Genomic DNA, 57,671 nt, shown 5'->3' on the forward strand with positions numbered 1-57,671 from the left:
TTGATTCCTGCCCAGGCACCAGCAGAATGCAGAACAAAAGTATAATCTTGTTTTACCTGAGCCACGGCAGATGCCGTGGCTCTTCTGTTGGGCCGGGTTTGACGGTTACTTCTTTTATGCGATTTTCAATTTGCGCAACTTATTGTACCTTATCATTTGAGAGCCACGCCGACAAGCTGATCAATTACATTCGCTATTGGCAGGCTTCCGGTGAAAGTTTGAAAATCTCGGAACGGACCAAGACCCGGATGCAGCAGCTTACCAGCGAGGGCTTCTACTGTGGAGGAAGAGCACCGTATGGTTATCGGCTTGTCAAAACGGGGCGGATCAACCCCAGAGGACATGATGTGCATGATCTGCAAATCATACCTGGTGAAGCAGAGGTCATCCGTATCGTCTTCGACTACTATATCCGGTACGGATATGGCGGACGAAGAATTGCGACGGAGCTTGCAGCACAGGGTATCTATGACCGGAATGGGGAAGTGTTCCATCCAAGCTCTATTAACGCGTTTTTACACCGAGAGTTGTTCACCGGAGTCATGTGCAGAGGAGGAGTTCGCTCACAGCTCAACCCGGAATTGCAGATCATCTCACCGGAAACATTTCAGAAGGCACAGCAAGTAATGGAGAAAAGAAAGCAAGGGCAGCTTCCCAAAAAGCTGGTGGGAAAAGCGCTGTTATCGGGAAATGTTTACTGCGGCTGCTGTGAAGGAAGGGTATTTGCGTCAACTGTGCGAAGAACCCATCGAGTGACGGAGCACAATGAGAGAATCCCTGTTTATAAATGCTACAACCGGGTTCAGCACCGTGAGCGATGCTCTGCACAGAGCACTTATCGAGCGGAGCGGATCGACAAAGAAGTGCTGCGTCAGTTGAAAAGTCATGTGGATACCCATCCTGAACTGCAAAAGCTGTACGACAAAGCGATGGAAGCGGAGTTTTCAATTCGGAAGATGATTTTGTGCCAGTGGATTGAGCGAGTGAATATCTTTACTTATGATCATATCGAGGTGTTGTTCCAGGACGAAATAGAGATTTTCTAAAGCGGGCTATATGTCTCTGAGGTGCTTTCGGCGTAGATACTGGAAACACTGCACAAAGGGAATGCGAACCGTCTTGTACAATATGCTTGGATGGGAATCATTCATTTCCAGATCTTTTCGGCTTTTCCCGAGGGGCGGAGAACAAAAATAATGATCGTTTCTGGTGTCCTGAATAGGGGGTGCGAACGGAGCGGGGGCTGATACGGAAAATAGGGCGGAAACGGCTGAGCTGCGGGCCCAGCATTTTTCCAAAAAAGTTGCAAAAAAGCCGTGAAACTTATGGTTTCACGGCTTTTTCTGGTGGACCTGATCGGATTCGAACCGACGACCCCCACAATGCGAATGTGATGCGCTCCCAACTGCGCTACAGGCCCATATTTGGTTGTTTTGTATATTTTTGCTTGATTTGTTTGTGCGATTTGCTGTTCAGGCCGGGCCCGTGTTATGTTGCGCTGGCTCTCCCAACTGTGCTACAGGCCCAAATTATGTTATGAACAATAATATGTCTCAGACAGCTTTTTCATTATAACAAATTTTCAGCAAAAGTAAAGAGGAATTTTAAAAACTTTCCGTTGGGGAAAAATTATCATTGCTAAATGCGGAGAAATATAGTAAAATACCATACAGCTTTTGTTCCCGCTTCGGCGTGGAGCAAGGCCGCACTAGTCGGGGAGATAGCGGTGCCCTGTACCCGCAATCCGCTATAGCGGGGATGAATCCCGGCCCCCGGACGCGTGATGTGCCGTCTGCCCTGGATAAGTAGTGATGATAGACCGGTCCCGCGCAACGCGGCTCCGTGAACCGTGTCAGGCGGGGAACCGAGCAGCACTAAGCGGCCCGCCGTGTGTGCCGCGGGGGTACTGTTCTTGAGCTGGCTGTCCAGGTAACGGGTATATCCCGCGCTTCAAAGGCCGGTGTGCGGTCTTGTTCCGCGCCGAATTTAATTTGTAATGTAATGAGGTGAGCCGATGTACCAGGCCCTGTACCGCAAGTGGCGGCCCCGCACCTTTGACGATGTGGTGGGCCAGGACCACATCACAGATACTTTGAAGCGCCAGGTTGCCGCTGGGCGGCTGTCCCATGCCTATCTGTTTACCGGCACTAGGGGGACAGGGAAGACGACCTGCGCCAAAATCCTGGCACGGGCAGTGAACTGTGAGAATCCTCAGAATGGGAATCCCTGCAACCAGTGTCCTGCATGCCTGGGGATTGAGAATGGGTCCATTTTGGACGTTTTGGAATTGGACGCGGCCTCCAACAACGGAGTGGATCAGGTTCGGGCCCTCCGGGACGAGGCAGTCTATACCCCTGCTGCAGTGCGCAAGCGGGTATACATTGTGGATGAGGTCCATATGCTTTCCACGGCTGCCTTCAATGCGCTGTTAAAGATTTTGGAGGAGCCTCCGGCCCATTTGCTGTTTATCCTGGCTACTACCGAACTCCACAAGGTGCCTGCGACGATCAAAAGCCGCTGCCAACAGTTTTCCTTTAAGCGTATCCTCCCAGGGCAGATTGCCCAGCGCCTGAGTTATGTGGCGCAGCAGGAGGGAATTGCGCTTACCGGGGAGGGGGCCGCTCTGTTGGCCCGACTGGCTGACGGAGGCCTGCGGGATGCCCTGTCGCTCATGGACCAGTGTTCTGGAGGAGAAGGGCAGATCACAGAGCAGACCATTTTGGATACCTTAGGCTTAGCTGGAAATCTGGAGACGGCTGCCCTTATGCAGCGGTTGGCGCTGCATGATACTTCCGGAGCGCTGGAGAGCCTCGGGACGTTATACGCCAACGGAAAAGATGTGGCTTCGGTATTGGGGGAGCTGGCCTCACTGACGAGGGACCTGCTGCTGCGTAAAACTGCGCCGCAGGGAGGCGCTGCCCTTCTGACTGGAGGTTATGATGAGGCCACTATGCGTGGCTTGGGAGAAAAACTTTCAGCCCAGCGCCTGCTGCAAATGCTCACCCAGCTTCAGGGAACGCTGGCAGAACTGCCGCGAAGCAGCAACCGGCGGACGGATGCGGAGCTGTGCCTGATCCGTCTCAGTGATGAGCAGATGGATGAGTCTCTGACTGGCCTTGCGGCCAGAGTGGCGAGACTGGAAGAGAAGCTGGCTGGAGTTGCCGCAGGAAGTTCTGCCCCCATCGGTGTGGCCGGACAGCCCCCAGTGGAGAAAAAAACGTCGGCGAGCGATACTCCGCCTTGGGAGGAAACACGCCCGGAGAAGCCGGCTGTGTCTCAGAGCCCGAAGGCTCCCCCGGTGCAGGCGGCTGCAGAGGAGCGTGCGCCGTCGGGACCCAAGACAATGGCACAGGTTCCAACCGGTGGCGGGGATAGCACGTTCTGGCCGTCCTTTGCCGCTGGACTGAAAGGAAAGGTCAGTCCCACGGTGATGCCGTATTTGAATAACCCGGCCAAGGTAAAAGGTGTATGGAAAAATAACCGACTTACCTTGTGGGTGGATGGAGAGTTTACCCGTTCTATGCTGAATAAGCCGGCCATTCTGGATGGAATGGCCCAGGCGGCCCAGGCTACCTTTGGAGGGGAGAAACCTACGGTCAGCGTAGTGGTAGGGACGCCCCCGGTGGATGAACCGGAGGAGAGATCTCCGATTGGTCAAAAGGCTGAACCGGCCGACGTACCGGAGGAAAAGGATGCACTGGATGAATTGCTTGCCTTTGGGAAGCAGTTTGACAATATTATCATTCAATAACCAGATGGTTGCGAAAGGAGATATACACAATGGCAAAAGGCTTTGGCGGCCGGGGGATGCCCGGCATGGGCGGCATGAACATGAACATGCTGAAGCAGGCCCAGAAGATGCAGCAGGATATGATGCGTATGCAGCAGGAGCTGCAGGAGAAAGAGTACCAGGCTGCGGCGGGCGGCGGAGTGGTTTCTGCCGTGGTGAACGGCAAGCATGAGCTGAAGAGTCTTACCATTGACCCTGAGGCCGTGGACCCCGAGGATGTGGAAATGCTCCAGGATATGATTGTAGCCGCTGTCAATGAGGCCATGCGGACCGCGGACAACGATGCGGCCAGCACCATGCAGAGCATTACTGGCGGCCTTGGCCTCCCCTTCTAAGTGGGAAGTGCAGAAGAATGACAATAAAGTGAGTAAAACCGCCCTTTCGGGGGCGGTTTTACTCTTGCATGAGGGAAAAAATGGGTATAAAATGAAAGTGTATATGCGGATGGAGGTTCGGTTCCGGCTTGCGGCGTGGCGGCGCTGACCGGAGGGGTAAGAAAGAGAAGTGAGGATAATGCATTGGATCCATTTTTATGAGCACAGACCCAAAGAGCGCACCGATCAGCGGCAGAGGATGCTGGAGACCCCAATCAACCAGTTGATTCCCACCCTGGCGGTGCCCACCATCATCAGTATGATGGTCACCTCCATCTACAACATGGCGGACACCTATTTTGTGTCCCAGATCAGCACCAGTGCCTCAGGGGCAGTGGGGATCGTTTTTTCTGTGATGGCGGTGATTCAAGCGGTTGGGTTTACCGTAGGTATGGGCTCAGGTTCGATCGCCTCACTGATGCTGGGACAGGATAAAAAGGAGGAAGCAGACATAGTGGCCTCCAGTGGGGTGCTGACCGCCCTGGTGCTGGGCAGTGTGTTGGCTGCTGTTGGAATCTTTTATATCGGTCAGATCATTTGGCTGCTGGGGAGCACCCCGACCATTTATCCATTTGCTTTGGACTATGCCCAATACATTATTTTAGGCTGTCCGGTGATGATTTTGTCCTTTACCCTCAATAATCTTCTGCGTTGGCAAGGAAAGGCCAGCTTATCCGTTATTGGTTTGGGTACCGGAGGGATCCTCAATATCGCGTTGGACCCACTGTTTATTTTTGCTTTTGACATGGGAATTTCCGGGGCGGCCATTGCCACACTGCTGAGCCAATGTGTCAGTCTGATCATCCTGGCATCCTTTTTTGTGTTCAAAAAGAGCGATTTGCGAGTCAGCCCGGCCTGTATTTCCCGTTCTCCCCAGGTATATATCGGCATTTTAAAGCAAGGAATGCCCTCATTCTTCCGTCAAGGTGTCATGTCTGTGAGTACTATGACGCTGAATTGGAATGCTCGGATCTTTGGGGATGCGGCAGTAGCGGCGCTGGCCATCGTGACGAAGGTCTTTATGTTCATCCAGTCTGTAACCATTGGCTTTGGACAGGGATTCCAGCCGGTGTTGGGCTATAACTACGGCGCGGGGCGTCTGGACCGGGTAAAGGAATCGGTGGTGTTTTCCCTGCGCACCTGCACCATCATCCTCACCGTTGCTGCGGTCATCGGCTTTGCTTTCTCGGAGCAGATTATCACGCTATTCCGGGATGATCCCCTGGTCATTGAGATCGGCACTCGGGCTTTCCGCTACCAGTGCTTTACCTTGCCTTTGGCAGCGGTCCTGACCTTTGCCAATATGTTTTTTCAATCTCTGGGCAAATCCTTTCGGGCAACCATTTTGGCCATCTGCCGGCAGGGACTGTTTATCCCTTTGGTATTCCTGCTGCCCTGGCGGTTTGGATTGACCGGTCTGGAGCTGACCCAGGCCTGCGCAGATTTGCTCGGCTTTTTGGTCGCGGGATCCATATTGCTGCACTATTTTTTAAAAGAATTTGGCAGAGAAACCCGATAGAGGCACCGCCGCCCGGTCCGCTGGGCGGCGGTTTTCCTGCCGGGGGAAATTAAACAGTTCTTAAGAATTTATACCTTACAACTTAAACAGTCTGTGGTATGCTAACAGCAAGAATAACACATGGGGGAACAAGTATGTACACCATTTTGATCTGTGATGACGACCGGGATATTGTCTCGGCACTGGATATTTACCTGACCAGCGAGGGATATGAGACCATCAAGACCTATAACGGCAAGCAGGCGATCCAGGCTGCGGAAACCCATGAGATTCATCTGGTGCTGATGGATGTGATGATGCCGGAGCTGGATGGTATCCGGGCTACCGCCAAGCTGCGGGAGGGAAGCAATGTGCCCATTATCCTCCTGACGGCCAAGAGTGAGGACACGGATAAGATCCTGGGGCTCAACATCGGGGCGGATGACTATATCACAAAGCCCTTTAATCCCCTGGAGGTCATCGCACGGGTAAAATCTCAGCTGCGGCGGTACACCTCTCTGGGGGGAGCGGACAAGGGACCGGGCCTCATCACTGTGGGCCCCATCGCCATGGACGATGGAGCTAAGGTGGTGACTGTGGACGGGGAGCCCATCGCGTTGACCCCCATTGAATATAACATTTTAAAGCTGCTCCTTTCCCATCCGGGACAGGTCTTTTCCTCGGCCCAGATCTACGAACAGGTGTGGAATGACCCGGCCTATGGTTCGGAAAACACGGTGGCGGTTCATATCCGCCACCTTCGGGAAAAGATTGAGATTAACCCCGCTGAGCCCCGGTATCTGAAAGTGGTGTGGGGGCTGGGCTATAAGATGGAAAAGGGGGGGAACTGAGTGAAAAAGCTGCAGGGAAACCCCTGGGGCAAGCTGCTTGCGGTTATACTGCTGCTGACTGCCGCCTTTGGCGCGGGGCATTTTGCCGTCAAGGGAATCCTGAACATTCCATATGTCATAACCGGAGATTGGCAGCAGACGGACCAGTTTTATAACCTGCTTTGGGAACGGCAGGAGCAGTTGGCGCAGCTTTGCAGCTTAGATATGCAGCTGGCGGGGGAGCTGTCCTTTGCGGATCAGCAGCAGAAGCTGCAGACTTTCTCACAGCTGAAAGAAAATTTGCAGTCGGACGCCACCTGGTTTCGCTGGCAGGTTTTTGATTCAGATGGACAGCAGGTTCTATATTCCAACCTGGACCAGGATGCACTGAATCAGGTGGTTGAGGAAATCCATTATGCCACCTTTACAGCAGGGGAGCACCTGGTCACCTCCAGTGTGGAGACCCAGATCGCTGCAGTAGAATCCTATGAGCTGGCGCAGGACGGCGGGTCTTTTCTGACGGTGGAAGCAGTGCCTGCAAGCGGAGAACAGCTTGTCATCCAGTGCGGAGTACCGGACCAGGTGGATGATACGATCCAAGATGAATTTTTTGAACTGTGGAAGGAATACGGAGAGAACCGGGCCAATTTCCGGTCCAATCTGGTCCAGGCCGGAATGTTTGCTCTGCTCAGTCTGGGATGTTTCCTTTACATCCTGTGGACCTCCGGTCACAAGGAAGGGGAGGAGGAGATCGTCCTCACCTGGCAGGAACGCATCTTTTTTGACCTCTACCTGCCCGCGATGGTGGCAGCCGGTGTGGGGCTGTTTCTGTTTGGACTGTATTGGGCAGACTATCTGGCGTACGGCCTGGCACATCAAGAGAGCAGCGGAGAATTTATCCCCCTGGTACGGGATTGGCTGCTGCCGTTGACGGTGGCCATGATGGTGGGAGTGGTGACGCTGCTGAGCCGTACGTTAACCGTACGGCTGAAGGCCCGGGCCCTGGCCCGGAGCACCCTGCTGTGCAGGGTGCTAATGTGGCTGGTGCGGGTGCTGGGAGATTTTTTCCGCTCCCTGCCCATTACCTGGCGGACGGTGGGCGTGTTTGCGGGATATGTGGTGGTAAGCAGTTATCTGCTGTTGGCTGCCCCATACAGTGCCCTGTCCCTGGGGCTTTGGGGCCTGGTAAACCTGGGAACGCTGGTTTTCTTAGGCTGGTGGACCATGAATCTGCGTAAGCTGCGCATGGGAACCCAAGCCATTGCCGCTGGAGATATGGAACACCGGGTGGACACCGTTCATATGCCGCGGGATCTGAAGCTTCAGGCAGAGGATTTAAACAACATCTCTGTGGGCCTTGCCGGGGCGGTGGATGAGAAGATGAAAAGCGAGCGCTTTAAGGCAGAGCTGATCACCAATGTTTCCCATGACCTGAAGACTCCGCTCACCTCCATAATAAATTATGTTAACTTGTTAAAAACCACCGAACAAACCGATCCCACTGCCCAGGAATACATTGAGGTGCTGGACCGGAAGTCCCAGCGGCTGAAGAAGCTGACCGAAGATCTGGTAGAGGCCAGCAAAGCATCTACGGGTGTGCTGTCGGTGAACCGTGAAAAGATCGGCATGGCCCAGCTGATCAGCCAAGCTATGGGAGAGTGGGAAGAACGCCTTCAGGACCGGAAGCTGACTGTGGTGACCAATCTGCCCGAAGGGGAAACGTGGGTATACGCCGATGGGCGGCATCTGTGGCGGGTGATGGACAACCTGTTATCCAACTGTGCCAAGTATGCCATGGAAGGCACGCGGGTCTATCTGGATTTGAGCCGTGGAAAGGGGCAGGTATGCCTGTCAATTAAAAATATTTCCCGAGAGCCGCTGAACATACCGGCCCAGCGGCTGATGGAGCGCTTTGTCCGGGGAGAGGAATCCCGTACCACTGAGGGGTCTGGTTTGGGACTGTCCATTGCCCGAAGCCTTACCGAGCTTCAGGGCGGCCAGTTTGAGCTGGCGGTGGATGGAGACCTGTTTAAAGCCAGCGTGACCCTCCCTCAGGCAAACTGACAAAAAAGCACCCGCTTTCTGCGAAAAAGCGGGTGCTTTTTCGCGCTTTGCATGGGAGGAATTTTAGAAAAAACTATGTTCTTTTTCAGGAACTTGTGTTATGATGATAAACAGCACCACTATGGAATGGGTGGGTAGAAGAAATGAGAAAGGAGCGGGAGCTGTGAAGAAGCGTTGGATGGGATTGGCGTTGGTGCTGGCCATGGTTCTTACCCTGAGCGGCTGCCTGTTCCGCTCGCCGGAGGATTTGTACCGCCAGCCAGAGAAGTCGGCAGGCTATGAAAAGCTCAATGAGGCCATCCACAAGGTACGTACCGCCCTGGAGTTAAATTATGGGGTGAGTGTGGAGGATGCCGGTATTGTGGCGGGGGATAATACTGCCAACATCCAGCTTCAGGATCTGGATGGAGATGGCAACCGGGAGAGCGCGGTGACCTTCTTGCGTGTCCCCGGTGTTAAGAAGCCGCTGAAGATTGTAGTATTCACCCAAGTAGGGGAGGAGTATGAGATCGCCGGTATGATCGAGGGCGAGGGAAGCTCCGTTTACAGCATTGAGTACCGGCAGGTCAATGAGATGGGACGGAAGGAGCTGGTCGTCAACTGGCAGATCAGTACCGGTGCCTATCAGTTAGGCGTCTATACCCTGGATGAGCTTGTGCCTATAGAGGTAGAAGCTGGACAAAGGGGGAAGATGGACTCCATGCAGCTGGATTTTTCCAAGCTCATCGGAAGTGAGCTGCTGTTGACCTGGTGCAGTGTAGCCAGTGACGGCAGCAGCGGTGCCCGGCTGACGGATATCGACCAGGACACCCGGACGGAGTTGGCTGTGATCCGGGTGGATTCCAGCGGCATGAACAGCTATGTGGAGCTGTTTGGATGGCGAAACGGGGCAATGGCTTCGCTGGGAACCGTGAATTTGTCCAAGGGAATCACGGAACTGAGCCGAGTGCGCCTGAACTATCTGTCCGGACAGCCGGAACCCCCTGCCCTCTATATTACCAGTACTCTGGCCAATGGCTGCAAGGCCATTGACGTGGTGGCCTGGATGGATGGCGGACTCAAGGACCTGACGTTGGACGACGCGGGAATCAGCCGAGAGATCCTCCAAGGTTATACGGAAGTGACCCCCACGGACATTAACGGGGACTATATTTTGGAAATTCCGTCCCCCAATCCGCTGCCCTCCTATGGAGATAATTATTCTACTGATTTCTGGCTCATTGACTGGTGTCAGTATGACGATGGGGGCCACCGCAACCACGTGATGACCACCTACCACAATGTGTCCGACGGATGGTATCTGGAAATCCCTGAGAGCTGGCGCGGGCAGATCACGATCTCCCGCAACGATCAGGTAACAGGCCAGCGGGAAGTGATCATCTCCCGCTGGATGGGAGAAGATAAGGAGCCGGAGCCCTTTTTGAGCATTTACCGCATCTCCAGCAGCCGCGGCTCCCAGGTGACGGAGAACGGATGGTTCCTGCTGCGGGAGGAGGAAAATGTTATTTACGCGGCACAGTTCCATGAAAATTGGGACTGTGGCTTGGATGAACAGGGGCTGCGGGACCGGGTGAAGACGATCCAAACGAGCTGGTATTACGAATAAGCCGGGTTTGTCCGGCAAGAAGCGCTTGTTGTATGCAAGCACGGGGAAAGAGGAACAATTCATGCGAAAGGTATTGGTACTGGAGGACGAGGAGAATATCCGCAGCTTTGTAGTCATCAACCTGAAGCGGGCGGGATATCAGACCATTGAGGCAGGTACGGGGGAGGACGCCCTTTTGGCTTTGAAGGATAACCCCGATATCAAGGTGGCCCTGCTGGACATTATGCTGCCGGGGATCGACGGCTTTGAGGTCTGCCGTCGGATTCGGGCTATGGACAATAAAATCGGCATTATCATGCTGACCGCCCGAGCCCAAGAGATGGACAAGGTCACGGGACTGATGACCGGGGCGGATGACTATGTCACAAAGCCCTTTTCTCCCGCAGAGCTCACTGCACGGGTGGATGCCCTCTTCCGCCGTACAGGCGGGGATGCCGCTCCGGCTTCTGCGGATGAGATCAGCGATCCGCCCTTCCTGCTGAATACCCGCAACCGCACACTGGAGAAAAATGGTCAGTGGGTGAAGCTGACTCAGGTGGAGTATGCCATCATCAAGCTGTTTATGGAAAACCCAGGGAAGGCTCTCTCGCGGGAGGAAATTTTGGATACCGTCTGGGGTAAGGATTACTTTGGCGAGTTGAAAATTGTGGATGTAAACATCCGCCGCCTGCGCATCAAAATCGAAGACAACGCCCAGAAGCCCACCTATGTGAATACGGTATGGGGTTATGGGTACAAATGGAGAAATTGAACCATCGCTATATGATTGAGAACATGACATGGTGAGGAGGTGAAGGCGCATGGCAAAGACGACTCAGATCCAAGACAAAGTAAAAATACGGGGCATCCGCCGCAGGTGGCTGCTCAATAGCGTAGGCATTGTGGCCCTGATCATTATTCTGGCTGTGTCCGCCTTCGCAGTCTCGCTGGTGAACTACTACTATTCCGAGACCGCCGATGCTCTGGAGCGCAAAGCCAGCTCTACGGCCAATGGCTTTCGCCTTTACACTCGTTCGGATTACCGGACTGCTGCGCAGCAGACGGTCAATAGTTATGAAGATAAAAGCCGCCTGGAGCTTCAGTTTTTGGATACGGGAGGAGCTGTGCTTTATTCCGGCAACGATTTGACTGCCGGCTCCACTCCCAATACGCCGGATATCCAGGACGCTATGGAAAGCAAGGGGGCTAGGTCCTGGCAGGGGAAAGACCCTTCCACGGGGGAGCGGATTTTAGCTGCCTCCTGCCCGGTCATATACCAGGGGGATGTTGTGGGGGTCATTCGATATGTGACCTCCCTGTCGGGAATCGACCGGCAGTTTGTCTTTTCTATGGCGGTGATTATCACCATTGCTCTTGCGATCTTTGCCATGGTCTATTTTTCCAATTTGTATTTTGTGCGCTCCATTGTGGAGCCGCTGGCGGGGATTACCGAAATTGCCAAGGTCATTGCCGACGGAAGCTACGGAGTACAGATTGAGAAGAAATACGATGACGAGATTGGGGAGCTGACGGATGCCATCAATGATATGTCTCTGAAGATCCGCCAGTCGGAAAAGACGCAGACCGAGTTTATTTCCTCCATCTCCCATGAGCTGCGTACTCCACTGACTGCCATCACCGGTTGGGCCGAGACCATCCAGAACGGAGAGGTGCGCAGTGCAGAAGATTTGCGTAAGGCTATGGGGATTATTGTCTCAGAAGCCCGGCGGCTGACCAATATGGTGGAGGAGCTGCTGGAATTTTCCCGCATTGAGGACGGGCGCTTCACGCTGTCTGTGGAGCCGCTGGATCTGAAGGCTGAGCTGGAGGATGCGGTATACACCTATACGGAGTTTTTCCGGAAGGAGGGCATCGAGCTTCGTTATACCGACTGCCCTGAGGAAATGATTCCCATTTCCGGTGATCCCGAGCGGCTGCGTCAGGTGTTCTGTAACCTGCTGGACAATGCCGCCAAGCACGGCGGGGCGGGCAAACGCATTGATGTGTCCATCCGGGTGGAAGGGGAGGACGCTGTGATCCGCATCCGGGACTATGGCCCCGGTGTGCCGGATGAAGAGCTGCCCTTCATTAAAAATAAATTTTATAAAGGAAGCTCTAAGGCCCGTGGTTCCGGCATTGGACTTGCTGTATGTGAGGAGATCGTCACCCGCCATGAGGGACGGCTGGACATCGGCAATGCCCCGGAGGGCGGTTTTGTGGTAGAAATCCACCTGCCTGTGGAGTCGCTGTGAGGGGGATGGAACGAAAGTTCTATTCCCTCTTGCGGTTTCCCTTTGCGTTTGATACAATAGAGCTGCCATTTTAATAAGGAGAACCCATTTTCATGGAAGAAAAACAAGAATACAATCAGATGGGCTGCCCCACATGCCCTGGCAAGGGATTTAAGACGATGTGCGGTGGACAAGCCCTCATTGAAGGCATCATGATGCGCGGACCGAAAAAGCAGTCGATCGTGGTGCGCAAGCCGGATGGAGAATTAGAGATCCAGGAGAAGGAACTGAAGTTTATCAAGGACCGATATCCTGTTTTGGGCCTCCCTTTGATCCGGGGAATCGTCACGTTCTGCGATTCCATGTATAACGGGGTGACTGCCCTGATGTTTTCGGCAGAGTTTGCCCCTGAGGAGGGGGCGGAGGAAGAGGAACCCTCTAAATTTGAAGCTTGGCTGGAGCGTAAGCTGGGCAATGAAAAGGCCACTGCCTTTTTTACCACACTGGCAGTGATTTTGGGACTTGCCATGTCCATTGGCCTGTTTTTCCTGCTGCCCACGCTGCTGGGGACCGCCATTACGGTAGTGACGGATTCTATGCTGGCCCGGAATCTGGCAGAGAGTGTTTTGAAAATCCTCATTTTTGTGGCCTATTTGGCCCTGTGTTCCCATATGAAGGAGATGAAACGCGTTTTTTCGTATCATGGCGCGGAGCACAAAACCATCTTCTGCTATGAGGCTGGACTGCCTCTGACCGTGGAAAACGTCCGTAAGCAGCCCCGCCATCACCCCCGCTGTGGCACCAGCTTTTTGTTTATGGTGATCGCCATCTCTATTTTGGTGTCCACGGTGGTCTTTGCCATCTGGCCGGTGCACAATGCGATTTTGCGCTTTTTGGCCCATCTGGCTATGTTGCCCCTGATTGTGGGCATCAGCTATGAGTTTAACCGGTGGGCCGGCCGCCACGATGGACCAATTACAAAAATTTTAACAGCGCCTGGCCTGTGGCTTCAGAATTTTACAACCTTTGAGCCGGACGATTCCATGATTGAGGTAGGGATCAAGGCCCTTGAGCTGGTATTACCTGAGGAGAAGGGCACCGACGCATGGTAAGAAGAAGCGCGGAGCTTAGGCCCATAGGGGAGCTTGGAGCGCAGCAAGGGCAGAAAACGAAGACCGCGAAAGCGGGAACGTTTTGTGCCCGAGACGCAGCGAAAGCGACCCGGCCATGGGCGCAAAGCGCAGCGTGACAAGAAGAATCGCGGAGCTTAGGCCCATAGGGGAGCTTGGAGCGCAGCAAGGGCAGAACAAAGGACCGCACAGGTCTGGCTGCTTTTAAGTGAGAAAGAGAGAATGTTGGAGAAGGTGAAGGAAAATGGCGACCACCTATAATAACCTGTTTCTGGATACCCGTACACGCCTGAGAAAAGCAGGGGTGGATAACGCCCAGATGGAAGCCAGGGAGATTGTGTGCTACGCCGCGGACAAAAGCCGGGAGCAGCTTTACCGGGATATGTCCCTGTATGTCTCGGCCGAGTTGGAGCGGCGGGTGGACGAGCTGGTCCAGCGCCGCCTGGCGGGAGAGCCAGTGGCCTACATCATTGGAGAGTGGGAGTTTTATGGCTTGCCCATGGACGTATCCCATGATGTCCTGATTCCCCGGATGGATACAGAGGTCCTGGCGGAGCGGGGCATTTTAAAAGCCAGGGAGTCCGGAGAAGGTGCTCGGGTGCTGGACCTTTGCGCAGGCAGCGGCTGCGTGGGTCTGGCGGTGGCGGCCAATGCGCCCCAGTGCCGGGTGGTGTTGGGGGAGCTGTCCGAGGGGGCCCTGCGGGTGTGCAAGCAGAATGTGCGGCGCAATGAGCTCAACGCGCGGGTCACCTGCCTGTCTGTGAACGCCATGGAGCCGCCCAGCTCTACATTATGGGATTTTGATGTGATCGTCTGCAATCCCCCTTACATCCCCACGGGAGACATTGCGCAGTTGGACATATCGGTACGGGATTATGAGCCTCATATGGCTTTGGACGGGGGAGAGGACGGCTTGGATTTTTACCGCTTCATTGCGGCCAAATGGAAGTCTGCTCTGCGCCTGGGAGGTACGCTGATTTTTGAAGTGGGCATTGGACAGGCCCCTCAGGTAGAGGAGATTCTGGCTCAGAACGGCTTTGAGGACATCAAAACCACTGCTGATACCCAGGGAATCTGGCGGGTGGTGGAGGGGACCATCAACAGCTGACCGCAGGAAAAAAGTAAAGTCCGTTTTAATGGACAGAAAATAGCCTATCCTGAATAGGAAAAAGGGGAGGCTGCCCCGGCAGCCGGAGCCCTTCACGGCCCAGAGCCGGAGAGGAAGAAAGGATTGAGCAATATGGCAACCAAAAAACCTGTCATCGAGGCGGCGACCCCTGCCTCGGATAAGAAAAAGGCACTGGAGACCGCCATGGCCCAGATCGAGCGCACCTATGGCAAGGGCTCTATTATGCGCCTGGGAGAGAACACCGGTATCGTGGTGGATGCCATTCCCACCGGTTCTCTGTCTCTGGATATTGCACTGGGCATCGGCGGAGTACCGCGGGGACGTATCATTGAGATCTATGGACCCGAGTCCTCTGGTAAGACGACTTTGGCCCTTCATATTGTAGCGGAGGCCCAGAAGCGGGGCGGTGAAGTGGCCTTTATCGATGCGGAGCATGCCCTGGACCCTGGCTATGCCCGCGCCCTGGGTGTGGATATTGATTCCATGCTGATCTCCCAGCCGGATACCGGCGAGCAGGGCCTGGAAATTTGTGAAGCTCTGGTTCGGTCCGGTGCCATTGACGTGGTGGTGGTGGACTCCGTGGCTGCCCTGACGCCCCGTGCAGAGATCGAAGGAGACATGGGAGACAGCCATGTGGGTCTGCTGGCCCGGCTGATGAGCCAGGCCCTGCGGAAGCTGGCTGGCTCCATTGCCAAGACCAACTGCGTGGTGATCTTCATTAACCAGCTCCGGGAAAAGGTGGGCGTCATGTACGGCAACCCTGAGGTGACCACCGGCGGCCGGGCACTGAAGTTCTATTCCTCCGTGCGCATTGATGTACGGCGGATCGAGGCCCTGAAGAACGGCACCGAGATCATCGGGAACCGTACCCGTGCCAAGATCGTGAAAAATAAGGTTGCGCCGCCCTTCCGGGAGGCGGAGTTTGACATTCTCTATGGAGAAGGCATCTCCAAGTGGGGCGAACTGGTGGACCTGGCGGTGAAACTGGACATCGTGCAGAAGTCGGGCTCCTGGTTCTCTATGGGCGAAATGCGGCTGGGCCAGGGCCGGGACGCGGTGAAGCAGTATCTGCGTGAAAATCCTGAGCTGGCCGACAAGATTGAGGCCGAGGTGCGGGCCAATGCCTTCAAACTGATGAGCAAGCAGGCCCAGATTGCCGCCAAAGCCGCAGGCCGCGCAGTGGACATTTCTGCCGACGACTTTGAAGATGGGGCAGAGGAGCCCAACTAACCGGTTATGGTGATTCAAGAACTGAAGCCCTCTAAGCATGTGGAGGGCCGGTGGCTGGCAGTTTTGGAGGACGGTTCCATTCTCCGGCTGGGAGAGGGGGAAGTGGTACGCTTTGCCCTCTATGCAGGAAAGCAGCTCAGCGACCAGGAGGCAGAGGAACTGCAGCGTGCAGCCAAAGGAAGCGCTTTAAAGGAAAAAGCCTTGTCACTTTTAAGCCGCAAACCCCAGTCCCGGCGGGAGCTGGAGCGTAAGCTGGGGGAGTGGGGCGCCATGGAACAAGAGAGTGCTGCCATCTGTGACCGGCTGGAGGAGCTGGGGTATCTCAACGATGCCGCCTATGCCGGTATGGTGGCCCGGCACTATTCGGCCAAAGGGTACGGGGAGCGCAAACTCCGGGATGAGTTTTACCGCCGGGGCATTCCCAGACAGCTGTGGGAGGAGGCCCTGGCCGAGTCCCAGGACCCTCGCCAGGCCATCGACCACTTTCTGGCCAAAAAGCTTTCGGGCCGGGAGGGGGACCGGCAGGCCCTGAAAAAGGCCTCGGACGCCCTGGCCCGAAGGGGTTACCGCTGGAGCGATATCAACGAAGGCCTGCGCCGGTATGGTGCGGTGCTGGATGATTGAAATTAAAAAATGGAGCGAGAGCAATGCCATATCAAGTAGCGTTTGTATCTCTTGGCTGTGCCAAGAACCTTGTTAATACGGAGCAGATGATGGCACTATGCCGTAAGGCAGGCTACCTTGTCACGGGAGATCCTGAGGGAGCTGACGTGGCGGTACTGAATACCTGCGGCTTTATTGAATCGGCCAAGAGCGAGGCCATCGACAATATTCTGGAGCTGGGAGAGCTGAAGAAGGCCGGTAAACTAAAAAAGCTCCTGGTGACCGGCTGCCTTACCCAGCGGTATCCCGACGATATTCGTGCGGAACTGCCTGAGGTTGATGGTATGCTGGGAACGGGCAGCTACACCGACGTGGTGCAGGCGGTGGAAGAGCTGATGGCCGGGGAAAAGGCGGAACACTTTGGCAACATTCATCGCACGTACGAAGATGGAGAGCGCCTGGTGACTACGCCGCCCTATACTGCCTATCTGAAAATTGCCGAGGGGTGCAGCAACGGCTGTGCTTTCTGCATCATTCCTAAGCTTCGGGGCCGCTACCGCAGTCGTTCCATGGAGGCCCTGCTTGCCGAGGCCAGGAAGCTTGCCGATTCCGGGGTGAAGGAGCTTATCGTCATTGCCCAGGATATCACCCGGTATGGTCTGGATCTGGAGGAAAAAACCTCTCTGGCCCAGCTGCTCAAGGAGCTTTGCCGAATGCCCTTCCATTGGATTCGCCTGCATTACCTCTATCCCGAGGTCATCACCGATGAGCTGATTGAAGTCATTGCCGCTGAGCCGAAGATCCTTCACTATCTGGATATTCCTATCCAGCACTGCAACGATGGTATTTTAAAGGCGATGCGCCGGCACAATACCAGAGCTGAGCTGGAAGAGCTGTTTGCCAAGCTGCGCAAAGCTATGCCTGATCTGGTCATCCGCACTTCTCTGATCTGCGGCCTTCCGGGAGAGGGCGAGGCGGAATTTGAAGAGCTGTGTGACTTCCTTCGTGAGCAGAAGCTTCAGCGGGTGGGAGTATTTCAGTTCTCCCCTGAGGAAGGGACTTTGGCCGCGGCTATGGAGAATCAGGTGCCTGGCGAGGTTGCCGCGCGGCGCGTAGAGCTGGTGGTGGACCTTCAATCCCGGATTATGGATGACTATAATGAGCAGCGTCTGGGCACCGTGATGGAAGTGCTGTGTGAGGGCTTTGATTCTTCTGAGGGGTGCTATGCGGGGCGGACCTATGCCGACTCGGTAGACATTGATGGCCGGGTGCTGTTTACTGCGGCCGGCCTGATCCCCGCTGGAGAGTTTGTCAACGTGCGGATTACTGGGATCTCTGATGGGGACTTGACCGGTGAAATTGAGGAATAATAAGACAAAACGAGGGAATTTGCTATGAATACAGCCAATAAACTGACCATCCTGCGGGTGATCATGATTCCAGCTTTTCTGCTGGTGCTCTATTTAGATGTACCTGGTGCCAACTATTGGGCGTTGGCGATTTTTGCTGCCGCCAGTATTACCGATACGCTGGACGGCTATATCGCCCGGCACTACAATCAGATCACCGATTTCGGAAAATTTATGGACCCGCTGGCAGATAAGTGCCTGGTGACTGCGGCTATGCTCTGGTTTGTAGAGGTGGGGCAGATGCCTGCCTGGGCTCTGCTCATTGTCATCATCCGGGAATTTGGTGTTTCCGGTCTTCGCATGGTGGCTGCGGACAAGGGACGGGTCATTGCCGCTGGATGGTCTGGGAAGGTGAAAACTGCCTCTACCATGGTATGTATCGTACTTATGCTCCTGCCCATTCCCCCAGTTGTGAACAGCATCTGTACTGCTCTTATTGTGCTGACGACCATCTACTCCGGTGTGGAGTATTTTATGAAGAATCTGGATGTGCTGACCCAGGCGGAATAAGGAGAGGGCTATGAATACCTTCAGCGGGAAAAATACCTGGCAGGACACGCTCATCCGCGTTTTGGTGATCGCGGCGTCCTCATTGATCATTGCCCTGAACCTGAAGAGTTTTGTGCAGGCGGGGGATTTGTTTCCAGGGGGATTTACCGGTGTGACCCGTTTGATTCAGCGGGTGTGTCTGGAGAATTTTTCGGTGGAACTGCCCTTTGCCCCCATCAATTTGACCCTCAACGCCATCCCCGCAGCCATCAGCTTTGTTTTGGTGGGAAAGCGCTTCACCATCTATTCCTGCTTGTCCATTGCTCTGACCAGTATTTTTACCGATCTGGTACCCTCCATTGCCATCACAGAGGATACGCTGCTCATTTGTATCTTTGGCGGACTCATCAATGGCTTTGCCATCAGCCTTTGCCTCTATGTGCGGGCCACGACCGGAGGAACGGATTTTATTGCCATTGCCCTGTCTGAGCGAAAGAACATCGACGCCTGGAACTATATCCTGTGCGGCAATGTGATTATGCTGATGATTGCCGGCATGCTCTTTGGCTGGGACAAAGCGCTCTATTCCATCTTGTTCCAATACGCCTCCACACAGATGATCCGGATGATGGATCCGGATGGCCGCCGTTCCACGCTGCTGATTGTGGCGGAAAACGACCATGTGGAGGAAATCTGCGAAATCATCCGCCAGACCCACCATTCCGCCACGCTCATCGACGGGGTGGGGATGTATAACGGCACGCCCTGCACCATGATCTATTCTGTGGTGGAGGACAGTCTGGTTCGCTCCCTGTCCCACCAGGTGCGCCAGGTTGACCAAAAAGCCTTTGTCAATGTGCTGCGCACGGAGAAGGTTGTGGGAAAATTCTATCGCCGCCCCAGAGATTGACCTGCCCGATTGGCCGCGTATGGCCAGGAGGGGAGAGAAAAACGCCGCCCACCGGAAGTGCTTCCGTGGGCGGCATTTTGTTTCATATTGCAAAGATTGTCCAATTGCATCGAAAAGTGGAATTGGCCGATATTGATATAAAATTGACCTTTCGTCAGCCATTCCAGTTCTCTCGCAGGAGAACCTGATCCCCTGATTGGTACTCTTTTGCATATTTTCCGGGGGTGACGCCGGTGAGATGGCCGAAGGTACGGATAAAGTGGGAGTTGTCGGAGAAGCCGGACATCTCCCCCGCCTGCTGGACACTGATGCCGTCCTGCAAAAGCTGACGGGCCTTCAGTACCCGGCTGTAGATAATGTATTCCATGACGGAAAAGCCGGTGGCAGATTTGAAAATCCGGCACAAATAGTGCTTGCTGATGTAGAAATGACCGGCGATCTGGTCCAGGGAGAGGGGCTCGGACAGGTTATCCCGGATATAGTCCAGGATGGGGGAGACCCGCAGGAAGTCCTTGTTGCGGATGGCCTCGCCGGCGGTGGCGGCGTTAAGCGTGGGGGCCAGACGGAGAAGCAAATTCAAAAGAGCCACCGTCTGGCGGATGTCACTGCCGAAGCTTCCATCGTTTTTATTGCGCTCCAGAGCCTGAAAAAGTTCAATAATCTCAGTCATTTGCTCGGGATTTAGCTCAGAACGGCGGAAGGTCACCTGTCCCAGCTGGGTCAGATCGGTCTGGGGAGTGGACAGCTGGGCCAGGGCCTTGTGACTGATGTGAAGCACATACCGGGCGTGAAAACCGGTGGCCATGGTGCGGTGCAGGGTATTTTCCCCAATGAGGTAGAGGGTTCCCCGGCGCAGGGGATAGACCTGGTCATTCACAAAGATATTGCCGGGGCTGGTGAGGGGAAGCAGGAGCTCATAATGGTCGTGGAAATGGAGCCGGCTCATGTTCCAGGTGTCGTTGTGATTGAGTTGCAGATGAAATTCTACGTTTGTCATAGGATCGAGGCCCTCCAAATCCGACGGTATCGGTTGCTTTTCGCTATTGTACCACGCCAGGAGAATATATGCAAACTTTTTGCTAAGTTACAGATAGACCTAATATGAGAAATGTGATAAAATAAGCACTGTAAAATAGCCCGTGGACCGTACCTTAAAAACCGAAGCAAAAGAGAGAACAAAATCAATGTAATGGGGGTTTTATCATGAACAAAGTTTATTCCCTGCATGACGCCGTGGCGAAGTTCGTCGAGAGCGGAGATTGTATCTGCTTTGGCGGCTTTACCACGAACCGCAAGCCTTACGCGGCCGTGGCTGAGATTCTGCGCCAGGGCCAGAAGGACTTCACCGTTTGGGCTGGTCCCGCCGGCGGTGACTGGGATATGATGATCGGTGAGGGTCGTGTAAAGACCTACATCAACTGCTACACTGCCAACTCCGGCTATACCAACGTGTCCCGCCGTTTCCGCGCCGCCATCGAGAAGGGCGAGCTGGTTTACGAGGACTATTCCCAGGACGTGCTCATGCTCCAGCTGCATGCCGCTTCCCTGGGCCTGCCCTTCCTGCCTGTGCGTCTGATGCAGGGTTCCGGTCTGATGAAGTACTGGGGCATCAGCGAGGAGCAGCGCAAGACCCTGGAGAAGGTGGACGACCTGAAGTGTGTGGAGATTGAAAATCCCTTCAAGCCCGGCGAGAAGGTCGTGGCCGTGCCCGTGCCCAAGCTGGACACCGCCATCATCCACGTGCAGAAGGCCTCTCCCGACGGCACCTGCATCATCGAGGGCGATGAGTTCCACGATGTTGACGTGGCCGTGGCTGCCCGCAAGGTCATCGTCACCTGCGAGGAACTGGTGAGCGATGAGTACATCCGCCGCGATCCCACTCTGACCCGCATCTTTGGTGAGTGCGTCAGCGCTGTGGTCCACTGCCCCTACGGTGCCTGGCCCTCCCAGTGCTACAACTACTACGACAACGATTCCCACGCTCTGAAGGAGTACGACAAGGCCTCCAAGTATCAGGACGCCGAGGATGCCAAGGCTCAGCTGGAGAAGGCCGCGGTCAAGGCCGAGAAGGCTGCCGCCGCCAAGCCCGAGGATGAGAAGCTGGCCGAGGCCGCTGCCAAGGCCCGCAAGGCTGCCGAGGACGCCAAGGCCGGCACCGCCATTCCCGAGACCTTCCAGGATTACCTCCAGAAGTGGGTTTACAGCGTGAAGGACAACGACGAGCTGCTGGACAAGGTCGGCGGTGCCCGTCTCATGCGCCTGAAGAACGAGCCCCATCTGGGTTACTCCACCAGACACTAAGAACTAGGGAGGAAGAAAGAAATGTCTGATTATACGAAGTATACTAAGCAGGAAATGCAGGCTTATGCCATTGCCAAGAACATTAAGGAGAATCAGATTGTCATCGTGGGTACCGGCCTGCCTCTGATCGGCGCCTCCTTGGCCAAGCGTGTGGTCTGCCCCTCCTGCCACCCCATCGTGGAGAGCGGCCTGATGGACTGCTCCCCTGTGGAAGTGCCCCGCTCCGTGGGCGACAACCGCTTCATGGCCCACTGCGCTGTGCAGTGGCCCAACATCCGCTTCATCGGCTTTGAGGCCAATGAGTGGCTCCACGACGAGGACCGGCTGATCGCCTTCATCGGCGGCGCCCAGATCGATCCCTACGGCAACGTGAACTCCACCTGTATCTATGGCAAGGGCGACTATGTCAAGCCCCAGACCCGTTTCACCGGTTCCGGCGGCGCCAACGGCATTGCCACCTACTGCAACACCATCATCATGATGCAGCACCAGAAGCGCCGCTTCATGGAGCACATCGACTACATTACCTCCTGCGGCTGGATGGACGGCCCTGGCGGCCGTGAGAAGGTCGGCCTGCCCGGCAACCGCGGCCCTCAGATGGTGGTGACCGACCTGGGCATCATGAAGTTTGACGAGCAGACCAAGCGGATGTACCTGGCTTACTACTATCCGTTCTCCACTCCTGAGATGGTCCAGGAGAACACCGGCTTTGAGATCGATGTCTCCCGTGCCCAGCTCTTTGAGGGCCCCACTCCCGACATCATCAAGGTCATCCGTGAGGAGATCGACCCCGGCCAGGCCTTCATCAAGGTCCCCAAGGAGTAAGAACAGGATGAGACGCGGAGATGGATCCCATGGGACATTCCGCTTCTGGCCGTACAGGTTCCGGCAGATCCTTTGCCGGAACCTGAGTATGGGTGCCAGCGTTCAGAATACAGCCATCTCAGCGCGTCATATTCCAGATCAAGAATTTAAAGGAGGAGTTTGCATTGGGTAACTATTCCATGCCCCGTTATTTCCAGAACATGCCCGTGGTGGGCAAGCCCGTCCGTGCCAACGCCGAGAACGTAGCTGAGCTGCGTGCCATTGAGGATGACATCCACGCCCACGTGGTGGATGCTCTGGCTGCCGGCAAGAAGGACGAGGATATGAACGCCAAGGGCCAGCTCACCGCTATGCAGCGTGTGGCCCTGCTGGTGGATCCCGGCACTTGGTGCCCCCTGAACAGCCTCTACAACCCCGAGCACAACAAGACTGGTTCCACCTCCATTGTCAAGGGCCTGGGCCGCGTCAACGGCAAGTGGTGCGTGGTCATTGCTTCCGATAACAAGAAGCACGCCGGTACCTGGGTGCCCGGCCAGGCAGACAACCTGCTGCGCGGCAGCGATACCGCCAAGCGTCTGCGTATTCCTCTGATTTATCTGCTGGAGTGCGCCGGCGTGGAGCTGGACCAGCAGGAGAAGGTGTACCCCAACCGTCGCGGCGGCGGCACTCCCTTCTACCGTAACTCTGAGCTCAACCAGATGGGCATCCCCGTCATCGTGGGTATCCATGGCACCAACCCCGCCGGCGGCGGCTACCACTCCATCAGCCCCACCGTCCTGGTGGCCCACCAGAAGGCCAATATGGCCGTGGGCGGCGCCGGCATCGTGGGCGGCATGAACCCCAAGCCCCACGTGGATATGGAGGCTGCCCTGGCCCAGATCGAGGCCACCAAGGGCCTGCGTGCGGATCCTCCCGGATCTGTCTCCATCCACTATGGCCAGACCGGCTTCTTCCGCGAGGTCTATGAGACTCAGGAGGGCGTCATCGAGGGCATTAAGAAGTATGTGGACATGCTGCCCTCCTATGACCTGGAGTTCTTCCGTGTGGATACTCCCCAGTCTCCCGCCGCTTCCGATGTGGAGCTGTACGACCTGGTGCTCAACAACAAGAACCGTCCCTACGATATGTACTCTGTCATTGCCCGCCTCTTCGACGGCAGCCAGTTCATGGAGTATAAGAAGGGCTATGGCCCCGAGATGATCACCGGTATCGCCAAGGTGGACGGCCTTCTGGTGGGCGTGGTCGCCAACCAGCAGGGCGTGTTCCCCAACTATCCCGAGTACAAGATGGCCAAGTATGGCCAGTCCATGGGTGCCGGCGGCAAGCTCTATCGCCAGGGCCTCATTAAGATGAACGAGTTCGTCACCCTGTGTGCCCGTGACCGCCTGCCCATGATCTGGATCCAGGATACCACCGGCATTGACGTGGGCGATGACGCCGAGGTCGCCGAGCTGCTGGGCCTGGGCCAGAGCCTCATCTACTCCATCCAGAGCAGCAAGCTGCCCATGATGGAGATCACGCTGCGCCGCGGCACTGCCGCTGCTCACTACGTCCTGGGTGGCCCTCAGGGCAACGACAACAACGCCTTCTCTCTGGGCACTGCCGCTACGGAGATCAACGTCATGAACGGCAAGACTGCTGCCAACGCCATGTACACCGGCCGTCTGGCCAAGGACCAGAAGGCTGGCAAGGATCTGCAGCCCACCATCGACAAGATGAACGCCCTCATCGACGACTACGACGTGAAGTCTAAGCCTCTGTTCTGTGCCCAGGCCGGTCTGGTGGATGAGATCGTGGATATGCCCATGATGCGTAACTACATCGTGGCCTTCACGGACGCCTGCTACCAGAACCCCGAGAGCATCTGCCCCTTCCACCAGATGCTCCTGCCTCGTACCATCAAGGATTACGACGATCTGAAGAAGTAAATCCATTCCAAACCTGCCGGGCGGCGGAACTGCGCCGCCCGGCACCCATAGGAGACAACAAAACGTATGAGTATTTACACCTTAGGAATCGACATCGGCTCCACCGCTTCTAAGTGCGTTATGCTTGCTGACGGCAAGGAGATCGTGGCCAAGTCCCTCATTTCAGTGGGTGCCGGCACCAGCGGCCCTCAGCGGGCCATTGCCCAGGTGCTGGAGGAGTCTGGCAAGACACGGGAAGATATGGCCTTTGTCCTGGCCACCGGATACGGCCGCAACTCCATGCTGGAGCTGGCCGATCAGCAGATGAGCGAGCTGAGCTGTCACGCCAAGGGCGCATCCTTCCTGTTCCCTGATGTGCACACGGTAGTGGATATCGGCGGCCAGGACGTGAAGGTCCTTCAGATTGAAAATGGCGTCATGACTAACTTCGTCATGAACGACAAGTGCGCCGCCGGAACCGGCCGGTTCCTGGATGTAATGGCCAGGGTACTGGAGGTGAAGGTGGAGGATCTGGGGACCCTTGGAGCCCAGTCCACCAAGAATGTATCCATCAGCTCCACCTGTACGGTCTTTGCCGAGAGCGAGGTCATCAGCCAGCTGTCCATGGATACAGACAAGCGGGACATCATCAACGGTATTCACCACTCCGTGGCCTCCCGTGTGGCGGGCCTTGCCCACCGCGTAGGCGTGCGGGACAAGGTGGTCATGACCGGCGGTGTGGCTCAGAATACCGGCGTGGTCAAGGCTCTGGAGGAGGAACTGGGCCACATTATCTACACCTCACCCCTCACCCAGTATAACGGCGCTCTGGGCGCCGCCCTGTTTGCCTATCAGAAATATCTGAAGGAGCAGAAGGGATGAAAAAGATTCTCTTTGGGATTGCACTGATCTTGTTTGCACTGGTTCTGCTGCTGTCAGGGATATGGCTTCCTGGTGTGGGAGATCTGATGAGCAGGGGAGAGTTTGCGGTTTTGGTGGCAGTCATCGGTCTGGTGATTGCCGGAATCGGCGCATTTCAAAAAGAGAAGTAAAACAGTACGGCCGCTGTCCCGGCGGCCGATTGCAAAATTGATTTTCCGGTAAGGAGGAAATTACAATGGCTAAAGAAGTAAGCCCCGGCGTTCTGGCGCTGCGTAAAGTGGTTGAGGACGTCTATGCCGACGCCCGTAAGGCCCATGCTGAGGGCCGTCTGGTGGGCTGGTCCAGCTCCAAGTTCCCCTGTGAGCTGGCCGCCGCTTTTGACCTGGACGTGATGTATCCTGAGAACCAGGCTGCCGGTATTGCCGCCAACCGGGACGGCGAGATCATGTGTAAGGCCGCCGAGGACCTGGGCTTTGACAACGATATCTGCGGCTACGCCCGCATCAGCCTGGCCTATGCCGCCGGCAAGCGCGCTTCCCGCAAGGTTGACTTTGAGACCGGTGAGTATGTCATCAACCCCAACAGCGGCAAGCCCCTGAAGGATGAAAACGGCAAGGTGGTCATTGACCCCGAGACCGGCAAGCCCAAGAAGGATCCCAAGACCATGCAGCCCTACACCGTGCTGGATGACATCTATGAGATCGAGGCTCTGCCCGAGGGCCGTGAGAAGGAGCTGCGCAAGGCTGCCATTAAGCCCTACCGTCAGATGCAGATGCCTCAGCCTGACTTTGTGCTGTGCTGCAACAACATCTGCAACTGCATGACCAAGTGGTATGAGAACATTGCCCGTATGCGCAACATCCCCCTGATCATGATCGACATCCCCTACAACAACACCGTGGACGTCCACGACACCAATGTGGCCTATGTCCGGGCTCAGTTCGATCACGCCATCCACCAGCTGGAGGAGCTGACCGGCAAGAAGTTCGACGAGAAGAAGTTTGAGGAGGCCTGTGCCAACGCCAACCGCACCGCCCAGGCCTGGCTGCGTGTCTGCGATTACCTGCAGTACAAGCCCGCCCCCTACAGCGGCTTTGACCTCTTTAACCACATGGCCGACGTGGTGACCGCCCGTGGCCGCGTGGCCGCCGCCGAGGCCTTCGAGCTGCTGGAGAAGGACCTGGCCGAGGCCGTGAAGGTGGGCAAGACCACCACGCCCTTCCCCGAGCAGTACCGCGTCATGTTCGAGGGCATTCCCTGCTGGCCCAAGCTGCCCAACCTGTTCAAGCCTCTGAAGGAGCACGGCGTCAACGTTACCGCCGTTGTGTACGCTCCCGCCTTCGGCTTTGTGTACAACAACATGGACGAGATGGTCCGCGCCTACTACAAGGCCCCCAACTCCGTTTGTATCGAGCAGGGTGTTGCCTGGCGTGAGGGCATCTGCCGGGACAACAAGGTGGACGGCGTGCTGGTCCACTACAACCGTTCCTGCAAGCCCTGGTCCGGCTACATGGCCGAGATGCAGCGCCGCTTTACCGAGGACCTGGGTGTTCCCTGCGCCGGCTTTGACGGCGACCAGGCCGATCCCCGTAACTTTAACGAGGCCCAGTATGAGACCCGTGTCCAGGGCCTGGTTGAGGCCATGGAAGCCAACAAGGCTGCTAAGGAGGGCTAAGAGATGAGTATTGAAGTAATGCTGAAGGAGTTCGCGGAGGCTTCCGCCCACCCCTATCGTCTGATCAAGGAGTATAAGGCCCAGGGTAAGAAGGTCATCGGCGTTCTGCCCTACTACGCTCCCGAGGAGCTGGTCTATGCCGCCGGCATGGTGCCCATGGGCATCTGGGGCAGCAACAGCAAGACCATCTCCATGGCCAAGGAGTACTGTGCCACCTTCTACTGCACCATCGCTCAGCTGGCTCTGGAGATGCTGCTGGACGGCACTCTGGACGACCTGGACGGCATCATCACCCCCACCATCTGTGACACCCTGCGCCCCATGAGCCAGAACTTCCGTGTGGCCATGGAGGGCAAGCTGCCCTGTATCTTCCTGGCCCATCCCCAGCAGCGCAAGCCTGCTTTCGGCCTGCAGTTCACCATGGACCAGTATCAGCACATCAAGACTGAGCTGGAGAAGATCTCCGGCAGCGCCATCACCGACGATGCCCTGCGCAACGCCATCAAGGTTTATAACCGCAGCCGCGCCGCCCGCCGTGAGTTTGTGAAGCTGGCTGGTGAGCACCCCGATGTGATCTCTGCCGTCAACCGCTCCGCCGTGCTGCGCTCTGCCTGGTTCATGCTCAAGGACGAGCATACCGCCAAGCTGGAGGAGCTGAACGCCGAGCTGAAGAAGCTGCCCGCCTGCAACTGGAAGGGCAAGAAGGTCCTCACCTCCGGCATTATCTGCGACAACCCCAAGCTGCTGCAGATCTTTGACGACAACCAGATCGCCATTGTGGCCGATGATGTGGCCCATGAGAGCCGTCCCATCCGGGTGGACGCCGCTGAGACCGGCGATCCCATGATGGCTCTGGCCCAGCAGTTTGCCGACCAGGATTACGATGTGCTGCTCTATGATGAGTTCTCCAACCAGAACCGCCGGGCTGACTTCGTGGTCAAGCAGATCAAGGACTCCGGTGCTCAGGGCCTGGTGCTGTTTATGCAGCAGTTCTGTGACCCCGAGGAGATGGAGTACCCCTACCTGAAGAAGGCTCTGGACGAGGCTGGCATCCCCCACATCAAGCTGGGCGTGGACCAGCAGATGCGCGACTTCGGCCAGGCCAGCACCGCCATTCAGGCCTTTGCCGACGTGCTGTAAAGAAAGTGTTTGGAATACCGGCCTAAGTCCGGCAAATCTTGACACCCAGGACGTTGAAATGTTATAATACTCCTAATTTCGGTTCTCTATCCGGCCCAGTTTTGGGCCGGATGAGAGCCGTAGGCCGGGATAGGAGTCCTTGGATTTCCATCGGCTTTTGTTACGGCTGAAACTATTTTTGTAAAGGGGAAAAGAAGCTATGAATTACAATGTGACCGTCAACGGCAAGGTCTACAATGTCACCGTAGAGAAGACCGGCGCCGCTGCCCCCGCCTTTGCCGCTCCTGTGGCCGCTCCCGCCCCCGTGGCTGCCGCTCCTGTGGCTGCCCCCGCTCCCGCTGCTGCCCCCGCTCCGGCTCCCGCTCCTGCCGCCGCCCCCGCCGCTGCTCCTGCTGCTGTGGCCGCCGGTGAGACCGCTGTGAAGAGCCCCATGCCCGGCAACATCTTTAAGGTGGAGTGCTCTGTGGGTCAGGCTGTGAAGGCCGGCGATGTGCTGGTGGTTCTGGAAGCCATGAAGATGGAAATTGAGGTCTCCGCTCCTGTGGACGGCACCGTGAAGGCCGTTTCCGCCGTGGTGGGTACTGCCGTCAACACTGACGATCTCCTGGTTACCCTGGGTTAATGGGAGGTATGATCAATGCCTAATCCTAGTAAAGCGATTCTTGATCCGTTTACTCCGTTAACCATTCCCGAGGCCCTGTTGGTTGCTGTCTGCGGTCTGATTGTGGTGTTCATGATGCTGGCCATTTTGGCCCTGGTCATCATTGTCATCTCCAAGATCGTAAGCTCTGTGGAGGGCAAGGCTGCAGCTGCCGCTTCTGCCGCTGCTCCGAAGGCAGCTCCCAAGCCGGCTGCTCCGGCAGCACCTGCCGCTCCCGCTGTGGATGAGGGAGAGCTGGTAGCTGTGATGATGGCCGCTGTGGCTGAGGAGTCCGGAATGAATCCCAATTCCTTCCGGATCACGAACATCTCTGCTGCTCCCGCTGCTGCTGTGGCTGCCGCTCCTGTAGCTGCTCCCGCTCCTGCTGCTGCCCCCGCTCCGGCTCCCGCTCCCGCTCCTGCCGCCGCCCCCGCTGCTCCTGCTGCTGTGGCCGCCGGCGAGACCGCTGTGAAGAGCCCCATGCCCGGCAACATCTTTAAGGTGGAGTGCTCTGTGGGCCAGGCTGTGAAGGCCGGCGATGTGCTGGTGGTGCTGGAGGCCATGAAGATGGAGATCGAGGTCTCCGCTCCCGTGGATGGCACCGTGAAGGCTGTGTCCGCTGTGGTGGGCACTGCCGTGAATACCGATGACCTGCTGGTTACCATCGGTTGAGAGGAGGGGTGAAGTATGAGTTTCTTTTCTGATGTATTGATTGCAATTTTCGGAGGCTCTGGCTTTGCCTACCTCCCTCAGGACTGGCGTCAGGTTATTATGATCGCTGTGGCCTGCCTGCTGCTCTATCTGGGCATCGGTAAGGGCTTTGAGCCCCTGCTGCTGGTTCCCATTGCGTTTGGTATGCTGCTGGCCAACCTGCCTCTGACTGGCTTGTTCAACGAGCCCGTCTATGATGCGGCCACTCACAGCGGCTCTGTGGGCTTTATGTGGGTCCTGTATCAGGGCGTTCAGTATGCCATTTACCCGTCCATTATCTTTATGGGCATTGGCGCTATGACTGACTTTGGTCCTCTGCTGGCCAACCCCATGTCCCTGCTGCTGGGCGCCGCTGCTCAGCTGGGTATCTTCACCGCCTTCCTGGTGGCATTGGTCCTGGGCTTCCAGCCCTGTGAGGCTGCTGCCATCGGCGTTATCGGTGGTGCAGATGGTCCTACCGCCATTTTGACGGCATCCAAGCTGGCAACAAAGCTTTTGCCTGCCATTGCCATTGCGGCATACTCCTACATGGCTCTGATCCCGCTGATTCAGCCTCCCATTATGAAGGCCCTCACCACCAAGGAGGCCCGGAAGGTCAAGATGACTCAGCTGCGTGCGGTTTCCAAGACGGAGAAGATTATCTTCCCCATCGCCGTGACCATCTTTGTCATCCTGCTGATCCCCGACACCGCTCCTCTGATTGGTATGCTCATGCTGGGCAACCTGTTCCGTGAGTGCGGCGTCTGCGATCGTCTCAGCGATACCGCTCAGAATGCTCTGATGAACATCGTGACCATCCCCCTGGGCCTGTCCGTAGGCTTCAAGGCTACCTACGACAGCTTCCTGACCTGGGAGACCATGAAGATCGTCTTCCTGGGCCTGTTCGCCTTCATGCTGTCCACTGCCGGTGGTATCATCTTCGGCAATGTGATGTATGTGTTCACGAAGGGCAAGGTCAACCCCCTCATCGGCTCCGCCGGTGTGTCTGCGGTTCCCATGGCCGCCCGTGTGGCTCAGACTGTGGGCCAGAAGGAGAACCCCGCCAACTTCCTGCTCATGCACGCTATGGGCCCCAATGTGGCCGGCGTAATCGGTTCCGCTGTTGCGGCCGGATTCATGATCAAGGTCTTCGGCGGCTAATCTGCAAAGAGTATGATCAAAGATCCCTCAGATCATCTGAGGGATCTTTGATTTTTTGTCCAGATATGTAAAAAATGGGGAAAAAGGCAGAAAAACAGCTGGAAAAAGTATCAGATAAATTTTTTTAAAAAAATGGAAAAAACCCCTTGCATTTTCAAAATATCTATGCTATACTAACTGAGCTGTCAAGGAGAACACCTCTTTGCGGTATGCGGCTGTAGCTCAGTTGGATAGAGTGACTGGCTACGAACCAGTAGGTCGGGGGTTCGAATCCCTTCAGCCGTACCAGCTCGTCGCAAGCGTTTTACGCTTGCGACGAGCTTTTTTCAAGCCTGTTGGAAAAAAGTGTGTGTGTTTCCACAGGCATTTGGAGGGAGATTACATGAAAGAGCGAGAACAGTGGGTCAGTAATTTAGGCTTTATTCTGGCCACCGCCGGTTCTGCCATTGGTCTGGGGAATATCTGGAAATTCCCTGGAAAAGTGGGGGCCTATGGAGGCGGGGCCTTCATCCTATGCTATGTGTTGATTGTGGTTCTGATTGGATTCCCGGTCATGCTGGCAGAGCTGTCCATCGGCCGAAGTACCCAGAAAAATGCCGTGGGTGCGTTTCGGGCCTTACATCAAAAGTGGGCTTTTGTAGGCTGGATTGGTCAGATTGCCCTGTTTGTCATCATGTCCTACTATTGTATTGTGGGCGGCTGGGTACTGAAGTATATTGTTGCCTATGGGACAGACCAGGCCTTTGGAACGGTACCCTATCAGGACTACTTTGTGAACTTCATCTCCCAGCCGGTGGAACCTCTTCTCTGGGGCCTTGTGTTTTTGGGCATCTGCGTCTTTATCATTGGGAAGGGAGTAGCCAAAGGGATTGAACAGGTAAGTAAGTTTTTGATGCCGGTTTTGTTCCTGCTGCTCATTGCCTGTGTGGTCCGCGCGGTCACGTTGCCTGGGGCGGGGGAAGGGATTGCCTTTATGCTGCGGGTGGATCCCTCCCAAATTACCCGAGACACCTTTGTGGGAGCACTGGGCCAGGCCTTCTTTTCTCTGTCCGTGGGCATGGGAATCATTTTGACTTATGGCTCCTATGTGCCAAAGAAGGAGAACCTGATCTCCAGTGCCGCGGTGATCTGTGCCTTGGACACCCTGGTTGCCATTTTGGCGGCCTTTGCCATCATTCCCATGGTCTTTGTTACCCTGGGAGCAGAGGGACTGGGGATGGGCGGTGGCTTCGCTTTTATGGCTCTGCCGGCTGTATTTGATGGAATTCCGGGAGGCCGTATTCTGGGAGCGGTGTTTTTCCTGCTGCTGTTTCTGGCTGCGCTCACCAGCGCCCTGAGTATTTTGGAGACTTGCGTTGCCTTTATGACGGAGGAATGGCACCTGACCCGCGGAAAAGCTATGGCCATTTTTGCCGTTCCCATGGCATTGTTCAGTGCGGGGTATTCCCTGTCTCAGGACGGGAGCCGTGGGATTAATTTGCCCTGGTTTGACCTGACCAACGGAGTGCAAATGATACCCATGAACACCGTGATGGAGCGCTTTACAGACAACCTGATGATCCCCCTGGGCGCGTTCTTCATGTGTATCTTTACCGGCTGGGTGCTGGGCACCAAGCGGGCAGAGGAGGAGATTACCTCCGGCGGCCTTTATGCTTTCCCCATCCGCAGAACCTGGGCGGGGATCATCCGGTTTGTGGCTCCGGCCGTGATTTTGGTGATCCTGTACTTTACCTTCCTGCAGGGGCAGACCCTGTCTTAATCCCGCAGTTTCGGCTCAGCCCATGTGTCACATCCTCCGCCCGCCGCCATATAATGGAGTAGCCGGAGACGGTCAGTCTAAAAGGGAGGGGAGGCGTTTTCATGGGTATCGTAGTGGTCCGTTCCCCCCGGTGCCTGCGGGGGCTGCTGCGGAGAATTTTTGGAATGAAATGACAAAAGAGGACAAAGGGGACATATCTCTGTGGGCTCTCTCATATAGTGTCACAAACCCGGAATGACACCATGACAAAAGGGAGAGGACACCATGGAACTGGAATTTGAGCGAGACACCATCATTAGTTATGACACAGTGGCTCAGGTTACCCTGTGCCAGGAAGAGACGCTGGAGAGTATCGTGCCCGATGCCTGTCCGGACATCCTGCGGATCGTGGACGTATGCGGCCAGGCGACCCTGAGCGGCAAGCAGGCCCGAGAGGGGCTGGCTCAGGTCACAGGGATGGTCCGGGCGGTCATCCTATATCAGCCAGAGGGGGCGGCGGGGCTCCGGCGTATGGAAGTAGGCCTGCCATTTACCTGCCAGGCGGAGGCTCCAGGCCTGACGGAGCGGGGGGTGGTGCTGGCCAGCCCCCGTCTGCGCTGCGCCGAGGCACGGGCCCTGAATCCCAGAAAGGTACTGCTGCGGGTAGACCTTGCAGTGGATGTTACAGCCTGCCAGCCAGTGGAGCAGAGTGTCTGCTGCGGTGCGGCAAACGCGCAAGAGGGGGCAGTCTGTCAACGCAAGTTTCAGGGTGAGCATTACCAACTTTGCTCTGTCCAGGAAAAACCCTTTACATTTTCGGACCAGCTTCGCCTCCCTTCAAACGGCGGAGAGCCACCTCAGATCCTGGCGATCCGGGTAGAGCCGGTGTGCAGCGAGAGTAAGCTCATCGGCAGTAAGCTGATCTTCAAAGGAGCGGTGGAGGTATACCTGCTTCTACAGGAGCCCGGAGGAACACTGACGACCAGTCACGAGTCCATGCCATTTTCTCAGATTATGGAGATGGCCGGCGCTGCGGAGGAGGGAGATTGCCAAGCCGCGGTAGAGGTAACCGGATTTCAGTGGGAGACAGAGGGCGGAGACGGCCGCGAGCTGGAGCTGACCCTGGAGCTGCTGGCACAGGCCCAGGTCCGGGGCCGGCGGAGTTTGACCCTTTTGCAGGACCTCTACAGCACAGCCTTTCAGATGGAGACGGAGCGACAGCTCCAGCCGCTGTGCCGGTTGTGGGAACAGTCGGTTCGCCCCCAGGCGGTCCGGGAACTGCTGGAGACGGGGGAGATGGTCCGCTCGGTGGTGGATGCCCGCCTGGCATTGGGAAAGGTGGAACAAAGCCGGGAGGGAGAGGAACTGGTTCTCACCACAGATGCGTGGCTGAGTGTACTGTATCTGGATGAGAATGAGCTGCCGCAGTGTGTCCGGCGGTCTATTCCTGTATCCTGCCGGCTGGATTGCCCGGAAAATGCCCGGTGTGTCTGCCATTGCACCTGTCCAGGGGAGGTTTTTGCTGCTCCTGCGGCCGGGGGAGTGGAGGTACGCTTCACGGTAGAGTTTTCCTGCCTGACTACGGTGAGTGATGCGGTTCCAACTGTGACGGCCGCACGCTTTGGAGAGGCAAGAAGCTGGGAGGGAGGAGAGCGTCCGTCTGTGGTTCTCCGTCTGGCCGCGCCGGGCGAGGGCCTTTGGGATATTGCCAAGGCCTATGGGACTACCACGGAACAGATTCTCCAGGCCAATGAGCTGGAGGAGGAGGAACTGCCTTTGGGTAAAATGCTTCTGATCCCCAGCACACGATAAAAGTGCCTTCGGCCGCCCAGTTTGGGCGGCCTTTTTTCATAACAACGGGCAATTTCCCGCGGCTTGTCATATTCCACGGCTTATCCCAATAGAATGTAGGGAAACAACCGGCTTGGGCGGCCGAAGGAGGAGTTGCAAGTGGAAGATCGCAAAATCTATGAGGATATTGCCCTGCGTACGGAAGGCGATATCTATATCGGCGTCGTGGGGCCGGTCCGAACGGGAAAATCCACCTTTATCAAACGCTTTATGGAGACATTGGTCATTCCCAATATTGACAACGTCTACCGCAGGGAGCGGGCCAGGGATGAGCTGCCTCAGAGCGGCTCGGGCCGTACGATTATGACAGCGGAGCCCAAATTTGTCCCTGAGGATGCGGTGGCGGTGACAGTGGATGGGGGCGCGGCCTTTCAGATGCGTATGATCGACTGTGTGGGCTATCTGGTCCCAGGGGCGGTCGGGCAGCTGGAAGGGGAGCAGGAGCGCATGGTCACCACGCCCTGGTTTGATCATGAAATTCCCATGACCGAGGCGGCGGAAATCGGGACAAGAAAGGTGATCTCGGAACATTCTACCATCGGGATCGTGGTGACTACCGACGGCACCATCACCGACATCCCCAGGGAGGATTATCTGGAAGCGGAGGAGCGGGTCATTTCGGAGCTGAAGGAGTTGGGCAAACCCTTTGTGGTGGTACTCAACTCCGCCTATCCGGATTCGGATCGGGCTCGGGCCATTCGTGCGGACATTGCCCAGCGCTATGACGTGACCTGTGTGGCAGTCAATTGTCTGGAGCTGAGCCAGGAGGAGATCAACGCCATCCTGAAAAATGTCCTCTATGAGTTCCCGGTCAAGGAGCTGGATTTGTTCCTTCCCCCCTGGGTCGATGCGCTGCCCCAGGAGCACCCCATCAAAGCGGCACTCTATGCCGCCATCCGGGAGGGAACGGAGAACCTGCGCCGGATCCGGGATGTAGAGAGTGCCGTGAGCTCCTTCCAAAACTGTGAAGTGGTCAGTGACGCACGGATCTCCTCCATTGATCTGGGAACTGGGGTGTCTGCTGCCGCCATGGAGCTTCCTCGCTCGCTATTTTATAACACGCTGTCCCAGCAGTCTGGTTTTCAGATTGGAGACGACGGAGATCTGATGGCCTTGCTGACCGAATTGGCTGGTGTGAAACGCTCCTATGACAAGGTGGCCGATGCGCTCAAGGAGGTAGAGGAGACGGGCTACGGTATTGTGGTACCCCCCATTGACTCCCTGGTGCTGGAGGAGCCGGAAATCATGAAGCAGGGAGGACGCTATGGAGTGCGCCTGAAAGCCAGCGCTCCTTCGATTCACATGATCCGGGCAGATATTGAGACGGAGGTTTCTCCCATTGTAGGCGGTGAGAAACAGAGTGAGGACATGATCCACTACTTACTCCAAGAGTATGAGGGAGATTCCAGCAAGATCTGGGAGGCCAATATCTTCGGCAAGTCGCTCCATGAGCTGGTCAACGAAGATCTGAACGCCAAGATCAAACGTATGCCGGAAGATGCGCGGGTGAAGCTTCGGGAGACCCTTCAGCGCATCATCAATGAGGGTTCTGGCGGATTGATTTGTATTATTTTGTAATACGTTGAAGCCCCCTCCGGTGCGGTATAAACCGCGCCGGAGGGGGCTTTTTCTCGGTGACTTTGTCACGGTTTACAGGAGAGCGGCCTGATAAAATAAAATCAATAAACCACAAAAATTAACATAGGAGAATCTATATGGGAATATTTGATTTTTTTAAACGAGCGGATATTGACCGGGGTGTAGAGGAGTACCGGGCCCAAAACGGCGGGGTACTGCTGGACGTGCGTACCCAGGAGGAGTATCTTCAGGGGCACATCCCGGACAGCCGGAATTTGGATGTACAGGAGATCCAAAGAGCCCCCAGCCTGTGGCCGGACAGAAATGTCCCCCTGTTTGTCTATTGCCGCAGCGGCGCCCGCAGCGGGCAGGCAGCATTTATGCTGAAAAACATGGGTTATACCAATGTGACCAATATCGGCGGCATTATTGATTATCATGGAGAGATTGTGAGGTAAGGGTATGAAAGTAGTAATCGTTGGAGGCGTGGCGGGCGGAGCCACCGCCGCTGCCCGCATTCGCCGCTTGGATGAACAGGCGGAAATTGTGATCTTTGAGCGCTCCGGCTTTGTGTCCTACGCCAACTGCGGTTTGCCCTATTATATCGGCGGTGTCATTACTGACCAGCGGGAGCTGACCCTCCAGACGCCGGAGAGCTTTTTTGCCCGGTTCCGGATCGATGTGCGGGTGCGCCATGAGGTGACGGCTCTCCACCCAGAGAGAAAGACCGTCTCGGTCACAAATCTGGAGACAGGGGAGCAGTTTGAAGAGCACTATGATAAGCTTTTGTTGTCCCCTGGGGCCAGACCTACTCAGCCACGACTGGCGGGGGCAGAGCATGAGCGGATCTTCACCCTGCGCACGGTGGAAGATACCCTGCGCATTCGACGGTTTGTGGAGCAGCAGCGGCCAAAATCTGCGGTGCTGGCCGGCGGCGGTTTTATCGGATTGGAGATGGCAGAGAATCTGCGGGAGCTGGGGCTGGAGGTCACTATAGTCCAGCGTGCCGACCAGGTACTGCCGCCGCTGGACTACGATATGGCTGCCCAGCTGCATACACTTCTGCGCAGCCACGGGGTACACCTGAAGCTGGGCAGCGCTGTGGCGGGTTTTGAGCACAGTGGTGAACAGGTCACTACCCTGCTGGAAGGGGAGCAGCCCCTGTATTCTGATATGGTGCTGCTGGCCATCGGCGTGACCCCAGACACCAGACTTGCCCAGGCGGCCGGGCTGACGCTGGGACAGAAGGGGGCCATCCGGGTAAACGAACGGATGGAGACCTCCCTGCCGGATATCTACGCTGTGGGGGATGCGGTGGAGGTAGAGCATTTTGTGACCAAGGACCGGGCGGTGGTCGCGCTGGCCGGCCCAGCCAACCGTCAGGGGCGCATTGCCGCGGATAATATCTGCGGTGGAGACAGCCGCTATTCCGGTGCACAGGGCTCGTCCGTCATCAAGCTGTTTGAACTGACCGCAGCGTCTACTGGACTTAATGAGAGAAGTGCCCAGGCTGCCGGCATTGATTATGACAAGGTGGTGTTATCCCCGGAAAACCACGCCTCTTACTACCCTGGGTCAGAGACCATGACCCTGAAGGTGCTGTGGGAAAAGGGCACACTGCGCCTGCTGGGAGCCCAGATCGTGGGCCGGACCGGGGTAGATAAGCGCATCGATGTGCTGGCCACTGCCATTCGCGGCGGCATGAAAGCCACCGAGCTGGCAGAACTGGATCTGGCCTATGCGCCGCCTTATTCCTCTGCCAAAGACCCAGTCAATATGGCCGGGTTTATGATCGAAAACATTGTCCAGGGGAGAGTGAAGCAGATTCATTGGCAGCAGATCGATTCCCTTCCCAGGGACGGAAGTGTTACCCTGTTGGATACCCGGACCGCGTGGGAGTACCAAAGGGGCCATGTGGAAGGATTCATCAATCTTCCGGTGGACGAGCTGCGGGAGCGGCTGGGAGAGCTGGATCCTGCCAAACCGGTGTATGTCATGTGTCAGACGGGCTTGCGCAGCTATGTGGCCAGCCGGCTTCTGACTCAACACGGATTTGATTGCTATAACTTCTCTGGGGGCTACCGCTTTTATGAGATGGTGACCCGAGAGCGTCTGGCCTGTGCCTCCAGCTATCCCTGCGGAATGGAACGATAAAAGAGAAGCGGCGAAACGATGCCATCGTTTCGCCGCTTTTTTTAATTTAGTGTCCGCAGTGGTGCTCCCCGCACCCGTGCTCCCCACAGTGGTGGTCGCTGCCATGGTGCTCCTCGTGGTGGCTGCACATAACGTCGGGGTTAAATTCCAGCTTCCCGGACAGAAGAGCCTCTACTGCCTGGTCTGCCTGTCCGGACACTCCACCATAGAGCTTGATTCCAGACGCTTCCAGAGCGGTTCGGGCGCCGCCGCCGATCCCGCCGCAGATGAGCGCATCCACACCCAAAGCGCTTAGGACACCGGCCAGAGCTCCGTGACCGCTGCCGTTGGTATCCACCACCTGGGAGGAGAGGATCTTTCCCTCCTGTACATCGTAGAGCTTGAACTGCTCGGTGTGGCCGAAGTGCTGAAAAATACTTCCATTTTCATAGGTAACTGCGATTCTCATAGTATGATCTCCTTTTGTTGTTATGCTCTGAAATGCTTCTCGGAAACAGCCGCCGCATTGGCCCGTACCGGGGGCACCATCGCACAGCAGAACGTCACCGCCAGCAATGCGCAGGGGCCTGCCTTCCACCAGCATGTCTGCCAGTTTTTTGCGGGCCTGTGCGTAAATCTGCTGTACGGTGGTGCGGGCCACTGCCATGCGAAGGCCGCACTCTTCCTGGGAGAGTCCCTCCCGGTCGATAAGGCGAAGGGCCTCGTACTCGTCCACGGTCAGGATGATTTCCTGTCCCGGCATCTCCTCACCGGTGGGAACGAAGCCCTGGGACAGAGGAGCGTGACAGACCCGGCGGCACTTACGAGGTCTGGCCATGAACATACCTCCTTTGATCGGTTACCATTAGCATAGCATTTTTATGGCATATGTCAAGAATTATTTTCGACATATGCTATAAATAAAAGCCCCCTCTGAGGATGTTTCTCAGAGGGGGAATGTTATTCCGATGAACGCCCGTAGTGGTGGCCGCCTCCCTGACTATAGTGATGGCCGCTGCCCGGACTGTTTCCCTGCTCCAGAGGCCCGGAACCCTGCTGGCTAGTTTCGATGTTCTCCTCCTGAATGCCGCTGTCGGAGGCGGAAAGGTCGGCGATGAGCTGACGAATTTCCCGCATGGTCATGGTTTGGACCTGCTGGGGCGTGATCTCCGGATCCAGGGCAAGAAGTTCCAGGTAGGCCTGGTATTTTCCATAGGACAATCCGGCGTGGTGGGCGTCTTCCAGCTCTGCTCCGTCTGCGGCATAGCAGTGAGCTTGGCCGTGGCCGGCAGTACAGGCCTGTACCCCAGCTAAAAGGGCCTCTTGGCGCTGTGTGTTATCGTCTACTACGGCGATGGACAAAAGTTCCTGCCTGGCCAGGCAATCTGCCACGGTGTCGCTGCTGAGAATCTCCTCCAGTGCGTCCTGGTAGTTGAGAAATTGCACCGACAGGGAGTCGGCCAGGGTTTGGCCATCCTCATTGTAGCCCTCTACGGAGATGACCCGGTCAAAGCGGTTGAGTTCCAGTTCCAGAGAGGGGTTAATATCGATGCTGATAACCGAGACAGGAGTGAACCAGGCACGCCACAGTCCCAGGCAGACCACCAGCAGCAGGCAAGCGGCCAGAGAGAGCAGGGGACGGTAATAGGGGACGGCGGCACGGGTGCGCTGGTAACCGTTGGTCTGTTTATAGAGATAGGAGAGGGTGTCTTCCTTCAAAGCCTGTTCCGCCCGGATCTGGCCGAAGGCCTCTTTCAGCGCGTCATTCACCTGTGTCACCTCCCAGTGTTTCCTTTAAAATCTGTCTTGCCCGGTTGAGCAGGGTATAGATGGTGTTGACATTCTTCCCTAAAATGTGTCCGATCTCCGGGGCGGTATATCCTTCGTAATAGTGGAGATAGACCACATCTTTATATTTGGCAGGCAGAGAGAGAACGGCCTCCAGCACCTCGCGGTGCCGGTCCTTCAGGGGGGCGGGCTGCTCCAGAATCTGATCCAGGGGGACGGTGTTTTTGCGGAAAAAGCTTTTCAGCAGGTCTTTACAGGCGTTAATGGTCACCCGGATGAACCAGGCTTTTTCGTGTTCCGGGCTTTCAAACGATGCGCTGCTGAGGACATATTTCAAAAACACCGTTTGAAATATGTCCTCGGTATCGGCATAGTTTTTCAGGTGGATCATACAGAGCCTGCGTACCATGTCAGAATATTGGTCAATGGCTCTGCGTGCCTCTTCCTCGCTGCGCATCTTACAAAACTCCGTCCCTTATCCGTGTCTTCCTCCGTGGTGGCCGCGGCCTGTGCCGTCCATAGGGCGGCCACCGGCCAGGTTGTCACACAGTCCGTCTCCATCTGCATCGACGAATCCGGCCCCCTGGCCACGGCCTGTGCCCATATAGTCACATACCCCGTCACCGTCTGTGTCAGTGCAGCGGCAGTTGGTGCCCATATAGTCACACACTCCGTCGCCGTCTGTGTCGGTGTAGCGGCAGTTGGTGCCCATGTAGTCGCACACTCCGTCGCCGTCCGTGTCGGTGTAGCGGCAATATGTGCCGTTGCCGCTGCAGATTCCGGTGCCGGCTCCCTGGCCATAGCCCCGGCCGGCGGCAAAGACGCTGGTGGTGGCAGCGGTGAGCACTAGGGCTAACGTAAGGGCTCCAAGCAATGCTTTTTTCATGGTTCATTCCTCCGTTCATGTGTTTGGTAAGATTGCTCTTCACCATGAATACGACTGGGGGAGGGAAAACCATTCACCCGGAAAAAATTTTTTGAAAAATGTTCACCTCCATTGTATCACATTTTATCCATAAGGGAAGGCAAAGCTTTGACAGAAGCGGGAGGGGAGCAGGGTTTCCCTTCTGGACCTGGAGGCATAGCATGGGGAGAAGGAGGGGAACACCCATGAAGAAAAGAAAGGCTCGCCGGCGGTTATGGAGGCGAATCCCACTGGCTGACAAACTGCTGCTGGCTTTTATGGCTGTGCTGTTGGTGCAGTCTGGCCATAACCTCTTTGCCAACGAGCTGGGGCGAGGAGATTCTACCGAGCTGGATGTGGTGGTCCGTACCACAGCCGCCGCCGTGTTTGGTTACTTCATCAGTACCGGAGTCCAGAGACAGGGGGAAAACTCCGCCTCCCCAGCACGCACCAAAATCGGCTTTACCATTGGGGAAGAGCCGCAGCCATCTGCCCGCATGGAGGCGGCGGAAGCTTCCACCGGGACAGAAGAGGTCCCGCTGCCACCTTATGAAGGGGAAACAGAACGGGAAAGAGACAGGCTGAACCAACAGATGTGGATCGTAGGGCTCATCGGGCTGACCGCGCTGGGATTTCTGATCATGGCCAGAAACTGCGGCCAGAGTTCGCCCGAGGCTTTGGCAGCCCTGTCCCAGCTGCGGGATTTTGTTTCCGGCAGCGTGGGATTTCTCATTGCCCACGGGGGAGGGGCATCCAAACTGTAAAAAAGCCCCGTCCGCATACGGACGGGGCCCAGTTGTGGCAAGTGGGTAAGGGAGGGTCAGAGATATCCCCGCACATCCACCGCCAGCCGCTCCTCCAGGTGGATCAGGCGTTTGGCGATGTCTTTGGAGGTCTCGTCGGCTGCCTTATATTCGTTCAGGTACTGGTTCAGGGATTTCACTCCCATGTTGCACCCGTCGGTCATCAGCTCGGCAACCGTCTGGTCGGAGGAGTCCATCCCCAGCTTGACGTTGGTCTTCATCCAGGACATGCCTTTGGCAATGGGGTTGGGATTTTTGCCTTCGTCATGGTACTGGTGAAGCAGTCCCTGAATTTCGCCCTTTAGGATCTCGTGTTCCTTTTTGCACTGGGTCAGGCAGCGTTTCAGTTCGGCGCTGTGTACATACCCCAGTGTGTCGTCAATGGAGGCTACCCCCATTTTTACCCCTGCATCGCATTCCCGCAGCAGTTTTACAGTATCCGCTTCGATCATATGCTCCACTCCTTTGCAAGCTGTGAATAGTATGTCACAGTTTTTGGCCTGTATACCGGGAATTTTGTTGAGGCAGGAGGCCGCCTCTTGACAATCCAGGTTCCATCATAGATAATAAAGTCCGAAGTTTTGGCTAAGGAGCTGTTTGCCCATGGTGAAAATCAATGATAATTATTTAAAACTGCCCGGCAGCTATCTGTTTTCTGAGGTAGCCCGGCGCATTGCCGCCTATACCGCTGCCCATCCCCAGGCGAAGATCACCAAGCTGTCCATCGGTGATGTGACCCGCCCCCTGGTTCCCGCTGTTATCGAGGCTATGCACAAGGCTGTGGACGAGATGGGGACCGCCGAGGGCTTCCATGGCTACGGCCCTGAGCAGGGGTATCCCTTCCTCCGGGAGGCCATTGCCCAGTATGACTACGCCGCCCGTGGAGTGGATATCCAGGCCGACGAGATCTTCGTTTCCGACGGCGCGAAGAGTGACTGTGGCAACATCGGTGACATCTTCGGGGTGGACAATGTGGTGGCTGTGTGCGACCCTGTGTACCCGGTCTATGTGGACACCAACGCCATGGCCGGCCGGGCCGGTGAGTACCAGGAGGAGCTGGGCAAGTGGAATCAGCTCATCTATATGCCCTGTGTGGAGGCCAACGGTTTTTCTCCTGAGCCTCCGAAGGAGAAGGCAGACATCATCTACCTCTGCTTCCCCAACAATCCTACCGGCGCTGTGGCCAACCGGGAACAGCTGAAGGTGTGGGTGGACTATGCCAATCAGAATGGCTCTGTCATCCTCTACGATTCTGCCTATGAGGCTTTCATCACCCGGAAGGATATCCCCCACAGCATTTTTGAGATCGAGGGAGCCCGGACCTGTGCCATTGAGTTCCGTTCCTTCTCCAAGACGGCCGGCTTCACCGGCAACCGCTGCGCCTACACCGTGGTGCCCAAGGAGCTGGAGCGGGGAGGCGTCAAGCTGAACACCATGTGGAACCGCCGCCAGACGACCAAGTTTAACGGTGTACCTTATGTGGTTCAGCGGGGTGCCGCTGCCATCTATACCCCCGAGGGCCGCAAGCAGATCATGGAGAACATTGCCTACTACCAGAATAACGCCAAGATTATCCGGGAGGGACTGAGCGCTGCGGGACTTGAGTGCTTTGGCGGAGTGGATGCCCCCTACATCTGGCTGAAAACGCCTGATGGCATGGGCTCCTGGGATTTCTTCGACCTGGTACTGGATAAGGCCAATGTGGCCACTACACCTGGTGCTGGCTTCGGCCCCAGCGGTGAGGGTTACATCCGTCTGACCGCCTTTGGTGAGACAGAGGCGACCCGCCAGGCGGTGGAGCGCATCAAGACCATGCTGTAAAATAGATTGCTGTCTCAGCGGGTGCCGTACTTGCGGCGCCCGCTTTCTTTTGATATAATAAAACACCTATATCAAGCCCGCTGTGTCCCGGTTGGCTTGACGGAGGAAGAGGTGTCCTATGTTTATCAAGAACCCGGAATACTTTATTACGATTGTCAAGGAACGGAGTATCTCCCACGCGGCGGAACGGCTGTATTTGTCCCAGCCTTATTTAAGCCAATATCTGGCCAAGCTGGAGAACAGCCTGGGGGTGGTGCTGCTGGACCGCTCCCATACACCTTTGAAGCTTACCGAGGCAGGGGAGCTCTTCTATGCCTATTTGGAGCGGCAGGACTATTTGGACCGGCAGCTGGTCAGCGATTTACGGGATCTGCGCAACAAGAAGCGGCCGGTGCTCCATCTGGGCGTGTCCCCCTGGCGCGGGTCGGTGCTGCTGCCCGAGGTGCTTCCCATATTTGAAGAGCACTATCCCGATGTGCAGGTCATTTTACACGAAGCTCCAGTCCCTGAACTGGAGGAGCTTGCTGTGGGCGGCGTGGTGGACTTTTGTCTTATGCAGATCCCCGACAATCTCACCGAGCTGAGTTATGAGACTGTTATGCGGGAGCATGTTTTTCTGGTGGGACACCGGGACCACCCTCTGTTGGAGGGGCTGGAGAGCAGCTATGAGGCACCAAAACCCTTCCCAGACCTTCGCTTGTTGGAGCGGGAGCGGCTCATCATGCTGCCTTCGGACTGGCGGCTGAGCAAGCTTCTGCATAATGTGTTTGCAGTGCACAGTGTAGAGCCTCAAAATATTTTGGTGACCACTAACAATACCACTGCCATCAACCTGGCAACCGAGAAAATGGGCTTTGCCTTTTTACAGGAGAGCGGCCTTTCCCGCACTCCTTATCTGGACCGTCTGGCCTGCTTCACGGTAGGGGAGCCCGCCCTTACCTGTTCTCTGGCGGTGGTTTATAAGAAAAATGGCTTTATTTCCCCTGCTGCCCGCACCTTTATAGATGTGACCCGAGACCATTACCGCCGGTTTGACCGGACGGTGGAATAAGGAGGGCCGCCGCGAATGATTCGCGGCGGCCCTTCAATGTTCCGTAAAGTGAGCAGGCAGGCGGCTGGCCAGCAGCCATAGAGCACCACCTGCCTGATAGGCGGCAAAGTCCCAGAGGTCAAAAACGGCATCTGCCTTGAACAAGGGGGCACATACCTCCCAAACAAGACCGCAGAACAAGAGAAAAGGGACCACCTGTTTCCAGGAGCGGACCTGTCCCAGCCGTCCCAGGCTCAGAAGAAGATCCAGCCAAGCCACAATGGCCGCTCCGGCAAAGATGTCATTGGCATAACAGGTCAAAAACCATCCCATGTGTCCCCCCAGAGCGGGGGAGAAGAGAGAACGGTTGAGCAGATAGAAGGCCAGGGCGGCCAGACACACCAGGGTGTCAAATATCCTGCGGTTCATTTACAACAGTGCCAGCAGGAAGATGGCCGCTATGACTCCTACGATTACGGCCAGAACCATTCCCCCGAAAGACATAGGCTCATTCTTTTTTTGCAGTTGGGCCATCGGGATAGGTTCTTTGCCGTTGAGTTCATCGAGATGAGCCGAATCGCCGTCGCGGTAGAAGCGAAACGCATCCTTGTCTGACCAGGATAGCTTGTCGATGATGCGTTCCACCAAGTCTTTGGAAAGTCCGCGCGCTAAGGGCAAATAGGAATTTTCCTCCAACAGCTGTATCACTTGTTCGCGGCCTTGTATTTGCGCAATGAGAGTGCTGTCGGGAAGCAGATGAAAGTTCATCAGAGAGACAATCTCCTCCGCTATCTGAACCGGGATATGCCCTTCGCGGGCCACTACCAGGGTGTAGGTGCAGGGCTTTTCCTGCAGAGAGTGCCCGCAGTTGGGACAGAAGTTGTCCAAGCCGGTGACGACGGTCTTGCAGTTTGGGCAACGGACGGGAGCGGATTCTTGGGCGTTTTCCAATCCCAACAAAAGCCAGTCAGAGGAAATGCCAAACAGGCGGCACAGTTCCGCCACGTAGGCCACGTCAGGGTTTGTCTGTCCGCTTTCCCATTTGCTGATAGCCTGCCTGGACACGCCGAGCTTTTCCCCCAGCTGTTCCTGAGACAGACCGGCCTGTTTGCGTGCCTGAGCGATGCGTTCTCCCAGTGTCATTGCTCTCGCCTCCGCGTTCATTCTTAGGTCCAGAATACCAAAATATGACACCTTTGACAAGGAAAGAAAGCTGGAAATTTGTCAACTTCTGGTTGACAAACCCCCATTTTCCTGATTTTGGAGCAAAATAGACGGTTTGACTTGACACTCTCTGAAAGGGATGATAGTATACTATATTGTAGCGCAAAGAACGGAAAAGTAGCATCTTACCCGGCAAACAGAGAGGGCCCTTCACCGGCTGAAAGGGGGCCTGGGCTGGCAGATGTGAAGTGCGTCCGGGAGCGCGGCGGGTAATGCCGTCCGGTTTGACCCCGATACCGGTCTTATGAGTAAGAAATGAGAGTGGAACCGCGAGTCATCGCCTCTTATGCCCTAACGGGTATGAGAGGCGTTTTCGTTTTCCCTATAGAATCGTAAAGGAGGTGCTGGATATGTTGCGTAGCAGCCGGACTGTATGGGAGGCCTGTCGATGTCGGAGCGCGGGCAGAGCACAGAACATACCATATAATGCGTCTGATTTGACATGGTCCAGAGCCTCGCTGCTCTGGGGAAAAGGAGGATATTATGTTTCGTTCCCTCATGGAGACGCTGGAGGCTTACCAAAAGCGTGACCCTGCCGCCCGCTCCAAGCTGGAAGTTTTTCTGCTGTATCAAGGGGTCCACGCCACCTTGTATCACCGGCTGGCCCACTGGTTATACTGCCATCACTGCCGCTTTTTGGCACGCTTTGTTTCCCAGTGGAGCCGGTTCTGGACAGGAATTGAGATTCACCCTGGGGCCAAGATCGGCCGCCGTTTTGTCATTGACCACGGTATGGGCATCGTCATCGGGGAGACTGCTGAGGTGGGCGATGACTGCCTGATGTACCACGGAGTCACCCTGGGGGGAACCGGCAAGGACCATGGAAAGCGCCATCCCACCATCGGCAACAACGTGCTCATCGGCTGCGGCGCTAAGATCCTGGGTCCCTTCAAGGTGGGGGACAACTCCCGCATTGCCGCAAACTCGGTGGTCCTCACTGAGGTTCCGGAGAATGCCACCGCCGTGGGGATTCCCGCGCAGATCGTACGCATCGCCGGAAAGACGACCCATTTTGCCGACGAAGTGGACCAGACCAGCGTGGAAAATCCCACACTGGAGCGCATCGAAGCTCTGTCCCAGCGCCTGGAATTTTTGGAGAGAATGCTGGATCAAAGGTATCTGGAGGAACGTGCCAAGATAGAAGCGTAAAACAGGTTTCTTTTTACCATTTACAATCTTTTAAATTAATAGTAGGAGGTTTTCGCTATGCTGCTATATAATTCTGCCACCCACAAGAAAGAACAATTTGAGACCCATACCCCCGGACATGTGGAGATGTACACCTGCGGCCCCACGGTCTATCACTTTGCCCATATCGGCAACCTGCGCTCCTATATCATGGAGGATGTGCTGGAGAAGTTCCTGCGCTATGACGGTTATGAGGTAAACCGGGTGATGAATATCACCGACGTAGGCCACCTGGCTTCTGACGCGGATACGGGGGAGGACAAGATGCTCAAGGGCGCCAAGCGGGAGCACAAGAGCGTCATGGAGATCGCCCAGTACTACACCGACGCCTTTTTTGAGGACTGCCGGAAGCTGAACATCAAGCGCCCGGATACCATCCAGCCCGCCACCGGCTGCATTGAGGACTACATCAAGATCATCTCCGGCCTCATTGACAAGGGCTATGCCTACCTGGCCGGAGGAAACGTGTACTTTGATTCCTCCAAGCTGGACCGGTACTACGTCTTCAACGACCACGACGAGGAGGACCTGGCTGTAGGCGTCCGGGAAGGCGTGGAGGAGGATACCAACAAGCGCAACAAGAACGACTTTGTTCTCTGGTTCACCAAGAGTAAGTTTGAGGATCAGGCCCTCAAGTGGGACTCCCCCTGGGGGGTGGGCTATCCCGGCTGGCACATTGAGTGCTCCGGCATCTCCCTGAAATATAACGGGGAATACCTGGACCTCCACTGCGGCGGCATCGACAATGCCTTCCCCCACCATACCAATGAGATTGCCCAGTCGGAAAGCTATCTGGGCCACCCCTGGTGCAAGCAGTGGTTCCATGTTCACCACCTGAATACCAACTCCGGTAAAATGTCCAAGTCCAAGGGTGAGTTTTTGACCGTCTCCCTGTTGGAGGAAAAGGGTTATGATCCCCTTGCATACCGGTTCTTCTGCCTCCAGTCCCACTACCGCAAGGGTCTGGTGTTCTCCTGGGAGAACCTGGACAACGCTGCCGGGGCCTATCAGAAGCTGATCGCCAAAATTGCCGCCCTGGACCCCAAGGACGGGGATGTGGACGAGGCAGTGCTGGCAGAGTACAAGGACAAGTTCCGCCAGCAGGTGGGCAACGACCTGAACACCTCCATGGCTGTCACCGCTGTCTATGACGCACTGAAGGCAAAAACCAATGGGGCCACCAAGCTGGCCATTTTGGACAGCTTTGATCAGGTCCTTTCCCTGTCTCTGTTGGAAAAGGCCGCCAAGGCACGGGAAGAGCAGGCGAAGGCCAAGTCCGCCCAGTCCGCTGGGGGCTACACCATCACCGGTGAGGGGGATGCAGCCATCGACGCCCTGGTGCTCCAGCGGTACGAGGCCAAAAAGGCCAAGAACTTTGCGGAAGCGGACCGTATCCGGGACGAACTTAGGCAGCAGGGCATCGAAATCACCGACATGCCCGGCGGCGCTGCCTGGAAGCGTGTGTAAAACAAAATAGAGTAAAAAATTCCCGGCCGTCAGGCCAATGTCATTAAATGAGCGGAGGAAAGAACCTCCGCTCATTTAATCGTTTTAAGTACAAATGCAAATCTTTAAATAACTAATTGTATAATAAATCGAATTTTATTTACAAATGGTATTGACTAACATTTCAGAAGGTAGTATAGTAACAGTGGTAGTTGGCCTTGTTGCCCAGTGGCTACCCGTATAAACATATAAACAGTTACTAGATTTTGGATTTATTTTTCATTTTATAAAAGCGTAAGGTAGCCGTCATATTGATGAGTGACTAGCACCGCGCATGATAACAGAGCCACCCGCCGAAAGGTGGTCTGTTTTTCATGCGCGGTGTTTTTTACATTTTTCGGTGGTGTCCGCGTTGTGTGTCAGGCAAACGCAAGTAAGACGGAACATCAAATTTTGGATGCCTGCACCTTAAAAGGAGAAAAAATAATGAGTTATTATCGACATTTATCAGTTCTTATTCAGATTATGGTTATAATTAACGACCTCGACCCCTTTACTCGTACAGTCTGGGTGAACATTGAAGCTGACAATATGAGCACAGATAGCACAGAGGTATCTTATTGCATTGCGCAGGCTGTGTCGAGTGTACTTTTTGAAGCACCTCTTTTCGTCATAGGTGGCAGGGACACCGATGACATAGTTCACTCCATGAGTATGGAGATCAGAGCCGAAACTTCCACCCACACAGGAATAATGACCCGCAAAGTATTTCCAACAGGCACAAAAATCGGAACTGACCCGGAACTTACGAATATTTACACCTACTCTCTTGATGTCGAGCGATACATTGACCGTCTCATGGATGACATGCGTGGAGAGCTTGCTGGTATGCTGAAAGCTATTGCCGCCGCGCATTTCGAGGACACCGACGGAGGGGAGGGCGAAAGCTATGCTGTCACCCGCCGAAGCATTACGCCGAAGCCTTAACCGCGCGGCCCAGCAGGGAGAGGATTTGTGCCTCTCCCTGGGCCATGCGGCCCGGAGCCAGAAACTCCCGCCCGCCGCTTTGATACGTTTCCTCATTGCGGCAGAGGGCGGCTCGCTGGCAAAGGAGCTTCATCGTGCCAAGATTGACGCGACCCCTGCGGCTATTACACAGCGCCGTGCACAGATCCCGCCCGAAGTGTTCCGGGAAGTCTTTACACGTTTCAATTCCTCAAGCGTGTATGGGCGACCCCCGAGCGGCTACAAAGGCTACCGTGTCCTCGCTGGGGATGGAACGGCCATCAACATGGCACGCAATCCCAATGCCCCAGCTATGTCTGCAACAACAGCGCCCCAGACGGCTATAACCAACTACACCTCAACCCGCTTTTTGACCTCTACGAGCGTGCCTTTTTTGACGCTGTTATCCAGCCCGCCCCCCAGAAAGACGAGCCGGGCGCACTGGTTCAAATGCTCCAGCGCAACACCTTTGACCGTAAGACGATTATCGTTCTTGACCGTGGATATGAGAGCTACAATGTCATAGCGCACCTGATAAACACTCCCAATGTCGATTTTGTCATTCGGGTGAAGCAGAACCATTCTGCCATGCGGGAAATTGCCCGCTTGCCGATGGTGGAATTGGACTGCGACATCGGTTTTACCATCTCCACCACACAGACAAACGAGGACAAGCGCAACCGGCACATTTATTTACCTGTCCCCAAAAAGAGCAAGCCCGGTTCCACCACCCGCCGCGCCCGGTGGGACTTCCCCAGCCCCTACACCATGCGCTTCCGTATCGTCCGCTTCCAGCTTGAAACGGGCAGTTTTGAAACGCTGGCGACTTCTCTTCCGCGTTCCTTTACCATTGACGACTTGAAAGAAGTATATGGAAGCAGATGGCGGGTGGAAGGCTGCTTTAGAGATACCAAGTACAGTGTAGGACTGGTGAACCTCCATGGAAAGCGGGACGCTTTTGTGGAACAGGAGATATACGCCGCTATGATTGCATTCAACCTCACCAGCCGCGTTGTCAATGAGGTTGTTATCCATCAACCCCAAAATGGAATATATGCCTACGCCGTCAACTTCAAGATGGCGGTGACGCTCTGCAAAGAGTTTCTCAATGACCCGACTATGACCGGGGAACAGGTCATGCGGGAGATATCCCGCCACACTATTCCTCTCCGCCCCGGACGGCAGGACGAGCGAAAACTCCGGGCGAAAGGTTTTGGATGGTTCACCTACCGCGTCGCGGCATAAAGGGCAAATTTCAAAAAACGGGGGGCGGCGGTCTATTCCACCGCCCCCTGTTCGTATGTTTTTTTAAAAAAGCCCGAAATCAGCCTTGAAAGGGCCGATTTTTCAAAAAAAGGAGTACAGAATAATTTAATGGGTGAAAGTTATTGACACCCCTGACGGGCTTGCAAAAATATCAACATCTTCAGGAAACGCCCATAAAAATGAGGAGAAATCAAGAAATCCTTTGACATTTTAAGTTCTCACAAGTCCGGTCAACGAGTAAAAAATAAAAGTGTTTTTGGAGTGTCAGAAATGCACCGCCCCGTTTTTTGTTGATTATCACCACAAATGGCCCCATTAAATTAAGAAATCAACAAGTCCTTGAAATGTATCGAAAATTCTTCAAATGCCTAAAAGAGCGATACAAGAGAAAAAGCACAACAAGTATCGCAACCGGGCGGAAAAATAACGTCTTTATCTTTCCAGCACAGTATGGTATAATTCACCAAAAGACTTGGTTTGCTACGGGGGAAATCGCTATGGCGGGCAACAGCAATCTACAAATGTCGCGGGCGGGAAAGAACGATGAATTTTATACCCAGCTCTCCACCATTGAGGACGAACTGCGCCACTACCGCAAATACTTCAAGGACAAAATCATTTTCTGCAACGCGGATGACCCGGCCATCGGGGAGGACGGACAAGACCATTTTGGGGACGGACTCGGTGGATATACCAGCAACTTCTTCCGCTACTTTCAGTTAAACTTCCAGCAGCTCGGCATTAAGAAACTGATTACCACCCACTACGAAGCGGACAAGCCCAGCTATAAGTTCGAGATCGTCAGCAACGACAATGCAGACCAGATCGCCTTGCCCGATTATGTGAAAACGCCGCTGGAGGGTAACGGGGACTTCCGCTCCCCAGAGTGTCTAGCCCTGCTGGAAGAGTGCGACATCGTTGTGACAAATCCGCCATTCTCCTTGATGAAGGAATATCTGCCGCTTTTAGTGAACAGCGGGAAGCAATTTCTTGTTCTTGGAAACATGAACCATGCAATTTATTCTGAAACATTCCCCTATTTTCTCCAGCAAAAAGTATGGCTTGGCTATAATAGCGGCCATATTTGGTTTAAGGTTCCCGACTATTATGAAGAAAAAGGAACTGACTTCAAAATAGATGATTCCGGGCAAAAATGGAGGCGGATGGGGAATATATGCTGGTTTACCAACATGGATATTGAGAAAAGACACCAACCGCTTGATTTATACAAGAAATATTCGCCGCAAGAATACCCATGTTACGATAATTACAATGCAATTCATGTCCCCAAAGTAGAGCTAATCCCTGACGATTATGATGGAGTAATGGGCGTTCCTATTACTTTTTTGGATAAGCACGACCAAGGACAATTTGAGATTATTGGTAACAGCACGCTTCTGGCGGGGCCAATTACTGATAAGAAAACCGGAAAGAAAAAAGACAATCCTCAACGGTTTTACTTAAACGGCAAACGAATGTATGATAGGTTAGCCATAAGAAGGAAGAGATAAACATATGAACATTGACCGCATACAAGTAACTGTCCGGGAATTGATTGACGGCTATGAAGAACGGGGGACAGACGGCATTGAAGGCGTTGTGGCCTACAGTGGCAAGCTGGATGTGCGCCCCGCCTATCAGCGGGAGTTTATCTATCCCGACAAAGACCGGGATGAAGTCATCCGCTCCGTCAAGAAAGGTTTTCCCATCAATGTGATGTACTGGGCAAAAACGGGCGACGGCCGCTTTGAATTGATGGATGGACAACAGCGTACTATTTCCATTTGTCGCTACGCGGCGGCGAAGGATGAGGATAATCGGGCAAGCTATGAACAATGCTTTTCTGTGGATAATCTTTATTTCTTCAATCTGCAAGCCGACCAAAAACAGAAAATTCTGGATTATGTGCTGGACATTTATGTGTGCGACGGCACGCCCTCCGAAGTGCTGGACTGGTTCCGCATTATCAATATCGCGGGCAAGGTGTTGACGGAACAAGAACTGCGGAATACTTCTTACACCGGCCCGTGGCTCTCCGACGCGAAACTGCATTTCTCCAAACCGAACTGTATCGCTTACCGCATGGCAAAGGACTATATGAGCGGCTCCCCTATCCGTCAGGAGTATCTGGAAACGGCAATCGAATGGATTGCCGCCCGTGACGGCTTGCCGTCCATTGAGGCGTATATGGCGCTTCACCAGCAGGACGAAAACGCAAATCAGATTTGGATTTACTTTAAGCGCGTCATTGAGTGGGTACAGACTATCTTCCCGGCGAAGCGGAAAGAGATGAAAGGACTGGAATGGGGACTGCTCTACAACCAGTTTAAGGACGCGCCGTTAGACCCGGACAAGCTGGAAACGGAAATCAAGGCTCTGATGATTGACGATGATGTGACAAACAAGAAAGGCATTTACTCCTATGTTCTTACCCGCGACGAGCGGCATTTGAATATCCGCGCATTTACGGAAAAGCAGAAACGTGAGGCCTACGAGCGGCAGAACGGGATATGTCCTGATTGCAAAAAGCATTTCGCCTTTGAGGAAATGCAGGGCGACCATATCACACCGTGGAGCAAAGGCGGACATACAACCTCGGAAAATTGCAAAATGCGTTGTGCGGATTGCAACCGCCGAAAAAGCGATACATGATTGATTGTATTCATTTTCGTTTTTATGGATGAATATACTATTTAGATAACACAAAAAATTCCCCGGTCACTTCCTGCTCAGAAGTGACCGGGGTGCTTTTTTCAAGGCTCACGCGGTGCTAATTTAATGACATTGGCCGTCAGGCCGGGGATTTTTTTACATTGGCTTTGAAAAAATCCAGGGCATTGCGCCATAGGATTTGTTCCGTCAGGGCAGGGGAGAGGCCTTTTTTCCGGAAGAACTCCTTCAGTCCGACAATTTGTTTCGGGGCGTTCAAGCAAGGGGGGAGATCCGCCCCGTCAAAGTCAGACCCCAGTGCCAGGCAGTCTCCCGCGTCCAGCTCCAGGAAGTGTTCTACATGCCGCCAAAGGTCCTCCAGAGTGGCTTTTGTTCCGTCAGAGCGGAGAAAGGCATTATAGTAATTGAGACCAATGAGGCACTTGCGCTCCACCATCTCCCGAATCTGTTCGTCCGTAAGGTTTCGCCGGTGAGGACACACTGCCCGTGCATTGGAATGGCTGGCTGTAAAGGGCTTTTGGCATACATCCAGCATGTCAAAGAACCCCCTGTCGTTCAGGTGGGATACATCGGCCAGAATCCCCTGATGTTCCATTTCCCGTACGGCCGCTTTTCCAAAGGGAGTGAGCCCGCCGTCGGTACTGTGGCCGGAACCCAGTTCGTTGGCTCCGTTCCAGGTGAGGGTCACCATGACCACACCATCCCGGCGCAGCTGCTCTACTCTGGACAAATCTCCCGCCAGGGCAGAGGCATTTTCCACCGTGAGAAGGGCGGCGGCTTTTCCGGTACTCCAAGCCTTCTCCACCTCTTCGGCGCTCCCGCAGGGGGAGAGCAGTCCCTCCAGCGTGCTCATCTGGCGGGAAAAGCTGTCCCGATGGAATGTATAATAGTCTGCCGCATCCGCGCCCTTGATCGAATCGGGCACAAAGATAGCGCAGCACTGGGCCCAGCGTACTCCGGCGGGAATTTTACAAAACGCAAACTGGTGCCGAGGGTCGTTGAGGGTATCGTTTCCTTGCGCACAGGACCGGAGAGCCGTCATAGCCTGCGTACGGCTCTCGGGACGTTCAAGGCTGAGAAACGTATCTTGACTTACATCCATAAAGGCGGTGAGCGTGTCACAGTGGAGATCAAAAATGGCTGGGTATAGCATAAAGATAACTTCCTTTACAGAGGTTGATATAGAAGAAAAAATCAAATTAGAGACATGGTGACCCGGACAGTGATCGGCTGGGCGGGATTGGGCTGGTCTCCCCAAATAAGCTGTGCGGCGGTGCCGTCCATGCCCACATAGCCCGGAGCGTTTACCTCCGCCTGCACCCGTACGCCACAGGAAAAGGTCTGTTCAAGTTGCGTGTTGGGAGGCGTAAGGGGGGTGGAGCACAGCTCCGCCAGTTCCTGCTCCATTTGGTCAATTTCATTTTTGGAGGTGAGCAGGGGCCAGGGCCGGGCGGCGCAGGACAGGGCCAGGATCAGGTCGTCATCAATGGCCTGGTCCAACTGATAGGGGGTGTAGTTTTGCCCCTCCTCTTCCAGCACTGCCGGGTCCAGAACAGCGGTGTAGGACAAAGAAGTCCCTGGGCTGTCGGGCGAAAAATCAATGGTGTCAATGACCCAGTTGGGGGAATCGTGCCAGGGCAGTTCAATGACCCACTGTCCGTCCCGGTTGAATAAGATATCTTCCGACGCGCCGGGGACGCGGCGGATGTGGAACGCATTATAGTTCTCCGCCAGTTGGTCAGGGGAGGTGATCCCGTCCGGGTGGGGCGGCTGATAGCTTACATTGATCAGGATGTTCTGACTCAGCAGCACTAGGGCCGTTCCAGCGGCCAAAAGCGGAATCCGCCAGGCAAGTCCTTTGGGCCGGGCAGTGTAGCACAGATCCTCATCCCAGGGGAGGACCTGTCCATCCTTACAGGCGCGGTAGGAGCGGTAGTTGCGCCATAGGCTGTAAATGGGCAGGTAAAATCCCTCGCCCCGGAAGATCACAGTCATGGTGCGGTTTCTGGCCTGGGTCAAGGTCAGCCGTCCCCCCTCAGCGTTGCGAACCTCCAGACCCATGATCCACTTGCCCGGAGTGGTGCCGAACAGGGTGAGAAACAGCGGCTCCAGCACAAATGCAGTTAAAGTCTGCGCCAGGGAGGAGAGGAAAAAGACCTGTACAAAGACGAAGGGGATGATGAACGCGATGTAATAGAGTGCGGGGCTGACTGGGTCAGCCGTCTGGTAGTCGTGGAGAACATAAAGCTGAATGGCCAGCCAGGGGAGCCCGTACAGCAAGGTATCCAACCTCCGGGCAAAAAAGCGCCGCCAGGGGGAGGGAATGTTGTCCAGACTGTCCCGCTGCCGTTCCAGGTGGGGGCCGTTGGGGGCGGGTCTGCGCTCCAATTCCTCCAGCCAGGGCTCCGGGTCCAAAGCCCGATAGTCCGTACCGCTGTCCAGCAGAGACTGGCAGACCTCCCCGGCCCGGTCCAGGGCACCCCGGTCAGAATCTAGGGCAGCGAGCTGTTCCTCCAGCGCCTGGCTCAAAGTTAGCTCCCCGGCTTCCAGGCGGCGGATGGAGTCCAAGTCCAGGTGAAGCTGCCGCAGCAGCTTGATCCTCTTTAATGTATGGACGTCAGCGGGGGAATAGTCCCGGTAGTTGTTTTTCAGACGCTGGGGGGAGAGAAAACCTTCCTGCTCATAAAACCGAATACTGGCACGGGGCAAGCCGACTTGCTGTTCCAATTCCTTTATTGTCATGGAAATCGCCTCCTTTGCCCTGAGTGTACAGTATCAAGGCTCTTTACAGTCAAGCACTTTCTGCAAAAAAGTCCCAATTTTTGTATATTCCCGCCCCTGGAGAGGGGCGGGAATGAGAAATACGGACTTTAATTGCTTCAAAAACGTTACTGCGGCTTTTTCATGGTGAGGCTGATGCGCTTTTTCTTCTCATCCACCTCGATGACCCAGACGGTGACGATGTCTCCCACGGTAAGCAGCTCAGAGGGGTGGCGTACCCGCCGGGGCAGCTTGCTGATGTGGACCAGGCCGTCCTGGTGGACGCCGATGTCTACAAATACGCCGAAGTCGATGACGTTTCGCACGGTACCCTGAAGCTCCATGCCGGGCTTTAGGTCCTTGGCCTCCATGACGTCGGTGCGGAGGATGGGGGGCGGCAGCTCATCACGGGGGTCCCGTCCAGGTTTCATCAGCTCCTTGATGATGTCGGCCAGCGTGGGTGCGCCTGCGCCGCACAGCTCGGCCAGGCGCTCCAGCCCGATGGCCTCTGCCTTCTCTTTGAGCTCTGACAGGTTTCCGGCCTTTACATCCTCTAGCGTGTAGCCGCATTGGGCCAGCAACTTCTCCGCCGCGGCGTAGCTCTCCGGGTGGACGCCGGTGTTGTCCAGCACGCTCTTGCTCTCGGGCACACGGAGGAAGCCCGCGCACTGTTCAAAGGCCTTCGGGCCCAGCTTCGGCACCTTCAAGAGCTGCTTGCGGGTGGTGAAGGCCCCGTTCTCCTCCCGGTAGGCCACCAGGTTTTTGGCGGTGGCGGCAGTCAGGCCGCTGACCCGCTGGAGCAGAGAGGGGGAGGCGGTGTTGGCGTCCACACCCACGGCATTGACGCAGTCCTCCACCACGCCGTCCAGGGTCTCACCCAGGCGGGCCTGAGGCATGTCGTGCTGATACTGGCCCACGCCGATGGCCTTGGGGTCAATTTTCACCAGCTCGGCCAGGGGGTCCTGGAGCCGCCGGGCGATGGACACGGCGCTGCGGAGGTTCACGTCAAACTGGGGAAACTCCTCGGCGGCCAGCTTGCTGGCGGAGTAGACGGAGGCTCCCGCTTCGCTGACGATCATGTAGGACACCCCGCCGCCCACCTTGCGGATGAGCTCCACAGTCATCTGCTCGGTCTCCCGGCTGGCGGTGCCGTTGCCGATGGCGATGTGCTCCACTCCGTACTTGCGGATGAGGGCGGAGAGCTTGTCGATACACTCCTGTTTCTGCCGCTGGCCATGGGTGGGGTAGACCACGGTGGTGTCCAAAACCTTTCCGGTCCCGTCTACCACAGCTACTTTACAGCCCATGCGGTATCCGGGGTCCAGGCCCATAGTTACCTTGCCCTTGACGGGGGGCTGCATAAGCAGGGGCTTCAGGTTCAGGGCAAACATGTGGATGGCTCCCTCGTTGGCCTGGTCGGTGAGGGTATTGCGGATTTCCCGCTCCATGGAGGGCTCGATCAGGCGGTCATAGGCATCGTCAGCGGCAGCGCGGACAAAGTCCATGGCGGCCGCACCGGGGACGGTCATGCGCCGCACTGCCACATGGGCGGTCTCGGGGTCCAGCTCCACCGATACCTTTAAAATTTCCTCCCGCTCGCCCCGGTTGATGGCCAGTACCTGATAGCCCTGAGCCTTGCCCACCGGGACCTTAAAATCATAGTAGAGGCGGTAGACGCTGTCCTCAGGCTCCTTCTGGGCGGCCTTGGATACCAGCACACCCCGGCGCAGGAACAGCTCCCGCAGCTCTTTGCGGATGTCGGCGTTGTCGGAGATCTCCTCGGCGATGATGTCGCTGGCCCCCTGGAGTGCGTCCTCCACGGTTTCCACTCCCTTTTCCGGGTCCACGAAGGGGAGGGCGGCCTGGTCGGGGACCACCGACGGGCCCCGGTCAAACAGCAGCCGGGCCAGAGGCTCCAGGCCCTTTTCCCGCGCAATGGTGGCGCGGGTGCGCCGCTTCTGCTTATAGGGGCG

At 55.7% G+C, this 57,671-nt stretch carries 50 protein-coding genes, 2 tRNA genes, 1 other RNA gene and 1 pseudogene (1 of these 54 running past the window's edge); 42 read left to right on the top strand and 12 right to left on the bottom strand.

Annotated elements, in window-relative coordinates:
* A partial coding sequence (locus tag ACTQ3R_RS07725; protein WP_441778558.1) for a recombinase family protein occupies positions 1 to 1,046 on the top strand: 1,046 nt, incomplete at its 5' end.
* Positions 1,047 to 1,344: 298 nt separating this feature from the next.
* Here the strand turns inward: ACTQ3R_RS07725 and ACTQ3R_RS07730 are convergent.
* A tRNA-Ala gene (locus ACTQ3R_RS07730) sits at positions 1,345 to 1,420 on the bottom strand.
* Positions 1,421 to 1,703: 283 nt separating this feature from the next.
* On the opposite strand from ACTQ3R_RS07730, the gene ffs reads away from it, so the two are divergent.
* The 16 genes from ffs (at position 1,704) to ACTQ3R_RS07810 (ending at position 19,272) form a co-directional block, all read left to right on the top strand.
* Positions 1,704 to 1,968, top strand: an RNA gene (gene ffs, locus ACTQ3R_RS07735) — signal recognition particle sRNA large type.
* Between the two features lie 46 nt (positions 1,969 to 2,014).
* A complete protein-coding gene (gene dnaX, locus ACTQ3R_RS07740) occupies positions 2,015 to 3,751 on the top strand; it encodes a DNA polymerase III subunit gamma/tau (RefSeq protein ID WP_441778559.1) in 1,737 nt (578 codons plus the stop codon).
* A gap of 29 nt (positions 3,752 to 3,780) precedes the next feature.
* Positions 3,781 to 4,125, top strand: coding sequence for a YbaB/EbfC family nucleoid-associated protein (locus tag ACTQ3R_RS07745; RefSeq protein ID WP_441778560.1), 345 nt, complete (start codon positions 3,781 to 3,783; stop codon positions 4,123 to 4,125).
* A gap of 178 nt (positions 4,126 to 4,303) precedes the next feature.
* Positions 4,304 to 5,683 (top strand): MATE family efflux transporter, encoded by a 1,380-nt coding sequence (locus ACTQ3R_RS07750; RefSeq protein WP_441778561.1) that lies wholly within the window; start codon positions 4,304 to 4,306, stop codon positions 5,681 to 5,683.
* A gap of 134 nt (positions 5,684 to 5,817) precedes the next feature.
* Positions 5,818 to 6,513 (top strand): response regulator transcription factor, encoded by a 696-nt coding sequence (locus tag ACTQ3R_RS07755; protein ID WP_441778562.1) that lies wholly within the window; start codon positions 5,818 to 5,820, stop codon positions 6,511 to 6,513.
* On the top strand, positions 6,514 to 8,556 hold the full coding sequence (locus ACTQ3R_RS07760; protein ID WP_441778563.1) for a sensor histidine kinase: 2,043 nt from the start codon (positions 6,514 to 6,516) through the stop codon (positions 8,554 to 8,556).
* Between the two features lie 163 nt (positions 8,557 to 8,719).
* A complete protein-coding gene (locus ACTQ3R_RS07765) occupies positions 8,720 to 10,162 on the top strand; it encodes a hypothetical protein (RefSeq protein WP_441778564.1) in 1,443 nt (480 codons plus the stop codon).
* A gap of 61 nt (positions 10,163 to 10,223) precedes the next feature.
* Positions 10,224 to 10,913, top strand: a complete 690-nt coding sequence (locus ACTQ3R_RS07770) for a response regulator transcription factor (RefSeq protein ID WP_441778565.1) — start codon at positions 10,224 to 10,226, stop codon at positions 10,911 to 10,913.
* Between the two features lie 49 nt (positions 10,914 to 10,962).
* A complete protein-coding gene (locus ACTQ3R_RS07775) occupies positions 10,963 to 12,393 on the top strand; it encodes an ATP-binding protein (protein WP_441778566.1) in 1,431 nt (476 codons plus the stop codon).
* A 92-nt stretch (positions 12,394 to 12,485) separates the two neighbouring features.
* Positions 12,486 to 13,484, top strand: a complete 999-nt coding sequence (locus ACTQ3R_RS07780; RefSeq protein ID WP_441778567.1) for a DUF1385 domain-containing protein — start codon at positions 12,486 to 12,488, stop codon at positions 13,482 to 13,484.
* Positions 13,485 to 13,746: 262 nt separating this feature from the next.
* A complete protein-coding gene (gene prmC / locus ACTQ3R_RS07785) occupies positions 13,747 to 14,610 on the top strand; it encodes a peptide chain release factor N(5)-glutamine methyltransferase (protein WP_441778568.1) in 864 nt (287 codons plus the stop codon).
* A gap of 132 nt (positions 14,611 to 14,742) precedes the next feature.
* The gene (gene recA / locus ACTQ3R_RS07790) at positions 14,743 to 15,861 is read left to right on the top strand and encodes a recombinase RecA (RefSeq protein ID WP_441778569.1); all 1,119 of its coding nucleotides are present in this window, start codon (positions 14,743 to 14,745) and stop codon (positions 15,859 to 15,861) included.
* 6 nt (positions 15,862 to 15,867) lie between these two features.
* The gene (locus tag ACTQ3R_RS07795; protein ID WP_441778570.1) at positions 15,868 to 16,485 is read left to right on the top strand and encodes a regulatory protein RecX; all 618 of its coding nucleotides are present in this window, start codon (positions 15,868 to 15,870) and stop codon (positions 16,483 to 16,485) included.
* Positions 16,486 to 16,508: 23 nt separating this feature from the next.
* Positions 16,509 to 17,834 (top strand): 30S ribosomal protein S12 methylthiotransferase RimO, encoded by a 1,326-nt coding sequence (rimO, locus tag ACTQ3R_RS07800; protein ID WP_441778571.1) that lies wholly within the window; start codon positions 16,509 to 16,511, stop codon positions 17,832 to 17,834.
* A 24-nt stretch (positions 17,835 to 17,858) separates the two neighbouring features.
* Positions 17,859 to 18,383, top strand: coding sequence for a CDP-diacylglycerol--glycerol-3-phosphate 3-phosphatidyltransferase (gene pgsA / locus ACTQ3R_RS07805; RefSeq protein WP_441778572.1), 525 nt, complete (start codon positions 17,859 to 17,861; stop codon positions 18,381 to 18,383).
* A gap of 10 nt (positions 18,384 to 18,393) precedes the next feature.
* On the top strand, positions 18,394 to 19,272 hold the full coding sequence (locus tag ACTQ3R_RS07810) for a YitT family protein (RefSeq protein ID WP_441778573.1): 879 nt from the start codon (positions 18,394 to 18,396) through the stop codon (positions 19,270 to 19,272).
* Between the two features lie 154 nt (positions 19,273 to 19,426).
* On the opposite strand, the gene ACTQ3R_RS07815 is transcribed toward ACTQ3R_RS07810, so the two are convergent.
* The gene (locus ACTQ3R_RS07815) at positions 19,427 to 20,269 is read right to left on the bottom strand and encodes a helix-turn-helix domain-containing protein (RefSeq protein ID WP_441778574.1); all 843 of its coding nucleotides are present in this window, start codon (positions 20,267 to 20,269) and stop codon (positions 19,427 to 19,429) included.
* Between the two features lie 206 nt (positions 20,270 to 20,475).
* Here ACTQ3R_RS07815 and ACTQ3R_RS07820 point away from each other — a divergent pair, with 206 nt between their 5' ends.
* The 16 genes from ACTQ3R_RS07820 to ACTQ3R_RS07895 all read left to right on the top strand — a co-directional run bounded on the left by ACTQ3R_RS07820 (position 20,476) and on the right by ACTQ3R_RS07895 (position 37,814).
* Positions 20,476 to 21,573 carry a CoA transferase subunit A gene (locus ACTQ3R_RS07820; RefSeq protein WP_441778575.1) on the top strand — a complete coding sequence of 366 codons (1,098 nt, stop codon included), beginning with the start codon at positions 20,476 to 20,478 and terminating at the stop codon, positions 21,571 to 21,573.
* A gap of 21 nt (positions 21,574 to 21,594) precedes the next feature.
* On the top strand, positions 21,595 to 22,398 hold the full coding sequence (gene gctB, locus ACTQ3R_RS07825; RefSeq protein WP_441778576.1) for a glutaconate CoA-transferase subunit B: 804 nt from the start codon (positions 21,595 to 21,597) through the stop codon (positions 22,396 to 22,398).
* A 179-nt stretch (positions 22,399 to 22,577) separates the two neighbouring features.
* The gene (locus tag ACTQ3R_RS07830) at positions 22,578 to 24,326 is read left to right on the top strand and encodes an acyl-CoA carboxylase subunit beta (RefSeq protein ID WP_441778711.1); all 1,749 of its coding nucleotides are present in this window, start codon (positions 22,578 to 22,580) and stop codon (positions 24,324 to 24,326) included.
* A gap of 66 nt (positions 24,327 to 24,392) precedes the next feature.
* Positions 24,393 to 25,187, top strand: coding sequence for a (R)-2-hydroxyglutaryl-CoA dehydratase activase HgdC (hgdC, locus tag ACTQ3R_RS07835; protein WP_441778577.1), 795 nt, complete (start codon positions 24,393 to 24,395; stop codon positions 25,185 to 25,187).
* Positions 25,184 to 25,357 (top strand): hypothetical protein, encoded by a 174-nt coding sequence (locus ACTQ3R_RS07840; RefSeq protein ID WP_441778578.1) that lies wholly within the window; start codon positions 25,184 to 25,186, stop codon positions 25,355 to 25,357. The genes hgdC and ACTQ3R_RS07840 overlap by 4 nt, the downstream gene beginning before the upstream one ends.
* Positions 25,358 to 25,422: 65 nt before the next feature.
* Positions 25,423 to 26,862 (top strand): (R)-2-hydroxyglutaryl-CoA dehydratase subunit alpha, encoded by a 1,440-nt coding sequence (gene hgdA / locus ACTQ3R_RS07845; RefSeq protein WP_441778579.1) that lies wholly within the window; start codon positions 25,423 to 25,425, stop codon positions 26,860 to 26,862.
* Between the two features lie 3 nt (positions 26,863 to 26,865).
* Positions 26,866 to 28,002 carry a (R)-2-hydroxyglutaryl-CoA dehydratase subunit beta gene (gene hgdB, locus ACTQ3R_RS07850; RefSeq protein ID WP_441778580.1) on the top strand — a complete coding sequence of 379 codons (1,137 nt, stop codon included), beginning with the start codon at positions 26,866 to 26,868 and terminating at the stop codon, positions 28,000 to 28,002.
* Between the two features lie 199 nt (positions 28,003 to 28,201).
* Positions 28,202 to 28,624 carry a biotin/lipoyl-containing protein gene (locus ACTQ3R_RS07855; RefSeq protein ID WP_441778581.1) on the top strand — a complete coding sequence of 141 codons (423 nt, stop codon included), beginning with the start codon at positions 28,202 to 28,204 and terminating at the stop codon, positions 28,622 to 28,624.
* Between the two features lie 15 nt (positions 28,625 to 28,639).
* A complete protein-coding gene (locus tag ACTQ3R_RS07860) occupies positions 28,640 to 29,314 on the top strand; it encodes an OadG family transporter subunit (protein ID WP_441778582.1) in 675 nt (224 codons plus the stop codon).
* 15 nt (positions 29,315 to 29,329) lie between these two features.
* Entirely contained in the window at positions 29,330 to 30,493 is a 1,164-nt protein-coding gene (locus tag ACTQ3R_RS07865) for a sodium ion-translocating decarboxylase subunit beta (RefSeq protein ID WP_441778583.1), read from the top strand.
* A 211-nt stretch (positions 30,494 to 30,704) separates the two neighbouring features.
* A tRNA-Arg gene (locus tag ACTQ3R_RS07870) sits at positions 30,705 to 30,781 on the top strand.
* Between the two features lie 94 nt (positions 30,782 to 30,875).
* A complete protein-coding gene (locus ACTQ3R_RS07875; RefSeq protein WP_441778584.1) occupies positions 30,876 to 32,252 on the top strand; it encodes a sodium-dependent transporter in 1,377 nt (458 codons plus the stop codon).
* Between the two features lie 264 nt (positions 32,253 to 32,516).
* Positions 32,517 to 34,043 carry a DUF3794 and LysM peptidoglycan-binding domain-containing protein gene (locus ACTQ3R_RS07880; protein ID WP_441778585.1) on the top strand — a complete coding sequence of 509 codons (1,527 nt, stop codon included), beginning with the start codon at positions 32,517 to 32,519 and terminating at the stop codon, positions 34,041 to 34,043.
* Between the two features lie 138 nt (positions 34,044 to 34,181).
* Positions 34,182 to 35,660 carry a stage IV sporulation protein A gene (spoIVA, locus tag ACTQ3R_RS07885; protein WP_441778586.1) on the top strand — a complete coding sequence of 493 codons (1,479 nt, stop codon included), beginning with the start codon at positions 34,182 to 34,184 and terminating at the stop codon, positions 35,658 to 35,660.
* A 137-nt stretch (positions 35,661 to 35,797) separates the two neighbouring features.
* Positions 35,798 to 36,118: a rhodanese-like domain-containing protein gene (locus ACTQ3R_RS07890; RefSeq protein WP_441778587.1), complete on the top strand. Its 321-nt coding sequence runs from the start codon at positions 35,798 to 35,800 to the stop codon at positions 36,116 to 36,118.
* Between the two features lie 4 nt (positions 36,119 to 36,122).
* Entirely contained in the window at positions 36,123 to 37,814 is a 1,692-nt protein-coding gene (locus tag ACTQ3R_RS07895) for a CoA-disulfide reductase (RefSeq protein ID WP_441778588.1), read from the top strand.
* A 46-nt stretch (positions 37,815 to 37,860) separates the two neighbouring features.
* Here the strand turns inward: ACTQ3R_RS07895 and ACTQ3R_RS07900 are convergent, their stop codons facing one another.
* From ACTQ3R_RS07900 to ACTQ3R_RS07915, 4 genes are all read right to left on the bottom strand, one after another.
* On the bottom strand, positions 37,861 to 38,631 hold the full coding sequence (locus ACTQ3R_RS07900; protein WP_441778589.1) for a DUF134 domain-containing protein: 771 nt from the start codon (positions 38,629 to 38,631) through the stop codon (positions 37,861 to 37,863).
* Positions 38,632 to 38,753: 122 nt separating this feature from the next.
* On the bottom strand, positions 38,754 to 39,563 hold the full coding sequence (locus ACTQ3R_RS07905; RefSeq protein ID WP_441778590.1) for an anti-sigma-I factor RsgI family protein: 810 nt from the start codon (positions 39,561 to 39,563) through the stop codon (positions 38,754 to 38,756).
* Positions 39,556 to 40,038: an RNA polymerase sigma factor gene (locus tag ACTQ3R_RS07910; RefSeq protein WP_441778591.1), complete on the bottom strand. Its 483-nt coding sequence runs from the start codon at positions 40,036 to 40,038 to the stop codon at positions 39,556 to 39,558. The genes ACTQ3R_RS07905 and ACTQ3R_RS07910 overlap by 8 nt, the downstream gene beginning before the upstream one ends.
* Before the next feature lie 18 nt (positions 40,039 to 40,056).
* Positions 40,057 to 40,467 carry a hypothetical protein gene (locus ACTQ3R_RS07915; RefSeq protein WP_441778592.1) on the bottom strand — a complete coding sequence of 137 codons (411 nt, stop codon included), beginning with the start codon at positions 40,465 to 40,467 and terminating at the stop codon, positions 40,057 to 40,059.
* Positions 40,468 to 40,691: 224 nt separating this feature from the next.
* On the opposite strand from ACTQ3R_RS07915, the gene ACTQ3R_RS07920 reads away from it, so the two are divergent.
* Positions 40,692 to 41,249 (top strand): hypothetical protein, encoded by a 558-nt coding sequence (locus ACTQ3R_RS07920; protein WP_441778593.1) that lies wholly within the window; start codon positions 40,692 to 40,694, stop codon positions 41,247 to 41,249.
* Positions 41,250 to 41,305: 56 nt separating this feature from the next.
* Here the strand turns inward: ACTQ3R_RS07920 and ACTQ3R_RS07925 are convergent, their stop codons facing one another.
* The gene (locus ACTQ3R_RS07925; RefSeq protein ID WP_441778594.1) at positions 41,306 to 41,740 is read right to left on the bottom strand and encodes a hypothetical protein; all 435 of its coding nucleotides are present in this window, start codon (positions 41,738 to 41,740) and stop codon (positions 41,306 to 41,308) included.
* Between the two features lie 151 nt (positions 41,741 to 41,891).
* Between ACTQ3R_RS07925 and ACTQ3R_RS07930 the strand changes: the two genes are divergently transcribed.
* Positions 41,892 to 43,109 carry an LL-diaminopimelate aminotransferase gene (locus tag ACTQ3R_RS07930; protein ID WP_441778595.1) on the top strand — a complete coding sequence of 406 codons (1,218 nt, stop codon included), beginning with the start codon at positions 41,892 to 41,894 and terminating at the stop codon, positions 43,107 to 43,109.
* A gap of 118 nt (positions 43,110 to 43,227) precedes the next feature.
* Complete coding sequence (locus tag ACTQ3R_RS07935) at positions 43,228 to 44,160, top strand: LysR family transcriptional regulator (protein WP_441778596.1); 933 nt, start codon at positions 43,228 to 43,230, stop codon at positions 44,158 to 44,160.
* Between the two features lie 33 nt (positions 44,161 to 44,193).
* Here the strand turns inward: ACTQ3R_RS07935 and ACTQ3R_RS07940 are convergent, their stop codons facing one another.
* The gene (locus ACTQ3R_RS07940; RefSeq protein WP_441778597.1) at positions 44,194 to 44,568 is read right to left on the bottom strand and encodes a hypothetical protein; all 375 of its coding nucleotides are present in this window, start codon (positions 44,566 to 44,568) and stop codon (positions 44,194 to 44,196) included.
* Positions 44,569 to 45,282 carry a helix-turn-helix domain-containing protein gene (locus tag ACTQ3R_RS07945; protein ID WP_441778598.1) on the bottom strand — a complete coding sequence of 238 codons (714 nt, stop codon included), beginning with the start codon at positions 45,280 to 45,282 and terminating at the stop codon, positions 44,569 to 44,571.
* A 564-nt stretch (positions 45,283 to 45,846) separates the two neighbouring features.
* On the opposite strand from ACTQ3R_RS07945, the gene epsC reads away from it, so the two are divergent.
* From epsC to ACTQ3R_RS07975, 6 genes and pseudogenes are all read left to right on the top strand, one after another.
* Positions 45,847 to 46,512 (top strand): serine O-acetyltransferase EpsC, encoded by a 666-nt coding sequence (gene epsC, locus ACTQ3R_RS07950; protein WP_441778599.1) that lies wholly within the window; start codon positions 45,847 to 45,849, stop codon positions 46,510 to 46,512.
* A gap of 57 nt (positions 46,513 to 46,569) precedes the next feature.
* Entirely contained in the window at positions 46,570 to 48,018 is a 1,449-nt protein-coding gene (gene cysS, locus ACTQ3R_RS07955; RefSeq protein ID WP_441778600.1) for a cysteine--tRNA ligase, read from the top strand.
* 465 nt (positions 48,019 to 48,483) lie between these two features.
* Positions 48,484 to 48,984 carry a hypothetical protein gene (locus tag ACTQ3R_RS07960; RefSeq protein WP_441778601.1) on the top strand — a complete coding sequence of 167 codons (501 nt, stop codon included), beginning with the start codon at positions 48,484 to 48,486 and terminating at the stop codon, positions 48,982 to 48,984.
* A gap of 360 nt (positions 48,985 to 49,344) precedes the next feature.
* Positions 49,345 to 50,247, top strand: a pseudogene (locus tag ACTQ3R_RS07965) (transposase); the annotation flags it as partial.
* A 518-nt stretch (positions 50,248 to 50,765) separates the two neighbouring features.
* On the top strand, positions 50,766 to 51,779 hold the full coding sequence (locus tag ACTQ3R_RS07970; RefSeq protein ID WP_441778602.1) for an adenine-specific methyltransferase EcoRI family protein: 1,014 nt from the start codon (positions 50,766 to 50,768) through the stop codon (positions 51,777 to 51,779).
* A 4-nt stretch (positions 51,780 to 51,783) separates the two neighbouring features.
* Complete coding sequence (locus ACTQ3R_RS07975) at positions 51,784 to 52,920, top strand: HNH endonuclease family protein (protein ID WP_441778603.1); 1,137 nt, start codon at positions 51,784 to 51,786, stop codon at positions 52,918 to 52,920.
* Positions 52,921 to 53,059: 139 nt separating this feature from the next.
* Here ACTQ3R_RS07975 and ACTQ3R_RS07980 read toward each other — a convergent pair whose 3' ends face one another.
* The 3 genes from ACTQ3R_RS07980 to ACTQ3R_RS07990 all read right to left on the bottom strand — a co-directional run.
* A complete protein-coding gene (locus ACTQ3R_RS07980) occupies positions 53,060 to 54,091 on the bottom strand; it encodes a dipeptidase (protein WP_441778604.1) in 1,032 nt (343 codons plus the stop codon).
* Positions 54,092 to 54,132: 41 nt separating this feature from the next.
* Complete coding sequence (locus tag ACTQ3R_RS07985; protein WP_441778605.1) at positions 54,133 to 55,680, bottom strand: MerR family transcriptional regulator; 1,548 nt, start codon at positions 55,678 to 55,680, stop codon at positions 54,133 to 54,135.
* Between the two features lie 146 nt (positions 55,681 to 55,826).
* Positions 55,827 to 57,671, bottom strand: the 3' portion of a protein-coding gene (locus ACTQ3R_RS07990) for a Tex family protein (RefSeq protein WP_441778606.1). The gene runs 306 nt beyond the window's last position; only the last 1,845 of its 2,151 coding nucleotides appear in the window; the start codon falls outside the window, past its right edge — the gene reads right to left on this strand; the stop codon is at positions 55,827 to 55,829.

Source organism: Lawsonibacter sp. LCP25S3_E2 (assembly GCF_052117285.1).
GTDB lineage: Bacteria > Bacillota > Clostridia > Oscillospirales > Oscillospiraceae > Lawsonibacter.

Bases quoted from the DNA above. Each gene is read 5' to 3' on its own strand.
- dnaX (WP_441778559.1), top strand. From the start codon at position 2,015: ATGTACCAGGCCCTGTACCGCAAGTGGCGGCCCCGCACCTTTGACGAT.
- ACTQ3R_RS07745 (WP_441778560.1), top strand. From the start codon at position 3,781: ATGGCAAAAGGCTTTGGCGGCCGGGGGATGCCCGGCATGGGCGGCATG.
- ACTQ3R_RS07750 (WP_441778561.1), top strand. From the start codon at position 4,304: ATGCATTGGATCCATTTTTATGAGCACAGACCCAAAGAGCGCACCGAT.
- ACTQ3R_RS07755 (WP_441778562.1), top strand. From the start codon at position 5,818: ATGTACACCATTTTGATCTGTGATGACGACCGGGATATTGTCTCGGCA.
- ACTQ3R_RS07770 (WP_441778565.1), top strand. From the start codon at position 10,224: ATGCGAAAGGTATTGGTACTGGAGGACGAGGAGAATATCCGCAGCTTT.
- ACTQ3R_RS07775 (WP_441778566.1), top strand. From the start codon at position 10,963: ATGGCAAAGACGACTCAGATCCAAGACAAAGTAAAAATACGGGGCATC.
- ACTQ3R_RS07780 (WP_441778567.1), top strand. From the start codon at position 12,486: ATGGAAGAAAAACAAGAATACAATCAGATGGGCTGCCCCACATGCCCT.
- prmC (WP_441778568.1), top strand. From the start codon at position 13,747: ATGGCGACCACCTATAATAACCTGTTTCTGGATACCCGTACACGCCTG.
- recA (WP_441778569.1), top strand. From the start codon at position 14,743: ATGGCAACCAAAAAACCTGTCATCGAGGCGGCGACCCCTGCCTCGGAT.
- ACTQ3R_RS07795 (WP_441778570.1), top strand. From the start codon at position 15,868: ATGGTGATTCAAGAACTGAAGCCCTCTAAGCATGTGGAGGGCCGGTGG.
- rimO (WP_441778571.1), top strand. From the start codon at position 16,509: ATGCCATATCAAGTAGCGTTTGTATCTCTTGGCTGTGCCAAGAACCTT.
- pgsA (WP_441778572.1), top strand. From the start codon at position 17,859: ATGAATACAGCCAATAAACTGACCATCCTGCGGGTGATCATGATTCCA.
- ACTQ3R_RS07810 (WP_441778573.1), top strand. From the start codon at position 18,394: ATGAATACCTTCAGCGGGAAAAATACCTGGCAGGACACGCTCATCCGC.
- ACTQ3R_RS07815 (WP_441778574.1), bottom strand. From the start codon at position 20,269: ATGACAAACGTAGAATTTCATCTGCAACTCAATCACAACGACACCTGG.
- ACTQ3R_RS07820 (WP_441778575.1), top strand. From the start codon at position 20,476: ATGAACAAAGTTTATTCCCTGCATGACGCCGTGGCGAAGTTCGTCGAG.
- gctB (WP_441778576.1), top strand. From the start codon at position 21,595: ATGTCTGATTATACGAAGTATACTAAGCAGGAAATGCAGGCTTATGCC.
- ACTQ3R_RS07830 (WP_441778711.1), top strand. From the start codon at position 22,578: ATGCCCCGTTATTTCCAGAACATGCCCGTGGTGGGCAAGCCCGTCCGT.
- hgdC (WP_441778577.1), top strand. From the start codon at position 24,393: ATGAGTATTTACACCTTAGGAATCGACATCGGCTCCACCGCTTCTAAG.
- ACTQ3R_RS07840 (WP_441778578.1), top strand. From the start codon at position 25,184: ATGAAAAAGATTCTCTTTGGGATTGCACTGATCTTGTTTGCACTGGTT.
- hgdA (WP_441778579.1), top strand. From the start codon at position 25,423: ATGGCTAAAGAAGTAAGCCCCGGCGTTCTGGCGCTGCGTAAAGTGGTT.
- hgdB (WP_441778580.1), top strand. From the start codon at position 26,866: ATGAGTATTGAAGTAATGCTGAAGGAGTTCGCGGAGGCTTCCGCCCAC.
- ACTQ3R_RS07855 (WP_441778581.1), top strand. From the start codon at position 28,202: ATGAATTACAATGTGACCGTCAACGGCAAGGTCTACAATGTCACCGTA.
- ACTQ3R_RS07860 (WP_441778582.1), top strand. From the start codon at position 28,640: ATGCCTAATCCTAGTAAAGCGATTCTTGATCCGTTTACTCCGTTAACC.
- ACTQ3R_RS07865 (WP_441778583.1), top strand. From the start codon at position 29,330: ATGAGTTTCTTTTCTGATGTATTGATTGCAATTTTCGGAGGCTCTGGC.
- ACTQ3R_RS07875 (WP_441778584.1), top strand. From the start codon at position 30,876: ATGAAAGAGCGAGAACAGTGGGTCAGTAATTTAGGCTTTATTCTGGCC.
- ACTQ3R_RS07880 (WP_441778585.1), top strand. From the start codon at position 32,517: ATGGAACTGGAATTTGAGCGAGACACCATCATTAGTTATGACACAGTG.
- ACTQ3R_RS07890 (WP_441778587.1), top strand. From the start codon at position 35,798: ATGGGAATATTTGATTTTTTTAAACGAGCGGATATTGACCGGGGTGTA.
- ACTQ3R_RS07895 (WP_441778588.1), top strand. From the start codon at position 36,123: ATGAAAGTAGTAATCGTTGGAGGCGTGGCGGGCGGAGCCACCGCCGCT.
- ACTQ3R_RS07900 (WP_441778589.1), bottom strand. From the start codon at position 38,631: ATGGCCAGACCTCGTAAGTGCCGCCGGGTCTGTCACGCTCCTCTGTCC.
- ACTQ3R_RS07910 (WP_441778591.1), bottom strand. From the start codon at position 40,038: ATGCGCAGCGAGGAAGAGGCACGCAGAGCCATTGACCAATATTCTGAC.
- ACTQ3R_RS07915 (WP_441778592.1), bottom strand. From the start codon at position 40,467: ATGAAAAAAGCATTGCTTGGAGCCCTTACGTTAGCCCTAGTGCTCACC.
- ACTQ3R_RS07920 (WP_441778593.1), top strand. From the start codon at position 40,692: ATGAAGAAAAGAAAGGCTCGCCGGCGGTTATGGAGGCGAATCCCACTG.
- ACTQ3R_RS07925 (WP_441778594.1), bottom strand. From the start codon at position 41,740: ATGATCGAAGCGGATACTGTAAAACTGCTGCGGGAATGCGATGCAGGG.
- ACTQ3R_RS07930 (WP_441778595.1), top strand. From the start codon at position 41,892: ATGGTGAAAATCAATGATAATTATTTAAAACTGCCCGGCAGCTATCTG.
- ACTQ3R_RS07935 (WP_441778596.1), top strand. From the start codon at position 43,228: ATGTTTATCAAGAACCCGGAATACTTTATTACGATTGTCAAGGAACGG.
- ACTQ3R_RS07940 (WP_441778597.1), bottom strand. From the start codon at position 44,568: ATGAACCGCAGGATATTTGACACCCTGGTGTGTCTGGCCGCCCTGGCC.
- ACTQ3R_RS07945 (WP_441778598.1), bottom strand. From the start codon at position 45,282: ATGACACTGGGAGAACGCATCGCTCAGGCACGCAAACAGGCCGGTCTG.
- epsC (WP_441778599.1), top strand. From the start codon at position 45,847: ATGTTTCGTTCCCTCATGGAGACGCTGGAGGCTTACCAAAAGCGTGAC.
- cysS (WP_441778600.1), top strand. From the start codon at position 46,570: ATGCTGCTATATAATTCTGCCACCCACAAGAAAGAACAATTTGAGACC.
- ACTQ3R_RS07960 (WP_441778601.1), top strand. From the start codon at position 48,484: ATGAGTTATTATCGACATTTATCAGTTCTTATTCAGATTATGGTTATA.
- ACTQ3R_RS07970 (WP_441778602.1), top strand. From the start codon at position 50,766: ATGGCGGGCAACAGCAATCTACAAATGTCGCGGGCGGGAAAGAACGAT.
- ACTQ3R_RS07975 (WP_441778603.1), top strand. From the start codon at position 51,784: ATGAACATTGACCGCATACAAGTAACTGTCCGGGAATTGATTGACGGC.
- ACTQ3R_RS07980 (WP_441778604.1), bottom strand. From the start codon at position 54,091: ATGCTATACCCAGCCATTTTTGATCTCCACTGTGACACGCTCACCGCC.
- ACTQ3R_RS07985 (WP_441778605.1), bottom strand. From the start codon at position 55,680: ATGACAATAAAGGAATTGGAACAGCAAGTCGGCTTGCCCCGTGCCAGT.